The organism is Acinetobacter sp. CY73 (genome assembly GCF_059515865.1).
The window spans coordinates 1-55,652 of the sequence record NZ_JCAKMZ010000025.1; the positions used below are offsets into that span (position 1 = coordinate 1).

Consider the following 55,652-nt stretch of genomic DNA (forward strand, 5'->3'; position numbering starts at 1 on the left):
TGAACCACCTGATCCCTTCCCGAACTCAGAAGTGAAACCTCTTTGCGCTGATGGTAGTGTGGGGTTACCCATGTGAGAGTAAGTCATCGCCAGCTCATTATTCCTAAAAACACCCCCTTCAAACGAATGGGGTGTTTTTTCATTCCCGAAAAATTAAACTAGACATAACATCCTAGCGTTGGATATATTTAAAAAAATACTGAATATTATTTTAAAAATTTAAATAAAATGCGAAGGTAATAAAATGAAAACATATGCTATTAGATGTTTATATAGTTATTTTGAAACAACAGAAGAACAAATAGATAAATGAATATTTGACTCTAAATTAGAAAAATTAGATAACGAAATAAAAATGTTGTTTGAAAAATATGGTCTAAATTATATTTCACAAGATATGCGATTTATAAATTTGCAAAAAATGTCAGTAGGAAAATGTGATCAATGTAAAAATCTTTTGTTGAACAGAGATAAAAATCCTATGCGTTTTAATAAAGAGGACTTATGGATTGATCTAGACTGTGATTACAATTGTATTATTTGGGATGGTGGAACATATGAGGGAAAAAATTTATGTATGGAATGTTTACCAATAGATCATAGATGGGGATATCACGTGTAAAAGTAATTGAGTATTGATAATATAAAGAAAAAATTTAAATTTTCTCTTGAAAGATAACCCCAACTTTCATTGGGGTTATTTATATCAATGCACTGCAGAAATTTTATCTAAAAACAGCTTTGTTCGTTCATGCCTTTCTTCAGGTTTGTTAAAGAAATCATTGGTTGGACAGTCTTCTAAAATTTTCCCTTGATCCATAAAGATCACACGACTTGACACCTTACGCGCAAAGCCCATTTCGTGGGTTACGCACATCATGGTCATGCCTTCTTGTGCAAGTTGTATCATGACCTCTAACACCTCACCGACCATTTCAGGGTCAAGCGCGGAAGTGGGTTCATCAAACAACATACAGACGGGATCCATGCATAAGCCACGGGCAATCGCAACACGCTGCTGTTGACCGCCAGATAGCTGACCTGGAAATTTGTCTTTATGCGCAGTCAAACCAACACGATCTAAATACTGAAGTGCTTTCTTTTTCGCTTCATCTTTAGAGCGATCGAGTACTTTGATTTGACCTATGGTTAAGTTTTCGAGCACTGTCATATGCGGAAAAAGTTCAAAGTGCTGAAACACCATGCCCACACGGGAACGAAATTTAGCCAGATTAGTTTTGGGGTCTTTCAGTGCTGTACCATCAACGATAATGTTACCTTTTTGAAAAGGTTCTAAAGCATTCACCGTTTTAATAAGTGTAGATTTTCCTGAACCAGAAGGTCCACATACCACAACAACTTCACCTTTTTCGATAGAGGTTGTACAGTCAGTTAAGACTTGAAAATCTCCATACCATTTTGAGATGTCTTGAATTTCTATCATTGGCATATTGATTCTCCTTATCGAATAATGGCTATTTTTTGATGTAAACGCTTCACTAAACGAGACAGCGCGAAAGATATCACGAAATAAATCACAGCAACCAGTAAATAGAATACTGCTTTAGTTTCGGATCCATATGTGTTGGCAAGTGTATTTGCGTTGCCTAAGAAGTCTGGCGCACTAATCACATAAACCAGAGATACATCTTGGAAAAGAACAATGGACTGCGTCAAAATGATAGGCAGCATATTACGAAATGCCTGTGGTAAGACCACATTTGACATGGTTTGACCATAAGTAAAACCAAGTGCATAACCTGCATTGACTTGTCCTTTCGAAACCGATTGAATTCCTGAACGCACAATCTCTGAGAAAAATGCAGCTTCAAAAATGGCGAATGTAACAACACTTGAAAATAAAGGACCGTAATAGGTGTGATATTGGAAATCAAAAAACTTTGGCAACAAAAAGTAAAAGATAAAAATGACTTGAATAAGGGGTACGCCACGGAAAAAATCAACATAAAACTTAGCAAAACCGCTTGCGATTTTATTGTTAGAGAGGCGCATCATCGCCAAAGGTGTACCAATCAAAATACCACCAATGATGGAAAGCACAGTCACAGTAATGGTAAATTTAAAACCTTGAATCAGTGTGGTAATGACATCTTCATTTTGTAGAATACTAAAATCCATGCTTATTTACCTCCTGAGCCAAGACCGGGTACAGCCATGCGTTTTTCGATCCAACCCATTAAGTATTTAATTGCATAGGTAATCACAAGATAAACTGGGGTCGAGAGGATCAAAATCACAATATCTTGTGAGGTTTCTTCACGCATTGTTTTGGTATAGGCAAAGAAATTGAGCACACTGAGCGCAAATAACACCGCGGAGTTTTTAAAGACATTCATGGCTTCTGAAGTCAGTGTTGGCCAAACGATACGATAAGCCACTGGTAAAATCACATAACGATAACTTTGGTTTTGGGTTAGACCAATGGCAAAAGCTGCGTTTTTTTGACCTTGGGAAACGGTACTAATCCCTGCACGAACTTGTTCTGCAATACGCGCAGCAGTGTAAAGTCCTAATGCGAAAACACCAATAATGGCAGGATTGTCATTGAGAATATTTTGCCACCAACCACCCGGAACTATTTCTCCGCTTCCTGTACTCATGCTGAGCGGTAGAAGTTGTGGAAATACAAATGCCCAGAAGAAAAGTTGTACAATGAGCGGAATATTTCGGAACAGTTCAACGTAGCATGTACCGATGAAAGCCAAAGGCTTACTGGGTAATGTACGCATAATTCCAATTAAAGAGCCAAGCAGAAAGGCAATAATAAATGCAGCAAATGCTGTCCATAGCATTGTCCATACACCTGATCCAAGAATTTGTATCCAAGTGGGTGCATCTGCAAGAGGGGAGTAACTTTCACCACCAATCGCTTTACAGATGGATTCAGCCCAAGCGGCTTTATCTTCCCCATATTCGTTTGATGCTAAACAATAAGCAGTCCAATTAAGTGAGCCAACTGACATGTGTGCTCCTTGAGTAAATTATTTTTTATCATTAAATAAGCCAAAGCACGGAATATGCTTTGGCTGTATTGTTAAATTAAGAAAAGATTAATTAATCCCTTTATCATTAGGTGCTGCTTTTAGTTTGTTGTAAGAAGTACTCATTGGCATATTGAGATTGATATTTTTAGGTGGAATTGGTGATTGGAACCATTTTTTGTAAAGAGCGGCCATTTGACCATTTTTCCACATACCCGTCACGACTTTATCTGCAATCGCTTTATAGGCAGTATCACCTTTTGGAAGCATAATGCCATAAGGTTCAGAAGATAGAACAGGACCTACGATTTTAAAATCTTTTGGATTTGAAGATTTTGCAATCAGACCTGCAAGGATGTTGTCATCCATCACAAAGGCAGCTGCACGACCTGATGCAACCATTGCAAACGAGTCGGAGTGATCCTTACCATATACATTGGTCACTTTAACTTGCTCGCCTTTAGCGCCCATTTTAATGTATTTATCGGATGTAGTGCCTTGGGTTGTTGCGACTGCTTTGCCGTTCAAGTCACCTAAATCTTTAACTGTTGAATTGGCTTTCACAGCCATGCGAACTTCGGTTGCATAGTAGTTTGTTGAGAAACTGACTTGTTGCTGACGTTGAATCGAATTTGTGGTTGTACCACATTCCATGTCGATATTTCCTGCAAGCATTTCAGGAATACGAGTGGATGATGTGACTGCTTTATATTCAACTTTTAAGTTTGGGAGTTTTAAATCTTTTTTCAGTGTGTTGGCGAAGCTATTACAAATATCAATCGCATAGCCCATTGGTTTACCACCAACGATATAGGAGATCGGATCGGAGGATTCGCGATAACCAATGACCACTTTACCTGATTTTTTGATTTTAGCGATGGTATCTGCTTGCACGGTGGTAAATGCACCACCAGCTAGAATTACGCCTAAGGTCGAGGCAAGTAATTTGGTTGATAATTTTTTCATCATGAAATCTCCATTTCTAATACTGATGTTTAACCGTAGTTATTAAATTTTTTCGTTTAATGCTTATTCAAAATTCATACCATATTCAAAAAAGGTGTATATAAAATAATCCTATCGCTGTTTTATACCGTCCTTAAGAATAAGTAAAGCTAAAAAAAGACTGAGTGAATGCCATCCAATTGCATTCATGATTTCTTTATTCTCAATTCATTTTATTTGAAATAGTGAGATTGAACAGAGGATTCGTCATTTATTCATTTGATATTACTTTCAGATATATTTATAAAAATGATATTCAAAGCTTTATCATAGATGCTTTAAAATTTTACAAAATCTAAAAATACTCAAATTCATACAACTTTGGTTTAACTAAAGTTATTGAAAAATAATAAATAAATTTAAATTTTGTAAAAATATATATTTAAATAACTGCTTTCAAAGACAATATGGTTGTGTTATAAAAATAACAGGCATGTTTTTTGCTTATTAATTACACTGCTGAGGGGGATGTTGTTTATGAAGTTATCGCTGGGACTTAAAGTATCAAATTCTTTGTCCTTAACCCCTCAATTGCAACAAGCCATTCGTTTACTACAGTTATCAAGTTTAGAATTGGAACAAGAAGTTCAATTACAATTAGAAAGTAATCCACTGCTTGAGCAAGTAGAAGAAGAGGCACCGATTCAGAGTCTTGAAGAAATTGTTGAGCATCCAACAACAGATTTGACACATGAATTAAATGCGGATCACCTGCCTAATGAGTTACCCGTAGATACGGACTGGGATGATGTTTATACGCATCAGTCATCTGCAATGGAAATGCCAGATTTTGAAGAGCGAGAAGACAATCGCCAAGGGCACACCAGTTTAAAGCAACATGTTTTAGAGCAAGTGAATTTACTGAATTTTTCTCAAATTGATCGTTTGATTGCGCATTGTATTGTGGATGCATTGGGTGATAAGGGTTTTTTGGATGAGACTTTGGAAGAAGTCCTTGAAGCTGTTCAGCATCTCTTAGATCAAATGAATTATCAGGAGGAGGTAGAGCTTGATGAAGTTGCTGTAGTGTTAAAACACATACAGCGCTTAGATCCTTTAGGCGTGGGTGCGCGTAACTTGGTTGAATGTTTATATATTCAATTGAATGTGTTGCCTCAATATACATTTGCTCGATCAGAAGCGATGATGTTACTCAAACATTATGAGTTACTCATTGCGAATGATCTTAATAAATTGATTAAGCAGACTGGATTTAAGTTGGAGCAGCTAAAATCAGGGATCGAATTATTAAAAACTTTGCAGGCTTATCCGGGTTTAAGATTTGAAGAAAAAGAATCGGATTATCAAATTCCTGATGTCGTTGTTTCGAAGAAAAATGAGTCGTGGCATGTTCAGCTTAATCCAGATGTACTGCCCAAATTAAGGATCAATTCTTTTTATTCAAATATGATTCGTCGTGCAGATCAAAGTCCTGATAATCAATATCTGCGTAATCAAATGTTAGATGCTAAAAATTTTATTAAAAGTGTCGATGAACGCCATAAAACCTTATTGAAAGTTGCCACGTGTATTGTTGAGCATCAACGAGAGTTTTTAGAAGTTGGTGCGGAGGGCATGAAGCCTTTAGTTCTGCGAGAGGTAGCGGAGGAAGTTGAATTACACGAATCCACCGTATCTCGTGTCACCACCAATAAATTTTTACTGACACCACGTGGATTATTTGAGTTGAAATATTTCTTTTCGAGTCATGTGGGAACGACAACAGGTGGTGAGGCATCTTCAACAGCAATTCGTGCAAAAATTAAAAAACTGATTGCGGATGAAAATCCACGTAAGCCATTATCAGATAACTCATTAGCAAAAATACTCAATGAAGATGGGATTGATGTTGCGCGTCGTACAGTGGCAAAGTATCGAGAATCGTTACATATTCCAGCATCTTCTGATCGAAAAGTCTTGATCTAAAATTTGAAGTGTGATTATTTTAGAGATTCATTATGACTAAATAATGAATCTGTTTTTTATGCTACTTTTTATTGTATGAGGCAAGTCGAAATGATTTCATGATTGTGTTGTAGCGAATTTCCAAAATGATCGCGCTGTCATGTCATCTTTCGACTTTGACTTGTTCACATCCTATAACGGAGAGGGAAAGACGTATGCAAATTACAATTCGCGGACATCATTTAAGTATCACTCCAGCTATTGAAGAGAGTATCCGAGCTAAGTTTTCTGAGATAACGAAGCACCTTGATCAGGTGAATAGTATGCAGATCAAACTCTCGAAAGATCATCAAGTGGATAAGCGAACCAAGAAGGGTAGTGCAAATCATATTGCTGAAGCAATTGTGCGTTTACCAGGTGTAGAGTTATTTGCTCAAGCCTGTGGTGATGATATGTATGCTTCGATTAAAAAGTTGACTGAAAAAATTAAAAAGCAACTCACCCGTTATCGTGAATTGCAAATGGAATATCAAGCAATAGTCGTTTGAAAGAGAATCCTATAAAATTAAAAAAGAGGTTGATCAACCTCTTTTTTATTATATTTATTTTATAAAAATGGGATGCGATTTTATGTTTGTTGAGGGGGGTGTTAAAACTTATAATTCAGAAAAGGGCTTTGGTTTTATTCAGGTTAAAGGACAAAATAAAGACATCTTTTTTCATATAACAAATTGCCCAAACAAACATGTTGAGCCGAAGCAAGGGGAACGCTTTAAATTTAGAATCATAAGTGAGAATGGCAAATTTAAAGCTGAGAATATTGTTCGGCTGGATTTAAAGATTGAAACTGAAAGGCACACACCACAAAGCCGTACTTTATCTAGGGAAAGAGTAGCTTCTAAGAACACTTATACCAAACATAAATTAGGTGGTGGATTGCGATTTATGCTTGTTGGTCTTTTAGTGATCGCTGGATTAGTTTATGCAATTGATCATAAATATCAGCGATCAAATCTCGCAGCACAAGCACCGAATTCGATTCAAACCCTTGTAAACCCATCAACAAACTCAAATCCGAATGGATATAACTGTGATGGTCGAGTTCATTGCTCACAAATGAACTCTAGAGAAGAAGCACGTTGGTTTGTTCGGAACTGCCCTGGTACAAAAATGGATGGAAATCATGATGGCGAACCGTGTGAAAATGATTCTAGATGGTAGTGGATAAGGGGATATTGGCTGTGATTAGCCTATTTTTTATAGATTACTTGTATGTCTTAATGAATTAAATTGCCGACTTATAGTAAAATAAACGGTTTTTACACTAATGATCGTCCCATAAGAGGTCTTTGCAATGAATAGTGAACAGCTCACTGAAATTTTAACAGCTGCTTTTCCTGCTGCTGATGTTGCTGTAAGTGGACAAGGTGGGAAGTTTGACCTCCGTATTGTAGATGATCAGTTTGAGGGTAAGAGAACTGTTGCACGCCAACAGTCTGTATATGCTCCGCTGAATGAATATATAAAAAGTGGCGAAGTTCATGCAGTGACCATTCGCGCAATGACAAAAGAAGAATGGCGCAAAGCTAGTCTTTTCGGAGCTTAAGATTTAATGGATAAATTTTTAATTACTGGTGGTACGAGACTCGAAGGTGAAGTCCGTATTTCTGGGGCAAAGAATGCAGCACTTCCTTTATTGGCTGCAATGATCTTGGCTGATAGCCCGATTACACTGCGCAATGTACCGCATTTGAAAGATGTAAATACTTTGGTGAAATTGATCAGTGGATTAGGCGTTACTATGACCTATGAAGGTGATACGGTAACGGCTGACGTGTCTACATTGGATAATCAATTTGCACCTTACGAACTTGTAAAAACCATGCGTGCATCTATTTTGGTGCTTGGTCCATTACTCGCGCGCTATGGTAGTGCACAAGTATCACTCCCGGGTGGTTGTGCCATTGGTTCGCGCCCTGTTGATCAGCATTTAAAAGCGCTTGAAGCTTTAGGTGCACAAATTGAAGTCGAAAACGGCTATGTGCATGCCAAAGTTGATGGTCGTCTTAAAGGTGGCGAAGTTGTCTTTGATATGGTGACCGTGGGTGGAACAGAAAATATTTTGACTGCTGCTGTACTTGCGGATGGTGTAACGACTATCCGTAATGCTGCTCGTGAACCTGAAATCACCGATTTAGCCAATATGCTCATTAAAATGGGCGCAAAAATTGAAGGTTTAGATACTGATACTTTGATTGTTACTGGTGTTGAAAGCTTACACGGTTGTGAATACTCAGTTGTCGCTGATCGTATCGAAACAGGTTCATATCTTGCTGCAGCTGCAATTACAGGCGGTCGTGTAAAAACGACGCATACAGATCCATCCTTAATGGAAGCTGTACTCGATAAATTCGAAGAAATGGGTGCAGAAGTGACCCGTGGTGACGATTGGATTGAACTGGATATGATGGGTAAGCGTCCCAAAGCGGTCAGTTTCCAAACATTGCCACACCCAGAGTTTCCAACAGATATGCAAGCTCAATTGATGGCTGTCAATGCGATTGGTCGTGGTTTTGCAACAATTTCTGAAACGATTTTTGAAAATCGTTTTATGCATGTACCTGAATTGTCACGTATGGGGGCAAACATTCAGGTTGAAGGTAATGATGCAGTGGTGACAGGGGTAGAAAAGCTTTCTGCTGCACCTGTCATGGCAACAGATTTACGTGCTTCTTTCTCTTTGGTTCTTGCAGCACTTGCAGCTGAAGGCGAGACCTTAATTGATCGTATTTATCATATCGATCGTGGTTATGAAGATATTGAAGCAAAATTACAAGGTATTGGTGCCCAAATTAAGCGAGTAAGTTCATGAGCGATATGAGAAACGATGATCCTAATTTTGATGTCATGGGAAATTTTGATCATGGTTTAACATTGGCTTTGAGTAAAGGTCGTATTTTGAAAGAAACGCTGCCTTTACTTGAAACCGCTGGAATTAACTTACTGGAAGATCCTGATAAATCACGTAAGTTAATTTTTCCGACAACACATAAACACGTCCGTATTTTGATTTTACGTGCTTCTGACGTACCCACTTATGTTGAGAATGGTGCGGCGGATATTGGTGTTGCGGGTAAAGATGTGTTGATGGAGCATGGCGCGCAAAATGTTTACGAGCCATTAGATCTAAAAATTGCTGTTTGTAAATTGATGACGGCAGGTAAAGTAGGCATGGTTCGTCCAAAAGGGCGTTTAAAAATTGCCACGAAATACGTGAATTTAACCCGTCAATACTATGCAAGCCTTGGTGAGCAAGTGGACGTGATTAAACTTTACGGTTCAATGGAGCTTGCACCATTGGTTGGTTTGGGTGATTACATTGTTGACGTGGTCGATACGGGTAATACGCTCCGTGCCAATGGTCTAGAGCCACTTGAAGAAATTTGTAAAGTGTCTTCACGTTTAATCGTGAACAAAGCCAGTTTTAAACGTAAGCAGACCTTACTTAATCCGATTCTTGCACAGCTTGAAAAAGCCGTTGAAGAACGTGAGAATGCGAAAAAAGCTTAATGTGATTTAAGTTTTTAAAAACCGCCCGAAAGGGCGGTTTTTTTATACCTAGGGTCAAGAAGATGGAAATAGAATAATTTGATCTATCCTGATAAAAGTAATTTTCAATAAAACTCAGGGATGAAGCTTCATAATCATAACCACAAATGCTGTTAAAACAGGTAAACTAAAGCTACCCTTTATTATTCATTGTGGATAAATTGATGCGACGTTTATCGACTCAAGATCAAAACTTCAAACAAGTCTTTGCTGACTTATTGGCTTTTGAAACTGTGAGTGACCCAGAGCTTTTAAAAACCGTAGATCAAATCATTGCAGACGTACGTCAGCATGGTGATGCTCATGTTCTTAAACTTACTCAGCAGTTCGATCGACATCCAGCGCATCAATTCTCAGATTTAGAACTGACTCAAGAACAACTGAAAGCTGCATTTGAAGGTTTGACGACTGAAGTGCGTGAAGCGCTAGAGATGGCAGCCAATCGTGTTCGTGAGTTTCATCAAGCTCAAAAACAAGACGGGTGGACTTATGTCGATGCTTTGGGTAATACCTTAGGTCAGAAAGTGACACCACTGGATCGCGTAGGGATCTATGTACCGGGTGGTTTAGCATCTTATCCTTCTTCAGTATTGATGAATGCTGTTCCTGCGCATGTAGCAGGCGTGCCTGAAATTATCATGGTTGTACCTGCACCAAATGGTGATTTGAATCCATTAGTACTAGCGGCAGCGTATTTGGCTGGTGTTAGTCGTGTATTTACGATTGGTGGTGCACAAGCGGTTGCTGCATTGGCATACGGTACAGAAACCATTCCTTCTGTCGATAAAATTACGGGGCCTGGTAACCGTTTCGTTGCTGCGGCAAAACGTGCGGTATTCGGTCAAGTGGGTATCGACATGATTGCTGGGCCTTCTGAAATTCTTGTCTATGCAGAAGGTGAGAATAATGCAGAGTGGTTGGCTATGGACTTATTGTCACAAGCTGAGCATGACACCGTGGCGCAAGCGGTATTTATTACTCCTGATGAAACCTTATTGAATGAAGTTGAACAGTGGATTGAAAAGCATTTAAAAGCTTTACCTAAAGCAGATATCGCACGTACTTCTATAGAGAACCGTGGTGCTTTGGTTCTAGTGAAAGATCGTGCTGAAGGGATAGAACTCATTAATCAAGTTGCACCAGAGCATTTGATGTTATGTTTAGACGAAGCTGAAAAAATGTCTGAAGATATTCGCCATGCAGGTGCAATTTTCATGGGTCGTTATACGCCTGAGGCGATCGGTGATTATTGTGCAGGTCCAAACCATGTGTTACCGACGTCTGGAACCGCACGTTTCTCTTCACCACTCGGTGTTTATGATTTCCAAAAGCGTTCGAGTTTAATTATGTGTTCACAAGAGGGTGTAAAAAGCTTGGCGAAAACAGCAGATATCTTGGCGCAACAAGAAAACTTGGATGCGCATGCACGTTCTGCCCGCTACCGTTATCAATAATTAGTTTTAAAAACCTCTCCCTAACCCTCTCCTGAAAGCAGAGGGAAAATTGCATGATTAAACTACATATTAAGTTGAAAGTAGATCCCTCTCCAATGGGAGAGGTTAGGAGAGGGTGAAAAGAGATTAAACAATGAATATTACGAAAGAACAAATGCGTTTTTGGAGCCCTGAAGTACGAGAACTTGAACCGTATACACCAGGTGAACAACCCAAAATTCAAAATATTTTAAAATTGAATACCAATGAAAATCCATATCCGCCGTCACCAAAAGTGGTTGAAGCAGTACAAGCAGTATTGGCAAATTCAGCAGATATATTGCGTCTTTATCCAGATCCAGATGCAACCGAATTAAAACAAGCGATTGCGAAGCAACAACATGTTCCTGTGGAAAATGTCTTTGTTGGTAACGGTTCTGATGAAGTATTGGCACATATTTTCAAAGCATTTTTTGTACAAGATGAGCCAATTCTTTATCCTGATATCACTTACAGTTTTTATCCTGTGTATAGTCAGTTTTTTGGTTTATCCAACAAGACCAAAATCATTCCATTAAATGATGACTTTGAAATCAATGTGGATGACTATAAACAGCCAAATGGCGGAATTATCATTACCAATCCGAATGCACCCACCAGTATTGCATTAGGATTGTCTGCGATCGAGGAAGTGCTTCAAGCCAATCCAGATTCTGTGGTGGTAATTGATGAAGCCTATGTGGATTTTGGTGCGGAATCCGCTGTGGGTTTGGTGGAAAAATACGAAAACTTAGTCGTGTGTCAAACTACATCCAAATCACGTTCACTCGCAGGTTTACGTGTTGGATTCGCCATCGCACAACCCCACCTTATTGCTGCACTCGAAGCAGTTAAAAATAGTTTTAACTCTTATCCCATGGATCGTTTTGCAATTGTGGCAGCTGTCGCCTCTTTTGAAGATCAAGCTTATTTTGAAGAACAAAATAATAAGGTGATTGCGAGTCGTAAAAAATTAGTGGCTCAACTGACTGAAATGGGCTTTAAAGTATTGCCATCAAGTGCAAACTTCATTTTTGCTTCATTGTCGAATAAAGATGCTGGAGCATTGGCAGCGGAATTACGTGAACATGGCATTATTGTGCGTTATTTCAATAAACATCGTATTAATCAATTCTTAAGAATTACGATTGGTACAGATGAGCAAAATCAGCGTTTGGTTGATACCTTGAAAAATTCAATTTTAGTTTAATTGAGCATCTACAATATTTGTAGCTAAGGCAACTTGACAACTTAGATTGTAGATTATGATTGCGAGTTGATGGTAAAAAAGCGAATCAAAAGATTCGCTTTTTTATTGAGTTATCTGATTATCAATATTTTTATAAATCAGGTTGATAATAGGTATTGATGAGATCCAATAGTGCAGATACTTTATCAAAACACTCTTGGTATTCAGCTTCACAATTTGAAGAAATGGTGATCCCACCACCAGCCCAAATTGAAACTTGATCCGCTTTCTTTTGAATAGTGCGGATCAAAATATTCCAAGAACCTGTGCCATCATAGTTAAAATAACCCATCGATCCACAATAAGCACCTCTCGGTGAGCCCTCAAGTTCTTCGATGATTTGCATTGCTCTAATTTTAGGTGCGCCTGTAATTGAGCCACCCGGTAATGCAGACATGAGAACTTCAAAAGGATGAACTTGTTTTTTAAGTGTGGCACGAACCTCACTCACCATATGGTGAACTTGATTAAATGATTCAATATCAAAAATTTTTGTGGTTTTCACCGAGCCAATTTCAGCATAGACACTCAAATCATTTCTGAGTAAATCAACGATCATGACATTTTCAGCCTGATCTTTTTTTGAATTGATGAGCTTGTCTTTTGATATTTGGTCTTCGACTGGATCGGCATAACGAGGCATCGTGCCTTTGATTGGTTTAGTAATGACTTCGCGCTGTGATCTAAAATCAATAAAAAGTTCTGGTGAACAACTCAGAATTTCAAAGTCATGTAACTTTAAATAGCCTGCATAAGGTGCATTGGTTAAGGCCCAAAACTGTTGTGCTGTTTCAACGAGTGAACCTTTTGCCTGAGCTTGAAACTCTTGCGTTAAATTAATCTGATAACAGTCACCCGCCAAAATATAGTCTTGAATTTTGTTAAAGGCTGACTGGTATTCACTTTTATCCCAACGTGATTTACAAGGTGAAATCAACTCAAAAATATCTGAATTTGTTGAGCAACTAGAGTGAAGTAGACTTATGACTTGATCATAAAGCGATTCAGCGTTGGTTTCACTACTGACGAAAATCCATGATGAATTCTCATATCGAATAAAACTGTCATATTGACCAAGATAAAACTGAGGTTGTGGCTTTGTTTGACTACATACAGATTGTTTTACAGCATGATTGTAATCTACGAAGCCAATATAACCTCCTTGAAAATAATTTGAGCATTCAGAATGATCGGTTTCTGAAAATTGTACGAATTCTTGAATCGAGTTGAGTGTGATTTTCTCTTGGTAGAGGCACGCTTGATCACGTTCAAAACAAGTCACATTTGATCCATTTATCATCAAATATTGATGAGGTAGAAAAGCAATAACCGGATTTGAGTCATTTTCTAGATAAACTAGCCCAAATAATGGGATTAATTTCTCTAAAATTTGTCCTTGGGAATAATGATCTACTCTTAAGTTTTTTGAAAAAAAATAAGAGTTTATAGAGTGTGAGATGCTTTGCATTATCTCATTAATTACTACCATAAAGTTACCACCAAGTCACAGAATTGCCGTTTATCGGGAATGGGCCATATTTTAAAAAGAGTGGTTGAACATAAGATAGCATAAGGTTAATTTAATAATGCAAATCGGACTGCTCAAGGATTCAAGTTTCGGCTGTACAAAAAACAAAAAACAGCGGAAATACGGAGAGTGGTTAACAATGAAAAAAAATGCTCTTGGGAGAGTACAAATGAAATTATTTACTAAACTTGCTTTGGTTTCATCTATCGCAATCAGTGCAAATGCAATGGCTATGCAAGCAATGGATGATGCTTCATTGAGTTCAACAACAGGTCAAGACGGTATCAATATCGGTATTAAACTCGATGGCGGACAAATTACTGTTGATCAACTCTATGTTCATGATAATGATGGTTTGGCTGCTGGTACAAATGGTGGTACTGGTGTAGCAGGTACAATTGTAGTGGGTAATGGTACTGGCCCGGGCGTAAAAATTTCTCAAACAGATCCGAATACAAATCTTTTAGATTTGGTCATTGATTCTGATGCGGGTACAGGTGCGAATGGTGCATTTATTAACGTTGCAGCAGCAGTGACTGGTTTAAAGGCTGAGATTGGTTCAATCGGCGTTGCAAAAGCGGGTAATAAAGACGGTGTTGTTCGTGGCGTAGTAGAAGGTAGTACGAACGAAATTCTTACTGGCTTAACCTTAACTCTTGGTTCAGTAGGTGCAAATATTCAACTGGGTGCTACACCTCAAGGTGCGATGATTGACCTTAAGTCTCAAATTGCAGGTGGCTTACAGTTATCTAATCTAGGTATTAAAGATAATGCTGGTGGCGGTACAATTCATTTGGGCGATATCCAATTGGTGACGACTGGTACAACGACTTTAGCTGCTGATGCTAAAATTAGTGTAACACCTACAGGTCTTGCAATTAAGCCTGCTGCGCAAAATATGAGTGCTTATATTACGGGTATTCGCTTAGGATCTAAAGATGTTGCTTCGATTGGTGATGTGGAAATTAAAGGTCTAAATATGGGTGCTTCTACGATCACCATTACAGGTCACTAATTTAGTTTGAATCAAAAAAACGCGTGTTGATCACGCGTTTTTTTTTAAATATATCTATAAATGAATTAAAATTACTGTATTTTTCTAGAAAAAACGGTATCTTATCGATAATAAAAATATGATTTTTAATGTTTAAAATACCATGCTAAACACGGGCAATGATTGCCTAAACTAGAATAGTAAAAAATATGATAGAAATTACTTTAGGCTCGGTAATTATGTACTACTTTGCCAGCCATGCACTCGATATAAAAGAGAAACCTGCTGAAGCAGTTTATTATTCTGAAATTGCCGATCCTAGAGAAAAGTCATTCGGAAGATATCATCGTGAACCGGTCATGATTAAGCCTGCTTTAGAGGATCAATTCAGAGGAATTGTACGACAGGCTTATGATTATAGCTGTGGATCTGCAGCACTCACAACCATACTCAATGGTCATGCAGGGTTAAAGCTTACCGAACAACAGACGATGGAAGGGTTGTTGCGTTTTGGTGAATATGAACGAATCATTGAGCGACGTAGTTTTTCTTTGTTAGATATGAAGCGTTTTGTGACGGCTCTGGGGTATGAAAGTGGAGGCTACAAAGGCGAATTTGAAGATCTGATCAAACAAAAGCAACCTGCGATCGTTCCAATTCATTATGCTGGATTTAAGCATTTTGTTGTTTATAAGGCTTTTAAAGATGGTCGAGTATATGTTGCAGACCCTGCACTTGGTAATATTAGTTTTGATCAAGAGCGCTTTAAGCAAATTTGGGAAAATAATACCTTGTTTTTAGTGAATGTACCTACAGAACAACAACAAAATCTTTTAGCACTTCAAGAGTCCGATATGAGGCATGTTGAAGATGCCACAATTAATCGCTATGCCTTGGTAGATGCACAGTTTTCAACAGATCACATGAATCGTATTGCGGATAAAGCATCGACTATGCGTAAAGTAATTGACCGAGATCCTAATTCACCTACGTACAATCAGCCAATTACAACGTTTATGCGACTCTATTATAAACGTAAGTAAGGATCTAAAAATAATTCAAATAAAAATGGGTAGGATGAAATGAACAATCAATGGATGAAAAAAACGCTTTTAGCGGTGAGTATTAATGTTGTCATGGGTGGGGCTTATGCAGCTGAAACTATCGTTCAAGAGAATGAGGTTGAAGAAACAAGCTCTTCAGTTGAAACGCCAGTAGAAAGTGATACAGCTGGTTCTGCTTATGTAGAACCCGTTCAAACAGGTGAAGCACCTCAAACTGTTACACAACAAGCTGAAGCACCAACAATCAACAAGGATGAAACACCTTCTTTAAAGCCAGAAGGTGAAGGACAGGCTGCAAATGCATTACAACAAAAAGAAGGTGATGCAACCCAAGAAACGAATTTACAAGAAGTATTTACCTCCAATGAGCGTCAATATTCTCTCATCAAGAAAGGTGAAATCACCACTTTCTATGACCTTGATTATTCATATTATCGAGATTCTCAGATTAATGCTTCAATGGATGAGGGACAGCTTTATCAATTGCGTGTTGATGAGGATGCCAGCCATACCATTACCAATACATTCACTGCACAATATGGTGTCCTCGATAATCTGACTTTTAGTGCTTCAGTGCCTTTAGTGGCGAAATCAGACAATCTTAAAGATGCGACAACAGCGGGGCTGGGTGACATTAACTTAGGCGCACGTTGGGAACCGTTCCCATTGAAAGCTGGTAGATTACCTTTAATTTTATTTGGTAGTGTTTCTACCAAAACAGGTGATAGTCCTTATGAGATTAATCCAGAAACGGATCTATCCACGGGTAAAGGGTATTATTCTGTAGGTGTTGGTGCGAGCACACGTAAATATATTGATCCAGTGGTTTTATTTGCTTCAGTGTCTGCAAACTATGGTTTTAAAGAATCAGGATTGAACCAAATTCGTGGTGGTGGTAATGGTCAGGGCGAAGGTTTAACAGGGACGAATCGAATTCTTGATACCTTTGACCCTGGTATTACGGGTGGTTTTTCTTTCGGATTTGCGTACTCGTTTAACTATGACGTTTCTCTAACAATGTCATATCAACAATCTTTCAACACCAACACATCTTTTACTTATACTTCTGGTGAAAAATATAAAGCAGCGGATCAAACCAGTTCGGTATTTGCGATTGCTTTGGGTGTTCGTGTAAGCCCTGAAACGATTGTGAATGGTACTTTAGGTATTGGTCTGACTGAGGATGCGCCAGACGTATCTTTAGGGCTGTCATTCCCATTAGACATATTAGGTTTTGCCAAGAAAAAAGCGAATTAATGGAGCTACGGTATGAAATACCATCGTATACATCCATTAGTCGCTGCCATTGTACTAACGGGATGTAGCACACAAGTTTTTGCACAGCTTGGGCAAAATTTATCAGTCGATGTCCGTTCATTATCGATGGGGAATGCTGTTACTGCTGATCCTCCGGGAATAAGTGCGGTTCACTTCAACCCTGCGGCATTGACCAAAATTAAGGGTTTACAAACGGATGTTCAGGGACTTATCGCAAACTTCGATGTGCAACGTGAATTTTCTGCACCCGGTGGATATGATGTTTTTGGCTTTTCAGATGACCCTCTAGTTTGTAATGATTCACCTGATAATTCGTCAAGTTTATGTACCGATTTTAAAGGAACGGTGAGTGGTGATGTTGAATATGCGAGCTTGTATATTCCGATACTCAAAAAGGTAATTGATCTAGGCGAGGGGATTCCCGTTGCCGCCCCTACAGCTGGAATTTCCTACAATCCACCTGGTTCTAAACTGACCTATGCAACTTCTGTCTATGCTCCAATGGTTGCTGGTTTTGGTGCCGAAGATGGTAATCCCGGTAACTACATGGGTCAGCAAGTGGCCATAGAGAGGATTACCTATTTATCACCAACCATTGCCTATGAAGTCAGTGATGAGCTTTCAATTGGTGGTGGCGTGGGTATGTCGTATCAAGCCATCGCTCTAAAAACTGATCTTAGAATGCCGAATGAGCTGATTGGTGTGCTACGGATGGTCGATGAATCGGTCTGTGCTCCATTTCGTCAAAACTCAAATATCATTACCGACTTAATGCTGTTTGGTATGTGTAATGCTGATGAAGCCATGAATCCGTTTAGCAGTTTCGGTAAAATGGAAGTGGCGCTTGAACAAAGCCTGAGCCCTAGTTACAACTTAGGGGTATTATGGGAGCCGACGGATGAATTTGGTCTGGGTTTGGTTTATCAAAGCTCAGCCAAAATGCGTTTAAAAGGTAAATATAATATTCAAAATGCCAATGCACCTCGTGAGCTCATTAAGGGACTTAACTCTTCGGCTACAGGGCAAATTCTAGCTGCTATTCTCGGTTTTCCGAGTTATATCGGTCCAAGTGAATCAGGCTTATTGTCGATGGATTTAGAATACCCCGCGCATTTTCAAGCAGGGATCAAATATAAAGTTTTACCCGATTTACAAGTGAACTTCGACGTCGGGTGGACTGATTTTTCTGCTTGGGATGAGTTTAAGTTTGAATTTGATCGTCAAATTAATGCCTTAAAAATTGCTAAACTTTTATCAGCAGACGTAACAGATAAGAGTCTTTCTTTTCCGCTAGGCTTCCAGTCATCATGGAGCTGGGGAATCGGATTTGAGTATTCTGCTAATGATCGTTTAAAACTACGTGCAGGATATGAGCCTAGAACCAGTGCTATTCCAAATGATAAACGTAATACGATGGTGCCAATCAATAACGCACAATTATTCGGTTTAGGCCTTGGTTATCGCTTTGATGAAGATACTGATATCGATTTGTCGGTGGCTTTCTTAAGAAGCCGTGACAATATCCCTGCTGGTTCGAGTTCGCTTGCAAATGACACGAGTATTAATAATTTACTCTATAACCCTTATGCAGGGCTTAATGTATCGACCAATACTAAAGTCACCATTTTAGGCTTGAACTATAGAACGAGATGGTAATGAATAAAAGAAAAAGGATTTTCACATATTGTTCGTTAGTTTGTGTACAGCTTGGATTGATTCCTGTTTATGCGGCTGATTTCTATACTATCATCGGTCCAGATGGCCGTCCTATGATTGTGCAACAGCGTGAAGCAAAACCAGTTAGAGAAATAAGTAAGCCAAAAAATAGTGTAGTTCCTGAGTCTTCAATCAATAACCAAGGAAAAAATCAAGAATCAAGCCCAAAGACTTTAGTTCCGAAAGTAGAAAAGAATGCACAAGCTGTTGCAAAAGATCAGCCCAAGAGTCTTCATGCTAAAGAGGCTGAGCAACATCCTGTTCAATTGAAAGAATCAAAGCCAATCAGACAGAAACATGCTCCTCCTGAAAATAGAGACTCACTAAAGCAAAGCATTGATGATAAAAAGGTTGATCGTTTAGCTAAGCAACTCGAAACATCTAAAAAAGATTTTGATCCAATACGTGTCAAAGAGCGTGATCAAACTATACAAAATTCAGCAAATGTGACGCCTTCTAATCAGGATTCTTCAGAGAATTTAGCTGAAAATAAAATCGCAAGTCGTGAAGTAATAACAAAAATCGATGGTGTTGAATATGTTGATAACGAATATTTGGAAGATCGCGAATTCAATTTAGAAGGTAAAAAACGTTTTTACATCATGCCGGATTCTAGTGTGGGAGGAACAAGGCGTTTTGAAACAGTGGAACGCGAAAAAGGAATATCTAAATCAGTTTTTTCAAAATTGATCAAAGCGCCTTCATTAAAAAGTGAACCAGTGGTATTAGCATCAACGTATTATCGCTTACCTAAAAATGAAGTTGTTCAGTCATTAGAACAAGGTTGTTTTCAAGGTAAAAAGATGAGTAAGGCTAAACTATTGAGTTTAGATAAAAATGAAATGGGAATTTGGCCAGTTCCGCCCATCAAAGAACAATTTGCTTATGATGTGATTAAATTAGATAAGCCTGTAGAAAATATTCATTTCACGTCTTACGCATCTTCACAAAAGTCTCCAAGTTATTATTGGCCTTTGGTTGTATTTTTAGATCAGCAAGGATGCGTGATCGAAGGTGTAAGTGGGTTTAAAAATGAAAATATCAATTCAACCTCTACAAGCTATTCTGCTTTAGAGGGTGTACTGAAAAAGCCACCCAATGCTGTTTATCTATTTATGACACCATTGTCAGAAGCCGTGGACGTTCAAAATGTTCGACTCACCAATAAAGGTCAAATCAAACTCAGTGTTTTAAGATGATTGAAAAGAGTAATAAAAATGACAAATAAATTTAAGTTAAAGAAAGCCTTTCCATTTGCATTTTCAGCACTGTGTCTTGCATTGTCTGGATGTGGCGGTGGAGAGAGTTCAACCATTAATGAAGATCCAAATGGTGGTATCAAAACCTCAACCAATGGATGTGATTGGGCAAGCGAGAAATGCCAAGGTTTCGTCGTTTCTTATCCTATTTCAGGATTAAATTTTGATTGTCAGTTGGATCCAAATAACCATTTTGAAGTTTTAAAAGAAGGAAATATTTTTACTGGTGGCTGCGAAGTCAAAGATAAGGTGCATTTTTATATTCAAGGGGATAACTCTAGTCGTAGAATTGATTTAGGTGTAGTTGATCTAGCTAAATTGAGTACCTTACGAATTCAAGCTCAACCCGTAGAAATTAGCTTATTGGATATCGCTTCTGGGATGACGGGTAAGCCTGCCGCCAATATGAATACCAACGATGAAACATATAGAACGATGGTTGGACTTGTACGATTATTTCAGGCGATTGCCATTGATAATGGAGTCAGTAAATCTGAAGTCGATGTGCAACCTGTCGAATTACGAATGGATCAAAAAAATGGTCTAAATGTATTAGCAAGCAATGTTGGTGCACAAGATTTCATTGATGGTTCTTATTTAACAGATTTAGCACCATGGCTGAACATAAGCAATAAAATCAGTGAAGCATCTGCGCTCACTGTGGCAGAGCAGTTGGTGAATTTGAAAAATGTGAGTATATATTTAGCTAACTTTTTTGCTTTGCAAGCTGGGAACGTCGATCTTGGAGGTTTTAACGGTACGAGTGAAAGTAATTCGAGTAAAAAAACGATTGCAAATCTCTATTTACTTACCGATCGTCAAGGGTACAGCACTGGGTATACAGTACAGTGGACTGGCATTCCTCCAGAGAGTGGTAGCGGAGGTTTGGCAAGTAACGCTCGCGTAAATTTAATTACTCAAGTCGCGCCAATTAAATCCAATATTGATTCAGGGAAAGCTGAGACCAGCGTAAAAGATTGGATCAATCCATTAAGCAACGAAATTAAAAATCCTTTAAGTTTTAAAACAGGGTTAAATACGACGGATAAATTAAATATTTTTCAAGGTAAGCTTCTCAATCAAAAAGTTATTGCTGGCAATCAGTATTACTATAAACAAGCTACGGGTGTGGATCCAGCTCCAGCAGATACGTCAACGGTGTATGGACGTTGGAATCAAAGTTTGAATGGTGAAAGTTTTAAAGGTGCAATTGATTTAACTCGAACCAATCCAGCTGCCTATTTAGGAAATGACGTATTTAAAACAGAAAATACAGTTAGAGCAGGGGAAAAATATATTTTTCCACTTTATGCAACATTAAGATTTAGTTTTACTAATTCGGGTGATGCACCAGTCGAAGTGGGTATTGTGATTGATAAAAATGGCGATATTCGTTCAAATCGAACTGCAACGAGTTTAGCATCAACAAGCTGTTCAACCGTGGATCAAAATCTTGTAGATACGAATAGTGTGCAACAGTATCGCATAGGGACGACTGGCGCGACTAACTCTTCAGCAACAGATAAATCAATGACGATCCGTATGATTTTAGCACATAAAGATTTTGGCAAATTAGATGGAGCGATAGTCGGATTTAATTCTAGTTTTGCTACTTTACCAAGTAATAATCCAACTACCTCTTTAACGCTTGATGTAGTAACCAGTGGTGCGCGTATTAACTTAAAACGTTTAATCGATGATGGTATACATCCTGACGCACTGAATATATCAGACTGGAAGTCTGATACGGCAACGGTGAAATGGGATAATCTTCATGCAGTTTCCCAAAAGATATTTAATTTAGCCAATGCATCCGCAGTTACGCCTGAACAAGCAAATCTTGCTAAATTGGATGAGGGTCGAATTGAACAGATTAAATTACTGCCATGTTCAACTTACGCGATTAAATAGACATCAGACTTAATTAATCCATAAAAAAATCCCTCTTGATGAGGGATTTTTTAGTGTTAGTTTTAACCAGTATGATCCAATCGCGTACCCAGAGTTTCCAAATGATTTGGGAATATATTGGTTTTACGGTCTTCAAAATAATGTCTAAGTGTTCTCTCAACACTCGGGAATGCTAAGTCATCCCATGGAATTTCATGTTCTTCAAAGAGTCGGCTTTCAATAGTTTCATCACCTGCGCCAAACCGACCTTCGATTAATTTGGATTTAAATAATACGTAAATTTGACCGATACGCGGAATATTGTACATACAATAGAGTTGTTCGATTTCAACTTCAGCCTCAGCTTCTTCACGGGTCTCGCGAGCCGCACCTTGTTCCATGGTTTCAAATAATTCCATATACCCTGCAGGAAGTGTCCACAAACCATAACGAGGTTCGATTGCACGTCGGCATAGTAAAACTTTATCTTCCCAAATGGCTAAAGCACCGCAAATCACTTTTGGGTTGACATAGTGTATGGTTTTACATTGTGTACAGACTTGACGAACTTTGTGATCGCCTAAAGGAATTTCTTCTTGAGTAGGATGTCCGCAGGCAGTACAGAAACGCATAAGCTTCATTGAAATGATAAGATAACTCAGCATAGCCTAAAATAATGAGTTTCGCATCATTTATAGCCTTGCGCATAAAATTTCATATATGATGTTATAACAACAAAAAAGAGATTTGAGTTATTGAGAATGACGGATCAGCCATTAACCCAACTTTTACAACAGCGATTACGTTTTGCAAAACGTGTGCAAGACGCGCATGCAGCTGTACTGATTGCGATTACCAATGAAGATGATCCTAAAGTCTTACTCACTCGCCGTTCTATTTATATGAATAACTACGCTGGAGAAGTGTCTTTTCCTGGGGGTAAACGAGATCCCAACGATACCAGTAATATTGTGGTTGCTTTACGTGAGGCATGGGAAGAAACTGCGCTTAATCCATTTGATGTTACTTTGTTAGGTGATCTACCGATGGAACGCTCAAAGACTGGGATTTTGGTTAAACCTGTGGTTGGATTGATACCGCCTACAGTGAATTTAATCGCCCAGCCTAGCGAAATTGATCGGATCTTTTTTGCATCCCTAAAAGATATGATGTATGTCAATCCAATGCCTTATGAAGTACGTTTGGCTAAACAATCCATCTATTTTCCAAGTCTTAGAATCGAGAATGAAATTGTTTGGGGGCTGACAGCGCGTATTTTGATTTCTCTTTTTCAATACGGTTTGGACTATAAAAAGAGTTGGCCCTTTTTATTAAATTCTCCCAATTTTAAATCGTCACTTTTCAAGCCAAAGTGAATGAATTTTGTTGAATAGGTTTGAGTAATGCATGATATATATCGGAAAAAAGAGAATATTAATTTTTTGATTTTGAATTGATCAACGAGCTGATCTAAAACGCTGTAGCGATAAATAGCATTTCAATCCTAAATATTAGAATTTATTAAAATTTGTTTTCTAAAAGTCATTAAAAGGAAAAAATAAAATGATGTATACCTTTCAAGGAATGTCACCTAAAGCCATGCATGAACCCTGGGATGGATGGGTTGCTGAAAATGCAACCGTGATTGGTCAAGTTGAACTTGGACAACAAGTCAGCATTTGGTTTGGAGCTGTGGTGAGAGCAGATAACTGTAAAATTAAAATTGGGGATTTTAGTAATGTTCAAGAAAATGTCGTACTCCATACCGATCATGGTATTGAATTAAATATTGGGGAATACGTGACCATCGGTCATCAAGCGATGTTACATGGGTGTACCATTGGAGATAACTCTCTCATCGGTATCAATGCTGTTGTTTTGAATCATGCAGTGATTGGTAAAAATTGCATTATCGGAGCCAATGCGCTCATTCCAGAAGGAAAGGTCATTCCTGATAACTCTTTGGTCATGGGCTCACCTGGCAAAGTCGTGAAAACTTTAGATGAATTTGCAGAAGCTAAACTCAAGATGAGTGCTTTGCATTATGCAGCCCATTATAAAAATTTTATTCATCTTGAAAAAATTGAGTTTTAAAGTAAACCAATGATTCGCTCATTTATGACTGAACATCATATTTAAGTTATTCATATTGATTTGAAATGAATGAGAAGTGTAAATATGCGTACTCAGGCGAGGGGAACTACTCGCTTGAATAAAATGAGTGGAGTATCATAGCGTGATTTTAACGATGTATAGGGTCATGCATGAAATTGCTTGCACTAGAAACTGCAAATGAGCAGTGTTCGGTTTCGTTAATCGATGAAAACCAGACATTATTTTTTCAGCATGATGCTCGAGCCAAGGCTCAAACTCAAACCATTCTCCCAATGATTGAGCAAGGTTTAGAAAAAACTCAAATTTCTCTTATCGATTTGACTGCGATTGCATTTAGTCGTGGTCCGGGTTCATTTAGTGGTGTCCGCATTAATGCTGCAGTGACTCAAGCTTTAGCATGGTCAAATGATTTACCTGTTATTCCTGTATCCACTTTGCAAGCACTGGCACAAGCTGCTTATCGCGAGCAAGGCATGGACCAAGTGACTGCTGTGATTGATGCGCGTATGCAAGAAGTGTATATCGCAAGCTTTAAACTCGATGATCAGCAGATTATGCAAGCTGTAGATGAGGAGAAGCTTTTAAGCTATAGCGATGCTAAACAGTATCAACAATATACGCTCATCGGTTCGGGTGCAGCACTTGTCGATGCAGAGGCGACTGAACATACACATATTTCAGCTTCGGCAGAAGACATTGCAACCATTGCAAGACAACAAGCGTTGAATAATATTTGGGTGAGTGCTGAATTGGCTTTGCCCGTATATTTACGTGATGATGCATGGAAAAAAATTGCAGATCAAAAGAAACTGTAGTTAAGGTTGTTCAATGCAAGCTAAGCTACGTTGATCCAATGATGATGAAAAAGTTAAAACCAAATAAGCGATAAAAAAGGCTATTTATGGATATTTTACTGCTGCTCAAAGCGGCGATTATGGGTATTGTTGAAGGTATTACAGAGTTTTTACCCATATCGAGTACAGGTCATTTGATTCTTGCATCCGAATTAATGAATTTTTGGACCAAGGAAAAGAGTGACGTTTTCGTTATTGCAATTCAAATGGGCGCAATTGCAGCAGTAATCTATGAATATTGGGCGAGATTGTGGGGTGCAGCAACAGGCATGTTCACAGGTGAAGAACAGGGTCGCCGTTTAGGGATTGGGCTTATATTGGCGTCGATTCCAATTGTTTTGATCGGTTTAACTTTTGGTCAAACCGTAAAAGCATTGTTATTTAATGATATTGCCATTGCGATTGGTCTGATTGTGGGTGGTCTAATCATCATCTGGATTGAAAAAAACCCGCCAGTTGTGAAAGCCGCAGAAGTTGAAAATATGACCTATAAGGACATGATTTGGGTGGGACTCATTCAGGTTCTGTCTTTAATTCCAGGGACTTCGCGTTCAGGAGCGACCATTATTGGGGCAATGTTCTTAGGCGTCTCTCGTAAAGCGGCAACTGAGTTTTCTTTCTTTTTGGGTATACCTGTCATTATCGGTGCTGGTTTATTGGATCTATATCAAAGTTATGATGTATTTCAAAGCAATGAAGATTGGGCGGTACTCGCAACAGGGACTCTGGTTTCATTTGTATCTGCTTTAATTTTAATTCGTGTCTTGGTGGCGTATGTCGCTAAACGCGATTTCATGATCTTTGCATGGTATCGCATCGTTTCAGGTTTGGTTATTTTGTTATTTGCATATACAGGTTGGAAGTTATGGTAAGCGAAATGCGCTTATTTGTAGAACAAGACTTTCAAGAGAAAGCACAGCAGTTTTCTGCTGTGCTTTCTTCTCGTGGAGTGTCTGTAAATTTAGAAGTTGTTGAAAAACTCAATGCACGGTTTTTTCGACTCCATCCTGAATTAGCACTCTGCGTGGATCAAAATGGGCTTTGGTTATGTGCCAATGGTATGAAAATGCAACCGGATTGGACAGCTGAAGTTGGGCGTTTAAAACGTGCCAGCTTAAAGTCTGAAATGATCGCACGTGCCTGTAATTTGGCTGAAAAACCAAAACTGATCGACGCAACAGCAGGATTGGGACACGATAGTTTACTCATGGCCTATCTGGGTGCAGAAGTGACTTTGGTGGAGCGTCATCCAATTTTATTTACCTTATTAGAGTCGAGCAAAAGCCAAGTAAAAAATGATCCTGTATTGGCCAGCACGGTTGCACGGATTCATTTGGTCTTTTCTGATTCAGCAGATTATCTACAACAGCAGATTGCTGCGCAAAATGAAGTTGATGTTGTTTATCTAGATCCGATGTTCCCACAACGGGATCAAAATCAAAATGCCATTAAGAAGCAAGCTCAAGTTAAAAAACAAATGCAGTTACTGCATATGTTATTGCCAGAAGATGGTGAAATGGACTTAGGTGATAATTTATTAAAACTTGCCCAAAAAATGGCGAAACGCGTCGTTGTTAAAAGACCAAGATTGGCTGTATTTTTAGATGATCAAAAGCCCGATCACCAATGGCAAGGTGATGCTTGTCGTTTTGATGCTTACTTTAAGACTAAATTTTCTGAGTAGTTTGGTAAATGATCAAATAACAGACTTAAATCTGTTATATAGTTGAAATAGCATTGATAAAAATTTAACCAAGCATAAACTAAGCATGCTGATATAGGCACCTGCATAATAGATATCCATGATAGATCTAAAACCTTCAATTAATTTTTGGCATGATTTCAAAAGTAACCAACGTGCAGGGATGTGGTTATTCTTAGGCTCAAGGAAGTCTTTGCAAATCGTACGCCCATCCATCCTTCAACTGATTTTTTGGGGAATTTTAGGGGGTGTTGCCAATAGTTTATTTAGTTGGCTCATTGCTGGTGATCTGGGAGAGTTCAATAAACAAGGTTTAGTGAGTTATGCGCTTTGGCCTTTTATTGCGTTGATTGTCGGGATTTTTTTATCCCAGCGAATTAACAATCCTCGAATGATGCTAGTACCTGCATTATTATGGTTGGTGCTCGACACACATATCGCGATTTTACAAAGTTTTATTCAATATTTGGGTATCTTAGATTGGTTGCCAAATTTCACCTATGACTACCTACCGATCTTGTTTATGGTGCTATTCGTCTGGCAAAGTTTGGCGGTGGTCTGGGTATTTGCACGTGAGTTAAAGTGGCCATGGTGGGAACGAGCATTGATTATGCTCACTACGCTATTTACGCTTATCGTTTGGCAAATGGCTGTTAAAGATCAACCGATTTGGAAAGTTGAAGCAATTCCACCTACAGTGTCTGAACAGGTTTTATATAGTCAGCCAAAGTTACTGGCCAAAGCCTTGGATCAAATCCAATTCGGTGAGTACGCGCAATCCCATTGGTATTTCATGGGTGTCGCAGGTATGACACAAGATGTATTTAAATTCGAAATTGAACGAATCAAGGAACAGTTTGATGCCCGATTTGGTACGTTTGGTCGTTCTATTGCATTGATCAATAATGCTGCTACTGGGACTGAATTTCCAATAGCCTCTAAGACCAGTATAGAGTTGGCATTGCGACGTATTGGTTCACAAATGAATCCTGAAAGTGATGTCTTATTTTTATATATGACTTCACACGGGTTACAAAATCAATTTCAAATTGAGAATGACCCCATTGATTTAGATGATGTTGATCCACAATGGTTGAGAGAAACCCTCGACAAGTCGGGAATTCGTTGGAAGGTGATTGTAATTTCAGCATGCTATTCAGGTAGTTTTATACCCGCTTTACAATCTCCAGATACGCTGATTATTACGGCATCGGCTGCAGATCGCTCATCTTTTGGTTGTTCAAATGAATCGGATTATACTTATTTTGGTCGTGCCTTCTTTGATCAAGCCATGCGCGAAAAAAGCAGTTTAAAAGCAGCTTTTGATGAAGCTTCGGGCACTGTAGCCACATGGGAACAAGCTCAAGGTTTTGAGCCTTCTGAGCCACAGTGGGTGATTGGGAAAAATATGGAATTGATGTTGCCACAGCTCGAGAAACGCTTATTCCCGCAAACTCAGACTTTAGCTAATGCGCAGGCGTTGGGGACTGAAACTATTCAACACAATGATTTAAATCAATTGAACTTAAAACCTGAAACAACAGTTCAAACTCACTAAAAATATTGATGCGGGGGAGCTATGCAACTGATTCAAAAAAATAAATGCTTTGAAGGTGAACAGCGGACTTATCAGCTTGAATCTGAGTGTTTAAAGGGAACCACAAAATTTTCGGTTTTTTTGCCGCCTCAAGCTCTGGACGGAGACTCATGTCCTACACTTTATTATTTAGCGGGCTTGACCTGTACTGAAGAAACCTTTGTGATCAAAGCACATGCACAGCGTCTAGCTGCGCAATTGGGCTTTATTCTCATCTCACCAGATACTTCGCCACGCGGGGATGATGTTGAGCAAGGGGATAGTTGGGATATTGGTCAAGGTGCGAGCTTTTATATCAATGCGACACAAGCGCCGTGGAAGCAACACTTTCAGATGGAAAGTTATCTGATCAAAGAGTTGTATCCACTGGTATTAAATGAATTTCCAGTTCAAGCGGATGCGATAGGCATCATGGGCCACAGCATGGGTGGTCATGGGGCGCTCACCTTGGCATGGAAGTATCCTGAAAAGTTTAAATCAGTGTCAGCATTTTCACCGATTTGTGCACCCATTGACTGTCCATGGGGGCAGAAAGCATTCAGCCAATATTTAGGTGATGATCAAGTCCAATGGAAAGCGCATGATGCAACAGAACTCGTCCTTTCCAAAGGCCCGTTATTCTCTGAAATTTTAATTGATCAGGGCGTGGATGATCAATATTATAGTCAGCTCAACCCTGCAAAAATGAAACTAGCTTGCGAATCTGTGGGGCAGAAACTCACTTTGCGCGAACATGCAGGCTATGATCATGGCTATTTCTTTATTCAAAGTTTTATGGATGATCATCTGCAATTTCATGCACTTCAATTGCAAAAATAATATATAAAAGTAGGTATTGATGCTTTCAATATCTACTGTTTTAGCTTTAAATATGCAGTGTAAAAAATATACATTCAGTTTTTACTTTTTTTGACGAATTACGTCATGTTTTAAGTGTCATTTCCAACTATAAATTGAGAATAATAATGCAACATCAACATTCTGATCTTCCTTCGATTCCATCCAATTTTTCTGAAATTGATCCACCCTTTTCACCGACCAATGAAAGTGAACATCGTCCCGTGTATATGGGGCGTGAATTTCGCTTTCGATTCCATGGTAATGCCATGGAGTATTTTGGTATTTGGATTGTCAATATTTTATTGACCATCGCGACCCTCAGCCTATATGCGCCGTGGGCTAAAGTCAGACGGTTACGATATTTTTATAACAACACCGAATTTTTTCACCGTTTCTTCGATTTTACGGGTGTACCCACCAAGATTTTAGTGGGTCGACTTATTGCTCTGAGTATTTGGGGTGTATTTGCCTTCGCAGGTTATATGGAAATGACCATTGCTGCGTTTGGTGGTTTGTTTATTTACTTGGCGTTACCCTGGCTAGTACGTGCAACGATTCGATTTACTTCGAGGAATAGTAAGTTTGGCAACAGTCGGTTCTATTTTGAAGGCACGAACAAAGAAGCTTATAAACAGTTCTTTTTTGCGGCATTGATTGTGATTTTCACCTTGGGTATTTTCACACCTGTTGCGATTTGGCTATACAAGCGCTATACCTTGAACCATCTTTATGCAGGTCAGCTGAAGTTTAAGCTCAATGCGGATTGGCCAAGTTATATGGCTGCAATCTATATTCCGATGCTGATGTTTGTGGGCGTATTGATGGTATGTGGAGTCTTGGCATTATTTGCGATGCCAATGCAAGATTTGTTGATAGGCTCATATGTCGGATATTTGATTTTCGTCATTTATATTGGTGGATTACTTTTTGTAGGGCCACTGATGCAAGCGCGTTTATTCATTACCACATGGAATAATACAAGCCTGAGTAGCAGCCAATTTAAGACCGACTGTAATCAATGGCGCTATGCTTGGATCGTAGCCAGTAATTGGATTGTCAAAATTCTAAGCCTTGGATTAATGTCAGCTTGGGCGGCGATTCGTTTATATCGCTATCAAATTGAAAATATGAGTTTGCATTTGCAAGATGACCCTAATTTGATGATGAATATTGCACAGCAAGATCACAATGCAATTGCAGAAGAAATTAGTGATATTTTTGATCTCGATATTTCACTCTAAGCTTGGATGATGACGATGAAATCTATTCCGATTATTTATTATGATGGTGTCATTTCAAAACCTCGCCAAGCGACATTACATCCTTTCGATCAACAGTCTGTGGTGGTGAGATACCACGATGTAGTCGAAAAAAGTCACCGTTACCATGAAAATCAAATGAGTTTTATTGGCGCTATTGGACAACGGAATCCTGTGATTGAATTGGACAATGACGCACGAATTGAATTGCAAAATCGTGATGTACCCGATTGGATTCCTGTTGATCACACCAGTTTTCATTCTAAAGTATGGAAATTAGAGCGAACACCATCGTTAATTTTATTTAGTGTCGTGTTTATCCTAGCACTTGGATTTTCAGTGGTTAAGTGGGGAATCCCTTCAGCGGCGAAGATGATTGCTTTTCAATTACCTGAAAATACCTTATCTCGTATTGGTGGACAGGCCGAAGAATATGTGAATGATTACACTCAACCGACGAAGTTGTCGGCTGAGCGTCAACAAAAAATCAAATCGGATTATCTTAAAATTGTCGCAGGAGATCAGCCAGCTCAACTGAAGTTTAGATTGGGTGACAGGTTAGGTGCAAATGCCTTGGCATTGCCCAATAATACGATCATTCTTACCGATGAACTGGTGGAAATGGCGCATAGTGATCAAGAAATCATTGGTGTGTTGGCACATGAACAAGCACATTTATTGAAACGCCATAGCTTGCAACAAGCGATATCCAGCCTAGGGTTTAGTATTTTATATGTCGCGATTACAGGTGATAGTTCTGATTTAGTGGCGACACTTCCTATCGCAGTTGTGGGTGCTGGCTATTCTCGTGAGTTTGAGCGTGAATCTGATCTTTATGCGCTGCATCTAATGCATGATAAAAAAATTGAAACAGGGCACTTCGCTAATTTACTACAACGCATGAGTGAAGATGCTGGTGAAGAGGCCTCTACAGATGAAAAATCTAGGCCGTTTCCATCCATTTTAGATGCACTTTCCAGCCATCCAGCGACAGCTGAGCGTGTTAAAACTGTGCGGGATTTTGAAGCAAAATATCAATCTGCTAATCCTTAAGTTTAATTTTTTTAAATGAGATGTTTCTAAGTTCCATCTAGAATGTCATTTATAAAATTTAGATCATCAGCTGAATGAACAATACAACAAAATTGATATTGTTCATTCAGCTATCTTTTTTCAAGTTTAGTGACCTTAATTAAGGAAAATCTAGAGAACGTTTTTTATTTCAAAATACCAATGTGGAATTCTAATGTTGCCATTCAACAGTAAATTCTTGGTGTGCCATACGACTTAAATGATCAATCACTACTTTTTCAAGCATCTTATAATCTTCACGTTCAGTGATGATTTCGACATTTAATTTTTCTTCAAGCGCAGTGAGTTTCACCGTAGCATCAGGCATAAAGATTGAGTATACGATATGTTCATGTTGGTCTACGGTTTCACTCACCTCAAACTTGTGCTTCCAATGATTGAGTAAACGTTTTGAAATTCTAGCCGCTTCATTGGTCATAATCACGGTGGTACTTTTCATAATGTAAGTCTATATTTGAATAATTCTCATTATCATATCATTATTCCATTTATTTTATAGTTGCGTGCATAGAACGCTGTGTTGAATTTATCCTTGAGTTTGTTAAATGCTTAAATGAATCAGCTTTATCTGAAAAACGATAGATAATCGAAATTATTCAGCTGGATTAGTTTGGTATAATTCCTTATTAACATATTCTTTGAGCCAGGTTCTCCCATGTCCAAGCCATATCTTATTGCTCCTTCAATTTTATCTGCTGATTTTGCGCGTTTAGGTGAGGAGGTTGAGAATGTTTTAGCGGCTGGTGCAGATGTTGTGCATTTTGATGTGATGGATAATCACTATGTACCGAATCTCACTTTTGGTGCTGGCGTATGTAGAGCATTAAAGAAGTATGGCATTCAAGCACCGATTGATGTGCATTTAATGGTTAAGCCTGTGGATCGCATGATTGGTGACTTTTTAGAAGCAGGGGCGGACATCATTACATTCCATCCTGAAGCTTCAGATCATATAGACCGTTCATTACAATTGATTAAATCAGGTGGCGCTAAAGCGGGACTAGTTTTTAATCCTGCAACTCCATTGCACTATCTTGATTATGTTATGGATAAAGTTGACCAAGTTTTATTGATGAGCGTTAACCCTGGATTTGGCGGTCAAAAATTTATTCCAATGACTTTAGATAAACTTCGTGAAGCTCGTCAGTTGATCGATGCTTCAGGTCGTGATATTCGTTTAGAAGTGGATGGCGGTGTAACCCCTACAAATATTCGTGAAATTGCTGAAGCAGGTGCTGATATGTTTGTCGCAGGTTCAGCAATTTTTGGAAAGCCCGATTATAAAGCTGTGATTGATGAAATGCGTGCTGAATTAGCGAAGGTTGGTTCAGTTAGCTTATAAGAATTGTGAGTAACTTATAATCATGCTGTGGATAAGTTTGTGGTTAACATTGTGAGTATCTATGTTGATAACCGAGTGGATATCTAGACTAATTACTAAGCGATTGATACTTAATGGTTCGTTATTTAGACAATAAATGTATAAAAAGAATCCAAATGGATTCTTTTTTGCTATTCGGAGGCCTTTATAAATCAGCTCATCAATGTCGCAATTAAAGAGAAAATTGCTGTTTAATATTTAAACTGATACATCTTAATTGCGTGTTGATGTTTTTTAAGTTTCAGGACTTATCAGTTTCGATATAAGGTGTGTATAACTCCCTTATAAAATTAAAAAATACGTAAAGTTTCTAATCTAACCCGAATCGCGGATAAGGATTTTTCTTTAAAATCATAAGCTAAATGTAATTTTATGATTAGTTTTTAGTGTTATCAGACCAAAGCATAGACTTTTTTATGCTCAAAATGATGGATAAGTCTCAAGATGAATGATCTCATTTCCTTAAGCAGGATTCGGGTTAATCTATCAAGTCATCAGATTTATAGATCCACCAATAAAGTTGCTCAATTAATCTTTAACATTGATGAGGTATGGGAAAAATGCTTTTCCATGTTAGTGACATATATTGCTTGCATAAATATACTGCCCGTATCGCTCATTAAATTAATTGTTCTTATTAAAAGGTCAATGCACGTCAATTCATTTTTCCTCATGTGTTTTCTAGCGAGCTTCAGCAAGACTTTAGTTTTGAAATTTAGATGTCTGGTAGCTGATGTAGGTGTTGACGAAGATACTCAATTTAAAAGTAAGATTAAAAAATAAATGAATCAAAAACTCAAGACTATAAAATTTGACTCAGAAGTTTTGAGTCATTCACAATCTATTCCTTTTTAAAGGATTTAGTTTTACCTAATTGAAAAATTGTTTTTTTCTGTAATATTTCATAATACTTTCATGCAATCATAATATTAATGCGGGTTATTTATTAATCTTTAATGGCAATTTAATAAAGATTTTATTTTTTTTAATAATTCGGTTTTTTAAATTTGTAGATTTTAAGCATGAGAGTTTTATCAGATAATAAAGTTCATTTATCATTTTGGATATTTTTTTTAATTATTCAGTCGTCACTTTGGTTTAATTTCTATCGGCAAAACATCAATTTATCTAGTGATGGTGTGATCACTCTAAGTATCTTTTTTACTGCAATTTGGTTGTGGGTATTTTCTAAAATTGATGATACTTATATTGCACTGATTGCCGTTATTTCGCTTGTTTTCGCTGGTGTACTTGATGAGACAATCATTTATCAATCCTTAGGTCAGGATTTAATTTGGTTACTGATCGCCGCCTTTATTTTGACTGCGGGTTTAACTCAGTCGGGACTTACGTCTAAATTTGCAAGCCAAATTGTTCAATTTGCGCATACGCCTCGGCAACTTTTTTATTATTCTAGTGCTTTACTTATTCTTTCAGCATTTGTGATCCCCGCAACTTCTGGACGTGCGGCATTTTCATTGCCTATATTTTTAGGGCTTGCTCTGGTGTTAAAAAGCTCTCCCAGACTAGTGGTTGGATTAGGACTGCTATTCCCTTCAGTCATTTTACTGTCTGCTGTAGGGTCTTATCTTGGAGCAGGGGCTCACCTGATTACCAATCAAATTTTGGAACAAGCCAATCACTCTACTTTTTCTTTTGTACAGTGGTTTTTATATGGGTTTCCATTTGCGATTGTTTCAAGTCTACTATGTACTGAGCTGATTTTAAGAGTATTTACGACCCATAAAGATCGCAATATAAAAATCAAGATTGTCCCTCAAGCTATCCCTGAATTATCACAAAATTTGCCACACACTCAAAAAACTCAACAAAGAAATTGTTTATTGATCTTTGGTTTCGTACTTATTTTATGGTTTACCGAGACATGGCATGGAATTTCAACGGCATTGGTTGCACTATTAGGCGCTTTACTCATGACAATGCCTCATGTCGGTGCTGTAAAATTTTCAGTGGCAATAAAGACTGTTCCATGGTCTCTGCTGTTATTTATGGCGGCCACTTTGGGTATGGGAGTCGCATTAATAGAGACTCAGGCGATTGAGTGGGTATCTAGTCATATATTTAATCATCTAGATAAAACTAGTGAGCTTTTAAGTGTTACTTTTATTGTTATTATTATTTTAATTTCACTGCTCTCTCATTTATTTATTCAATCTCGTTCAGCAAGGTCTGCTGTATTGATCCCCATTGTGATTGCATCTGCATCTGAATTTGGGGTCTCACCTTCCACAACAGCCTTTATATCAACTGCAGCAGCAGGTTTTTGTCACACATTAACGTCTTCTGCTAAACCACTTGCAATGTTTAATAAAGTAGACGGAATCACCATATTTTCTCCACATGATCTTTTTAAGCTTAGCTTGTATTTAGCACCTTTGTTGTTTGTTGCGCTATGCGTATTTAGTTTTTTTATTTGGCCCTTAATGGGCATGGAAGTATTAGAAGATTAGAAATGGAGTATGAGAAATGAAAACACATTTACCGCAAAGAATTTTAATTTTACCAAGTGGTTTTAAAGAGTCTATAGGCGCAATTCAAGTCGCTCAATGTATTCGAAATGGTGTAAAAAGAGTGCTTCCATATTGTCAGATTCAAGCAACGCCAATACCTGATGGTGGTGAGGATACTGCCTTGATTTTGTCGAGCGTCACAGGTGGATACTTAGTTAATAAAAAGGTGACCGGGCCTATCGGTCATAAAATTAATGCTCACTTTGCGATGTTAGGGGGCGAGTACTCTTCCACAGCAGTGGTTGAAATTGCGACAGCAGCAGGGTTGAAGCTTGTTCCTTCAAATGCTAGAAATCCGATGAAAACAACCAGCTATGGCGTGGGTGAGTTAATTATTGGTGCAATCAAACGTGGTGCCAAAGAGATCATCGTGGGCTGTGGTGATTCAGGTATTTGTGATGGGGGAGTAGGAGCATTACAGGCACTGGGAGCACAGGTTCTCGATAAAAATGGACATCAAGTTCCTTTCGGTGGAGCTTCATTAAAGCAGATTGACCAAATTGATTTTTCTAACCTACATCCTGCAATTTTAAATAAACAAGTGAAAATCACATTAGCTTTAAATATGTTTAATGTCCTCACAGGACAACAGGGCGTTGCTAAGGTGTTTGGTCCTCAAAAAGGTGCAAGCCCTGAACAGGTCGAAGAGTTATCTTTAGGGCTGGAACATTGGGCAAAACTTTTGACGACGTTTAGTCTCCATGATGATAAAGCTTTTGATTTTGCTTGTGGTCGTGGTACAGGGGCTTCAGGTGGATTAGGTGCCGCAATGGCAGCGATTGGTGCCAATTTAGAGTCACGTTTCGACATTTTTATGGATACCAATCTCCTTGGATTTGATCTGAATTTAGCGTTACAGCATTGCGATTTGGTGATTACTGCCGAGGGAGCGATTGATTATCAAACCCCAAGAGGAAAAATTCCTGCCGAAGTGGCCAGACGTGCGTCTCAATATGATGTTCCTGTCATCGCTTTGGCGGGAACTTTAGGGGTTGGTGCTGAGCAAGTCTATGATATTGGTATCGAAGCAATGAGTTCAATCGTTCCCGTTCCGATGTCTTTATCTGAGGCGTTATCATCCGGTGAAAGTTTATTGACGGATGCGACAGAAAGAATCATGCGTGCCTTGGTACTCGGAGCGAATATTGCCCGTCATAAAATCGCATAAATTTAAGTATGTCTTTTAGACTAATTATAAAAATGCATGAGCCTTATTTAACCCATCAAGGTTGAATATGCTTGATTAAATGAGTAAGGCTTTTAGCTGTAATTTCACCTGTTTCACTATTTTAAAAATGATTTCAATTAGGTTGTGTTTTGATTCAAAGTCGATTGCGTTATTTCTTATTTTTCTTCATGAAGACGATTCAGTTGGAAAGACTTATTTTTCCAATTTTATTTTTATGTTTATTCGGACTTAACCAATCCGTTTTAGCGGCTACATCACTGTCTAAACATCAACATACTCATTCCATTGAAGATGAAAACCTTGATATGAAAGGCACCACGCTAGGTTCTGAGAATGAACCAATGGCGTTTTTAGTGAAAAGCAAAAGTGTCTGGCTGGTTGATAAAAATGGCCAAGGTACTTGGGAATCCGAAGTCGAAACCAGAGTAACAAAAGATCAACTTGGATTTGAGTTAAATTTTGAGTTAGAAAAAGAAGAATCTAAACAGGTTGAATATCAGTTAGAAGCTTTGGCAAGTGTTAAGGTGTCTCAGGATGTTTACGTCAAAATGGGTACAGTACATGAGTTTGATGGCAATCGCGAGATTCAAAACGAAACAACCAGTGCAACGATTGGCTTAGAGCTAACTTCGAAATCGAAAATTAAATTTGAACAATATCTATATTCAAATTTTGATGATTACAGTATGGTCAGTTTGGATCTTCAACGAAATTTTAAAGTAAGCAATCAGGTGACTTTAAAACCCTATGTAGAGGCTGATTTTATTTTAAAAGACACCTCCGACTATGCGGAACAAACAGGGTTGAATCAATTGCAGATCGGGGTGGAAGGGCGTTATGCGCTGACGCGTCATATTGTCCCATTTTTTGATATTGCTTATGGATACAGTAAAGGCAAAGCAAAAACCTTAAACCAAAATCAAGAAAATTCGAGCAAAGACTGGTCATCGGATATAGGGATTGAAATCAAATTTTAAAATGATTTGAACAAGTATGACTAGGATGTTTTAAAGCATAGGTTTGGTCAAAAAATGTAATGCCATTAGAAATTGATATTTTGATTTGATATGATGCAATTCATACAGAGGGGGAACGACCTCCCTTGAAAATATAAAATTCTGTTTTAAACACAGATTTAATTTTCAAGAAAAAACGTCAGGACGACCTGACTTCATTTAAATAAGATAAGTGGAGAAGTCATCATGGCTTGGGTTGTTCTCATTTTTGCAGGTCTTTTTGAAATTGTATGGGCATATTCGATGAAACTATCAGAAGGTTTCACGAAACTGACGCCCAGTTTCATCACCATATTCTTCATGATTTTAAGTTTCGGTTTATTGGCTTATGCCATGAAAACTTTACCGCTGGGTACAGCCTATACGATTTGGACAGGTATTGGTGCGATAGGCTCTTTCCTTGTGGGAATTTTCATATTAGGTGAGCCTGCAACGGCTATGCGTATGCTCGCTGCAATTCTAATTATTTCTGGCTTAGTATTGATGAAAATTTCATCGTCATAAACTAATTTTTATAATGAATGAATGTTCAGGCTTCTATTTAGAGAGGCTTGAACTTTTTGTTTTGGGGAGATGAATCTTGGCTTGGGTATTATTGATCATTGCGGGTTTATTTGAAGTGGTTTGGGCTTATTTTATGAAAGTCTCAAATGGCTTCACTCAACTCGTGCCAAGCATTTTAACCATTGTCTTTATGATCGTGAGTTTTGGTTTGTTGTCCTATGCCATGAAAACTCTGCCGTTGGGAACAGCCTATACTGTTTGGACAGGCATAGGCGCTATAGGTTCATTTGCAGTAGGTATTTTTATCTTAGGTGAACCTGCTAGTGCAATGCGCATGCTCGCTGCAGTACTTATTATTTCAGGTTTAGTGCTCATGAAATTATCATCATAAAGTTTAGATATATTTTCTGATCTTGGAATTGTCATGCAACTGTATTTTAAAGAAATAGAGACACCTGTGGGTGGGCTAAAATTGGTCGCTCATGATCAGGCATTGGTTGCTGTTCTTTGGGAAAATGAAAATCCGAATCGTGTACGGATCACAACATTATTAGAAGATCAAAATCATCCAGTGCTTTTAAATACAGAAAAACAGCTTACAGAATATTTTAACCATCAGCGTACAGTTTTTGATTTGGCTTTAGATTTTCAAGGCACGGACTTTCAAAAGAAAGTTTGGCAAGCTTTATTGACGATTCCATTTGGTGAAACACGTAGCTATAAACAGATTGCAGAACAAATTGGAAATGTAAAAGCTGTCCGAGCTGTGGGTGCAGCTAACGGCAAAAATCCGATTTCGATTATTGCACCCTGTCACCGTGTAGTTGGGGCGAAAGGTGAGTTGGTTGGATTTGCGGGTGGTTTGGAGAATAAAGCGATTTTATTGAAGATCGAAAATCAATCATTTGAATAGTATATTATTGTTTATAAAAATATTATTTGAATAAGTATATGCTTGATTACTCTGCGATGCTCTCTCCACTGTTTTCACAATTGTGGTGGATGATTCCGTTATTTTTAATTGTTGGAGCAATTAAGGCATTTAAACCCATTTTGAAAGGAAAGTTTGGTGAGTTTGCGGTGAAAACGCAGGTCAAACTTTATTTAAAAGAACATTATACTTTACTCAATGATTGTACTTTACCTGACGGGCGCGGGGGCACGACTCAGATTGATCATATTCTGTTGAGTCCTTTTGGTATCTTTATTATTGAAACGAAAAATTATAAAGGCTGGATTTTTGGAACTGAACGTCAAAAAATATGGACGCAAAAAATCTATAAAAATTCTTATAAATTTCAAAATCCATTGCATCAAAACTATAAACACCAAAAGGTTTTAGAGCAGATACTGGGTGATCTTGTTGAGCCTGAATATTTGCATTCACTGGTCGTATTTATGCCCGATTGTGAATTTAAAACTGAGATGCCCAAAAATGTCTTTAAAGGTGCTAAATGGACATATTATGTTGAAACATTCAAAGAACCTGTCATTTCACAGATTAAACTCAAAAGAATTCAACGCAGGATCGAAAAAGAGGTTCTGGAAAAATCTTAGAAAACCAATCGTGATCATGTGGCATATCTAAATGAAAAAAATTGAAAGCTTACTAAGTAAGCTTTCAAAAGCTAAAATTTAAAATCGTTTAGGAATTCGTTGACCACCTTCCACAGGAATTTCAGCTTTCTTTAATACACCAAATAACCAAGTTTCAGCATGATGAACCGCAGTTTTTAAGGCATCGCCTTGCGCTAAACGCCCTGCAATAAAACTCGCCAAAGAGCAACCCGAACCATGATATTCACCTTCTAAACGCGGGCACTTGGTTTCTGAGATGAGTTCAGCATTTTCATACAAAGCATTACGGATATATTCAGGGGTATCTTCATGACCACCTTTGACCAGTACGGCTTTAGCACCCATCTCAAATAACTTTTGTGTTGCAAGCTCTATGTCTTGTTCGCCTGTTAATGCACGAAGTTCAACTGTATTTGGCGTCACTAAGTCTGCAAGCGGAATTAACTCCACAAAAGCTTTAACCAAAGTTGCTTGATTGCCTAATGAGCCACCGCTGTTTGCCACCAATACAGGATCGAGGACATATAAATAATCTGGATGTGCTCTTAAAAACTCTGCTAATGCTGCAATATTATCGGTAGTACCCAGCATGCCAGATTTCACACATTTAATCGGTAAATCACCAACGACAGCGTTGGCTTGGGCTAATAGTAATTCTTTTGATGTCGCTTCAAATCCAAAAACTTGTTGGGAGTTTTGCACCGTGAGTGCAGTGCAAGCAATTGCCGCGTGTGCACCACTTTGACCGATGGCTTCAATGTCTGCTTGAAGTCCAGCGCCACCCGATGGATCAAGTCCTGAAAAGCATAATACTGTTGGGCGCACACCAAAGTCCTTAAATCATAAAATTTGCGTTAGTATAGGCAAAATTGAGCGAAGTCTCGATAGCTATATGCTGTAAATGTTTTGTATTCGATGGGTAGATAGGACAGGCTGTGATTAAGAATTTATTAATTGATTTAGATGGAACGCTCACCGATCCAAAAGTAGGAATCACGACCTCAGCACGTTATGGTTTAAATAAAGTCGGTTATCCGATTCCTGACACTGAAAATATTGATTGGATTATTGGTCCACCGCTGAAAGCCTCTTTAGCGAAAATCCTCAATGTCGATACAAATGATGTTCTAGCAGAACAGGCGCTTCTTGGATATCGTGAGCGTTTTGCGGTCACAGGCTTATTTGAAAATCATGTATTTGAAGATGTTGCAGCGACTCTGGCAGAGTTAAAAAAACGAGGCTATAAACTGTTTTTAGCAACCGCTAAACCTGAAGTGTATGCAAAAAAAATTTTAGAACATTTTAATTTGATTCAATATTTCGATTATCCTTATGGGAGTGAGTTGAATGGTGATCGCACCAATAAAGGTGATTTGATTGCTTATATCTTGGAAAAAGAACAGTTAAAGCCTGAAGAGTGTTTAATGGTCGGCGATCGTGAGCATGATGTTTTAGGTGCAAGACGAAATGGCATTGAAACCATTGCTGTTAAATATGGTTATGGTTCTGATGAAGAACTCACAGCATGTCAGCCTAAAGCAAGGATTGCGCAATTTTCAGACTTATTGGATGTGATTGCTTAAATTTTTACAGTGAATGATCAAACATAAAAATGCCCAAATTGATGGGCATTTTTATGAGTGCGAATTCATTAATCTTAGAGTGACAGTGTTCGTCTGATTTCGTGCACGATGTTTTCTACAGATGCCAAATGATGTGGAATGGTCATACTTTTAAAGCCATCGCCACGGAAAGTACGATCTATTTCAAGTAAGACATGGGTTTGATGTGCTTCAGCAACAAAGGACACTTCAACTTCATTCATGCCGCTGAACATTGCATTCGGCTTAAATTCAAATTCTTGATAACACCCAATCGTAGAATGAAAACCATTGCCACGGAGTTGTCCTTTTTCTACATCTACAGTTGCCAAGTTGAAACCGCATTGTTGCATGGCAATCATAAAGTTTTGCATACAAGGGGTAGGTTGGATGCTGAGAAAATCTTTATCTGTTGCATCCACAGCCCAATCAATATCTAAATGCGTATGTAGCCACACGCGTGTGCTGTTTCTACGACATTGAACTTCGGTCACAGGTGTTTCAAAAGGAAGTTGTAGGTGAATAGGCAGTTGATGCACTTGATTGGCTTTGAGTTCAAAAGCACCGCTGACATGCCACTGAGCAATACACAGCGATTGATTGAATTCACTGTCTCCAGATTCCACCTCAGCGCGGGTCATGAGTTTTAGATAAATACCATTAATGGATTTATCGCTGTTGGCACCTTTAAAATGAATTTCACCTGAAAGATTCTGACCTGCTTGTAATTGTTGAGTGTGGAGAATGGTATCGACTTGTACGCCTTGGATACCGATACTTGAGAGTAATTTATTCAGCATGAGTCAGAGATCTCTTAATTTCAACATTTAAAATTTTGCGCTATTCAAAAGTGAAATAGATTTCATGTCAATACTATGATTGAGTTGTTAAATTCTGAATAATAAAAAAATAAATAAAGTTTTCAAAAGGACTTTTAATCAAGCGTGATATACAACGTTTCTTTCACCTCTTCCATCACGATATAACTATGTGACGAAGCTGAAGAGGGAAGTTTTTTTAATAAATCTCCCAATAATTTTCGGTAAGCACTCATTTCTTTTAAACGCGCTTTCACTAAATAATCAAACTCACCAGAGATCAAATGGCATTCCATCACCTCAGGGATTTCAACCAAATCACGAGCAACTTGATCAAATACATCGCCAGATTTTGCTGAAAGTTTAATTTCTAAAAAAACCAAAAGATTGCGTTCTAAAAGTTCAGGGCTGAGTCGAGCGTAATACCCCATAATGATGCCATCACGCTCTAAACGTTTCACACGTTCCGAGCAGGGAGTGGTCGAAAGATTCACTTTGGAGGCCAATTCACTGATCGCAATTCGACCGTCTTTTTGTAGAATTTCTAAAATCATCCGATCTGTACGGTCTAATTTACGCATTCATTATTTCCTTATTTTTAAAATTTTTTAGGATAAAACCATTCCATTACCTAGATTATAGTACTTAAAACAGTGAAAAAAACTATCGAAGCGAAAATATACTAGTGAAATAAACTAAATGGTGCAGGAAGGATTTGAAATGCGCGTAATTGTTTTAGGTAGTGGTGTCATCGGTGTTGCAAGTGCGTATTACCTAGCGCAGCAGGGAGCAACCGTCACAGTTTTAGATCGCCAATCAGGTCCAGCCGAAGAAACCAGCTTCGGTAATGCAGGACAAATCTCTCCAGGATATTCTACACCGTGGGCTGCACCGGGCATTCCCTTTAAAGCGGTCAAATGGATGTTCCAACATCATGCACCGTTAGCCATCAATGTAGATGGAAGCATGTGGCAGTTACAGTGGATGGCACAAATGCTGAAAAACTGTAACCCACAAAGTTATGCAATAAATAAAGAACGAATGACGCGTGTTGCTGAATATAGCCGTGATTGCTTACGTGAATTACGTAAAGAAACAGGGATCAGCTATGAAAATCGCTCTAAAGGAACTCTGCAAGTGTTCCGTAAAGAGGCTCAACTCGAAGCTGTTCAGCGCGATATTGAAGTGCTTAAAGAATGTGGCGTGAGCTACGAATTACTGAATCAAAATGATTTAAGTCGAGTTGAGCCTGCACTTGAGTATGCTAAAGATAAATTAGTCGGTGGACTGCACTTACCCAATGATGAAACAGGCGACTGTTATTTATTCACCAATGCTTTAGCAAATTTGGCGAAAGAGATGGGTGTTGATTTTAAATTCAACCAAAATGTTGAGCGTTTAGTGGTTGAAGGTGATGAAATCAAAGGTGTTGTCGTCAATGGTGAAGTGCTTACAGCCGATCGTTATATTTTGGCGTTTGGGAGTTATTCACGTGATTTCCTCAAACCATTGAATTTAGACTTGCCTGTCTATCCTGTGAAAGGGTATTCACTCACCATTCCGATTGTGGATGCCAATTTTGCACCGCAGTCGACGGTACTGGATGAAACTTACAAGATCGCGATTACTCGTTTTGATCAGCGCATTCGTGTGGGTGGAATGGCAGAGTTAAGTGGATTCAACCATGGGCTAAATGAAGATCGCCGTGCAACATTACAAATGGTGACGCAAGATTTGTTCCCAGGGGGTGATATGGCGAATGCATCTTTCTGGACTGGCTTACGCCCAATGACACCAGACAGTACCCCAATCATTGGTGCAACACGGTTTAGCAATCTGTTCTTAAATACAGGTCATGGCACATTAGGTTGGACCATGGCATGCGGTTCAGGAAAATTGATTAGTGATTTGGTGATGAATCATCAAACAGATATCAGTACCGAAGGTCTATCGATCCAACGTTATCCTCATGCAGCTTAAGGCTGCATGAGCTTTTGATGTTTTTTAAAGTTTTTGAATGATGTATTGATTTGATAGAAGCATAACAATAATTTTAAGCTCAACTATATTCAAGGAATGAAGAGCATGTCGCGTCCAATTAAAGCGGTTATTCACAGTGCAGCATTGCAACATAACCTAGCGATCGCAAAGAAGTGTGCTCCACATAGCGAAGTTTTTGCTGTGGTCAAAGCCAATGCCTATGGTCATGGCATTGAGCGAGTTTATGAGTCTTTTAAATCGGCTGATGGTTTTGCATTATTGGATATTGCTGAAGCGAAACGTATTCGCGCATTGGGTTGGCAGGGAAAAATTCTATTGCTCGAAGGCATTTTTAGTGCAGATGATTTGAATGCATGTGCTGAATTTAATTTAAGTTTTACCGTACATAGTGCCTATCAAGTCGAATGGTTAAAGGACTATTCAGAAGTAAACACTGCCTCGCATCAGTTTGATATTTTCTTAAAAATAAACAGTGGTATGAATCGTTTAGGATTTCAAAGCAATGAATATCACGCTGTTTGGCAGCAGCTTCGCGCACTCGCATGTATTGGATTTATCACCCATATGACTCATTTTTCTGATGCCGATGGGGAGCGTTTGGGGCAACAAGGTGTGGATTATCAAATGGAGCTTTTTGAAGCGACGATTCAAGGTTTAGATGGTGCGTGCTCAGTCAGTAACAGTGCTGCGATTTTAAGGCATTCCAAGCAATTACATTCGGATGTGGTGCGAAGCGGAATCATGTTATACGGTAGTTCTCCTGACTATCCTACACATAGCATCCAAGACTGGGATTTGAAACCTACCATATCTCTACGCAGTCAAATCATTGCGATTCAACCTATAAAAACGCAACAGACATTAGGTTATGGTTCACGCTTTACTGCATCTAAAGACATGGTGGTTGGCATCGTGGCGTGTGGTTATGCAGATGGTTATCAAAGGATCACTCAAACAGGAACTCCAGTATTGGTGGATTCTCAAAGAACCCAAATTTTAGGGCGCATCAGTATGGATATGCTGGCCGTCGACTTAACGGATTTACCAAAAACGAAAATTGGTAGTGAAGTCGTGCTCTGGGGGATGTCCGCACAAGGTGCAATTTTACCGATTGATGAGGTTGCAGCAGGTTCAGGGACCGTGGGATACGAATTGATGTGTGGAATTACAGCCCGAGTTCATTTTGAAATTGAACGTGCTGACTCTCAACCCTAACATTGAGTCATTCAATGTATAAAATGATGATTTTAAAAGATCGATTTAGCCAAGCATCTAAACGCAATGAATCTAAATACAACGAATCTAAATACAACGAAGCAAAATACGAAGCATTGAATTAGAAACGTCATATTCAAATTTTTTAATATAGATATATTTAACATAAGGAAATACACATGTCTCATCAAGATATTCAAAAAATCAACAGCACTGAAGTGATGAGTGCGATCACCATTTTTAACCAAGTGGTTTACTTGTCTGGTCAGGTTCCAAAAATAACTGAAGATGATATTGAGGCCCAAACCAAAGATGTTTTGGCAACAATTGACGCTTTGCTGGCTCAAGCGGGTACAGATAAATCAAGATTGTTATCTGCACAGCTGTTTGTGAAGCATTTGGATGACTTTCCTAAGGTCAATCAACTTTGGGTGGAGTGGATGAGAGGCACTGTTCCACCATCTCGTGCAACGATTCAAGCGGATTTAGTCAATCCTAAATGGTTGATTGAAATTGCAGTTGTGGCAGCACAATAAATTTTAAAGATTAATTTTTTCTAAGATTCATTATGATTTAGGGCAACGCTTTATGCTTAAGGCGTGATTTTAAACACAGTCACAAAGATCGGCAGAGGAATGCTGTATTCAACAGCTGTGTGATTTAAATGGTTTTATAAGGAAGTTCAAAAAATGACAACAACAAAGAATGTAGATGAACATTCATCTCCCAATGAGTTGCAACGGAAGCTGTCCAATCGCCACTTACAATTGATTGCAATTGGTGGTGCAATTGGTACGGGCTTATTTATGGGTTCGGGTAAAACAATTTCACTTGCTGGGCCATCGATTATCATTATTTATATGATTATTGGTGCGATGTTTTTTTTCCTCATGCGCGCATTGGGGGAGATTTTACTCTCCAATCTGCACTACAAATCATTCATTGATATGGCGCATGACCTGATTGGACCGGGTGCGGGTTATTATATTGGCTGGTCATATTGGTTGGGTTGGATTTTGGTCGGTATCGCGGACTTAGCCGCGATTATCAACTATTTGAGTTTTTGGCTGCCACCTGATCAGATGTTTACTCCGATGGGGCAAGCCGCCATCAGTGCAGGATGTGTGCTGTTTATCTTGGCAATCAATCTGGTTACGGTAAAACTGTTCGGTGAGATTGAGTTTTGGTTTGCACTCATCAAAATTCTAGCGATTGTTGGATTGATCTGTATTGGAATATTCATGGTGTTTACGGGTTTCCAAGCACCGAATGGATCAGTGGCAAGTTTCAGCAATATTTGGTCGCATGGCGGTATGTTTCCTAAAGGTGGAATGGGCTTTTTAGCAGGTTTCCAGATCGCAATGTTTGCATTCGTGGGTGTTGAATTACTCGGGACGATGGCTGCAGAAACCAAAGATCCTGAGAAAAACTTACCCAAAGCTGTGAATGCGATTCCAACACGTATTATCATTTTCTATGTATTGTCTTTAGTGATGATCATGTCAGTCACACCTTGGAATATGATTCCTGCCGATAAAAGCCCATTTGTTAGCCTGTTCCTGTTTGCAGGGATTGGTGGTGCAGCGTTGATCATGAATTTAGTGGTTTTATCTTCAGTGATGTCATCCATGAACAGTGGTGTATTCTCAACCAGTCGTATGTTGTTTGGTTTAGCAAAAGATGGCCAAGCTCCGCAAGCTTTAGCAAAATTATCGAGTCGAGCTGTACCTGCTAAAGGTTTATTCTTTTCTTGTGCGTTTATCATGATTGGTGCGGCTTTTCAATATTTTGTACCAAATACAATGGAAGCTTTTACCTTAGCAAGTTCGCTTTGTGTGATTCTGTTTATTAGCATTTGGGCAATCATTATGGTGTGTTATATCCGCTATCGTAAATTACGTCCTGAATTGCATGCGAAATCGAATTTTAAAATGCCAGGCGGTGTAGCGATGTCTTACGTGGTTTTAGCATTCTTATTGTTTGCTTTGATTATTTTAAGTTTAGAGCCTGATACCTTAAAAGCACTGATGATCAGCCCATTATGGCTTATTCTACTGGCGGTAACATACCGTGTGCTCTATATCCCACGGATCAAAAAAATGGGTAAAAAGTAATTTTATACCGTACATGAAAGCATAAAAAATCCCCGACATTTCGGGGATTTTTTTATTTTAGAAGGTGGGTTTGACAACCACTAAAATAATGACGGCAAATAAGATGAAGGTCGGCATTTCATTAAAATAACGCCAAAACTTATGCGACTTATAATGTGCATCCATCATCAGTTTCTTACGATAATACCCGCAGACCAAATGATAAATGACCAATAATCCAACCAAGCCCACTTTGAGATAAAACCATAAGGCGTCGTGATAGTGCTGTGTGGCATCACCCCAATCGACCAAGAAGTGTGCTGTGACCAACGTGGCAATCATGGCGGGCCACATAATGCCTCGGTACAACTTACGTTCCATGATTTGGAAGCGTTGATGACTAATCGCATCATCACTCATAGCATGGTAGACATAAAGCCGAGGTAGATAGAACAATGCTGCGAACCAACATACCACAGCAATTATATGTAGTGCTTTGACCCAAAGGAAAGCATCTGAAGGAGCATCCATCTATTCACCCTATGAGGGGCGGTGTAGAAAGGTTGATCTCTCTATGTAGACCGATCAACCATTTTTAAATTAGCCTTCCCATTTTTTGAAAACGAGACAAGCATTTACACCGCCAAAACCGAAACTGTTACTCATGACAGTATTCAATTTTGCATCACGTTTTTCAAGTACGATGTCATAACCTTTTGTGCCTTCATCCAATTCAGTCACGTTGATGTTTGGCGCAATAAAGTCATTTTGCATCATCAATACAGAGTAAATTGCTTCTTGAACACCAGCAGCACCCAAGCTATGACCTGTCATTGATTTGGTTGAGCTGAGTGGAGGTACATTGCCTTCACCAAAAGCACGACCCATTGCTTGAAGTTCAGTCACATCACCCGCTGGCGTAGAGGTACCATGTGTATTGACATAGTCCACTTTTTCAACGCCGTGTTGTTTTGCTTCTTCTAAAGCCATCAGGATACAACGTGTTGCACCTTCGCCAGATGGCGCAACCATATCTGCACCATCAGAGTTTGCAGCGTAGCCAACCACTTCAGCAAGAATGTTTGCACCACGCGCTTGCGCATGTTCAAGTGATTCCAGTACAACGAAACCGCCACCACCCGCAATCACGAAACCATCGCGGTCAGCAGAATAAGGACGAGATGCCGTTTCAGGCGCATCATTGTATTTAGAACATAAAGCACCCATCGCATCAAACAGTAAGCTTTGTGACCAATGATCTTCTTCACCGCCACCAGCAAGCATTAAATCTTGTTTACCCAATTGAATCAGGTTATATGCGTAACCAATTGCATCAGCAGAAGTTGCACACGCGCTAGTAATAGAGTGGGCAACACCTTGTAATTTGAAGGCTACACCAACGTTGGCTGTAATGGTGTTTGACATATTACGTGGCACAAAGAAAGGACCGACTTTACGTGCGCCTTTGGTTTGTAACAGTTCATTCATTTCAATCACAGAGGCAGTAGAACCACCACCTGAACCACCCGCGATACCGTAACGAGGATTGCCTGCCAATTGTTCAGCTGTAAGACCTGCATGCTCAACAGCAGCAACTGCCGAGTTGTATGCATACATGGCACACACACCCATGAAGCGCTTTAATTTACGATCAATGGCATCAAAGTTTTGTTCAGCAGCAGCACTGACATGACTTTTGAAATTTAATTCTTCATAAGTCGGGTTAAAACGTGTCCCTGAAATACCATTTTTTAAAGAATGAGTCACATCTTCTAATGTATTACCGATGCATGAGTTAATGCCCATACCCGTGATTACAACACGTTTCATTTAAAGTTCCCTATTATGGTGATCATTGCAGTAATGACGAGATTGCTCAAGTTGAGAGTTGTGAGTTAAGCAATAATGAATGACATTACTTTTGTCGAAAATTAGCGTAATAATAGCAGAAAGCACTTTAAAAGCTTATGGCAAATCTATGTCGTTACTTGAAAATCAGGAGTGGCATAAATGTTCACCAAGTGATAACCAATTGAAACACTTTAAAGTTGAGTTAAATCCCGACTCCACATAGTATTTTAGACCAATGAGAATATGACTCAAGGTGGCCGATAAATGGCAAATTCTAATAAGAACAAAGCAGCAGGATTGATTTCTCAAGCCTTAGGAGTGGCTAAAAAGCTCACTGCTACAGGCTTTGACTTGATGAATCATGTGGCTCCAGGTTCAGTTGCAAAACTCGATCAAGCGCCATTAGAACCATCTGTGCTCGAAATGAATAGTGAACAGCAGAATAAATCAAACGAATTAACACAACCATACCCAACTAAAAGTGAGAAGAACATGTCAGATAAAAAGAGCTATGAAAATCCGCAAGCGCTATTCCGCTCACATGTTCCTAAGGTGACACAGCAATTATTAGGACGTCATTTTAATAAAGTGAATAATGTTGCTTCATTCATTTCTCCAGACATTAACAATAAGATTTCTGATTTTTTCTTTGATAAGTTAAATGATTTTGTTTCTGAACAAAGTTCAGTGGATCATGTATTAAAAGAAGTCGGGGCGAAGAGCCTGTCAGAATTGGCAGAAGATCCAGATCGAGCAAATCGTATTGGAGTGGCTTTAGCAAATCAAAACAAAACGGTTGCAGCCCTTGTTGGTGCTGTGTCTGGTGCTATAGGTGTTCTTGGTTCAGCGATTGATATTCCTCTGTCATTGGCTTTAACCTTAAAAATGATTTACCAATCGGGTCGAGCTCATGGTTTTGAATTGGATCGAGAGAGTGAACAGCAGGTGGTGGAGTATGTGTTTCGTCAGGTTGATTTTGGATCAATTGCTGAGAAGCAAACACTGCTTGTGGCTTTAAGAGCTTTTTCAAATTTACTCGAAACGCAAGACACACAGCAACTGCAAAAAATGTTGGGCTCAAGCAATGACTTTACTGCTTTAAAAAACTGGTTGAGTAATAGTGATGGGACATTGAAATGGTCATGGCTCAATAAAGTCCCGCAAGTTTCATTTCTAGCAAAATTGACACCAATTGCAGGTGCGGGTATCGGCGCTGTATACAGTTGGAAGTTAATTGATGATGCGAATTTGAAAGCACAGCAAATATTTTCAGGTGCACAACAATACTTAATTCAACATCCAAATGAAAAAATTGATCTGCTATCAGCGTATGAAAAATCAGTTGCTTTAATCGCTCAAGCCACACCATTACTTTCTGCTGAACCACAGCAGATAGAAACTCAGAAAATCGAGCCATCGACAGTCGTGGTTGAGAATGAAGTGATCAAAAAGGTTGAGATCAAACTCAAAGGCGAAGAGCCGACTGTTAAGGCTGAGCCCGTTGAAGTTGGATTGCAAAAACTTGTTGAGGAATATGTCGAGCCTGTGGAAGAGCGCACGTCTCAAAAGTCTTTAGCAGACAAGGGGGGCGATGAACTCGTTCAAGCATTAGATGGGGATGAACAAAAATATCCTATCGAAAGTTCAAGCACAGGTGAAGCAATAACAGAAAATGAGGACGATGCTACTACGCCAGAGAAATCAGAGTCTCAAGCGAAAACAGCAGTAAAGAAGCGCGTAAATAAAGACTCGCAAGCTAAAAATAACCCTAAAAATTAAAGTTATGCTGAGCTTAGATGTAAAAGCTTGAATTTGATCATTTCATATCTGAAAAATTGATATGAGATAGTTGAATGGTGGGTCGATGAATGTTGACCAATTTTACATCTTGGCATACAATTGCATGCCCTCAAAAAGTAGTATTTTTTGGGGCTTTTAATTAACGGGAGAATTGCCAAATGGCAACAACAAATCAGTTGATCCGTAAGGGTCGTACAACTTTGATTGAAAAATCAAAAGTTCCTGCGTTGAAGGCTTGTCCACAACGTCGTGGTGTTTGTACACGTGTTTACACGACTACACCTAAAAAACCTAACTCAGCAATGCGTAAAGTTTGCCGTGTTCGCCTAACTTCTGGTTTTGAAGTTTCTAGCTACATCGGTGGTGAAGGCCATAACTTACAAGAGCACAGTGTTGTTCTTATCCGTGGTGGTCGTGTTAAAGATTTACCAGGTGTGCGTTACCATACCGTTCGTGGTTCATTAGACTGTGCTGGCGTTAAAGATCGTAACCAGTCACGTTCTAAATACGGTACTAAACGTCCGAAGAAATAATTTTTAAGAATTAATTTTTTAAAAATTGCTCTTAAGAACGTAATACCGCAATCCTTTATCGTCTCGCTTGTCTGATTTCTGCATTTAATTTTGTGAAATTCAAGCGACGTGTAGTAAGGCCAGCGAATGGTGCATGACACTTTGCACTGATGCTGGATAAACCTGAAGTGTCAATTTTATTAGGTGTATTAAAATGCCAAGACGTCGCGTAGTCGCTGCCCGTGAAATCCTTCCGGATCCTAAGTTCGGCAGCCAAACAATCGCTAAATTCATGAACCACGTAATGCAAGATGGTAAAAAGTCTATTGCTGAAAGTATCGTTTACGGTGCTTTGGATCGCGTTCAAGAAAAAAACAAAGTAGACCCAGTTGACTTCTTCGAGACTACTCTTGAAAAAGTTCGCCCAATGGTCGAAGTAAAAGCACGCCGTGTTGGTGGTGCTACGTACCAGGTACCTATGGAAGTGCGCCCATCCCGTCGTACTGCTCTAGCTATGCGTTGGTTAGTAGATGCTGCTGCTAAGCGTTCTGAAAAAACTATGGCTTTACGTCTTGCTGGTGAGTTGCTTGATGCAGCTGAAGGTAAGGGTTCAGCGATTAAGAAACGTGAAGACGTGCATCGTATGGCTGAAGCCAACAAAGCATTCTCTCATTACCGTTTCTAATAGGTTAAGAGACCTTAATCAGGATGAAGATAGATCAGTTTCACTGAACTGTCGTCAAAGCGCTTTAAGCTGCCTAGCAGCTTAAAGCGTCCTGTTTTAAACAACAAATTTAGGAATGCAAGAAATCATGGCTCGTCAAACCCCAATTTCTCGTTACCGTAACATTGGTATTTCTGCTCACATCGATGCTGGTAAAACGACCACTTCAGAACGTATTTTGTTCTACACAGGTGAGAGCCACAAACTAGGTGAGACTCATGAAGGTTCAGCTACGACTGACTGGATGGAGCAAGAGCAAGAACGTGGTATTACTATTACCTCAGCAGCAGTAACATGCTTCTGGAAAGGTATGGGTAACCAGTTTGAGCAACACCGTATTAACGTTATTGACACCCCGGGACACGTTGACTTCACGATTGAAGTTGAGCGTTCTATGCGTGTTCTTGACGGCGCGTGCATGGTTTACTGTGCTGTAGGTGGTGTACAACCTCAGTCTGAAACTGTATGGCGTCAAGCAAATAAATATAAAGTTCCACGTATTGCGTTCGTTAACAAAATGGACCGTACTGGCGCGAACTTCTTCCGTGCTGTAGAGCAAGTTAAAACACGTCTTGGCGGTAACCCAGTGCCAATCGTTGTTCCAATCGGCGCTGAAGAAAACTTCCAAGGTGTTGTTGACCTAATCGAAATGAAAGCAATCATTTGGGATGAAGCATCTCAAGGTATGCAATTCGAATATGGCGACATCCCTGCTGACTTAGTTGAATTAGCTAACGAATGGCGTACTAACATGATCGAAGCTGCTGCGGAAGCATCAGAAGAGCTCATGGACAAGTACCTTGAAGAAGGCGAGTTAACGAAAGAAGAAATCGTATTTGGTATTCGTTCACGTACATTGTTAAACGAAATTCAACCGATGCTTTGTGGTTCTGCGTTCAAAAACAAAGGTGTTCAACGTATGTTGGATGCTGTAATTGAATTCTTACCTGCGCCAACTGACGTTGAAGCGATCAAGGGTATCCTTGATGATAAAGCTGAAACTGAAGGTTCACGTGAAGCGTCTGATGAAGCACCGTTTGCTGCGTTAGCGTTCAAAATCATGAACGATAAATTCGTAGGTAACTTAACATTCGTACGTGTTTATTCTGGTGTTCTTAAAGCGGGTAGCCCGTGTTATAACCCAGTGAAAATGAAGCGTGAGCGTGTTGGCCGTATCGTACAGATGCATGCGAATGACCGTAAAGATATCGAAGAAATTCGTGCGGGCGACATCGCGGCGTGTGTAGGTCTTAAAGACACGACGACTGGTGATACATTATGTGATGAAAACCACGTAATTACACTAGAGCGTATGGAATTCCCAGAGCCAGTAATTGCACTTGCAGTTGAACCTAAAACTAAAGCTGACCAAGAAAAAATGTCAGTTGCTTTAGGTCGTTTGGCGAAAGAAGATCCATCATTCCGCGTACGTACTGATGAAGAATCAGGTCAAACAATTATTGCTGGTATGGGTGAACTTCACCTTGACATCATTGTTGACCGTATGAAACGTGAATTTGGTGTTGAAGCGAACATTGGTAAGCCAATGGTTTCTTACCGCGAAACGATTAAAAAATCTGTTGAGCAAGAAGGTAAGTTCGTACGTCAAACTGGTGGTAAAGGTAAATTCGGTCATGTATATGTTCGTCTTGAGCCAATGCCAGAAGATTCTGACAAAGACTACCAATTCGTTGAAGAAGTTGTAGGTGGTGTTGTACCTAAAGAATTCTTCGGCGCAGTTGACAAAGGTATCCAAGAACGTATGAAGAATGGTGTACTTGCTGGTTATCCAGTAGTGGGCATCAAAGCGACATTGTTCGACGGTTCTTACCATGATGTCGATTCTGACGAATTATCGTTCAAAATGGCGGGTTCTTACGCATTCCGTGATGGTTTCATGAAAGCAGATCCAATCTTGCTTGAGCCTATCATGAAAGTTGAAGTAGAAACTCCAGAAGACTACATGGGCGATATCATGGGTGACTTAAACCGTCGTCGTGGTATGGTTCAAGGTATGGACGATTTACCTGGTGGTACTAAAGCAATTCGTGCTGAAGTTCCATTGGCAGAGATGTTTGGTTACGCAACTCATATGCGTTCTATGTCTCAAGGTCGTGCGACTTACTCTATGGAATTTGCTAAATATGCTGAAACTCCACGTAACGTGGCTGAAGGCATCATTTCTAAATTCCAGTCTGGCGGTAAAAAAGGTGACGACGAGTAATCTTTAGATTACTATAAGCACCAAACTAATTCATAGTTACAACCAAATGCTCATGGGCTAACCCTCATGAGTTATTTAAAAAGGAAGATCTCATGGCTAAGGCTAAGTTTGAACGTAATAAGCCACACGTTAACGTGGGCACAATTGGTCACGTCGACCATGGTAAAACAACTTTAACAGCTGCAATTGCAACTGTTTGTGCAAAAACTTTTGGTGGTGAAGCGAAAGACTACGCTGCAATTGACTCTGCACCTGAAGAAAAAGCACGTGGTATTACGATTAATACTTCACACGTTGAGTATGACTCAGTTATTCGTCACTACGCACACGTAGACTGCCCAGGTCACGCCGATTATGTTAAGAACATGATTACTGGTGCTGCTCAGATGGATGGTGCGATCCTTGTGTGTGCTGCGACTGATGGTCCAATGCCACAAACTCGTGAACACATCCTTCTTTCTCGTCAGGTAGGTGTACCTTACATCGTTGTATTCTTAAACAAATGCGACCTTGTTGATGACGAAGAGCTTCTTGAACTCGTTGAAATGGAAGTTCGTGAACTTCTTTCTACTTATGACTTCCCTGGTGATGATACTCCAATCATCCGTGGTTCTGCTCTTCTTGCACTTAACGGTGACCAAGGTCAATACGGCGAGCCAGCTGTTGTTGCTCTTGTTGAAGCGCTTGACTCTTACATTCCAGAGCCAGAACGTGCAATCGATAAAGCATTCCTTATGCCAATCGAAGACGTATTCTCAATCTCAGGTCGTGGTACAGTAGTGACTGGCCGTGTTGAGTCTGGTATCGTTAAAGTAGGCGAGTCTGTTGAAATCGTTGGTATCCGTGATACACAAGTAACGACAGTTACTGGTGTTGAAATGTTCCGTAAATTGCTTGACGAAGGTCGTGCTGGCGAGAACTGTGGTGTACTTCTACGTGGTACTAAACGTGAAGACGTTCAACGTGGTCAAGTATTGACTAAACCAGGTGCGATCAAACCGCACACTAAATTCGATGCAGAAGTATACGTACTTTCTAAAGAAGAAGGTGGTCGTCATACTCCATTCCTTAACGGTTACCGTCCACAGTTCTACTTCCGTACAACTGACGTAACTGGCGCGATCTCTCTTCAAGAAGGCGTTGAAATGGTTATGCCTGGTGACAACGTAGAAATGTCAGTAGAA

54 protein-coding genes and 1 rRNA gene are annotated in these 55,652 nt (G+C 39.1%); 43 read left to right on the forward strand and 12 right to left on the reverse strand.

Features of this window, described 5'->3' with window-relative positions; translation table 11 throughout:
* Nucleotides 1–95: ribosomal RNA gene (gene rrf / locus AC5YD2_RS11815) — 5S ribosomal RNA — on the forward strand; the annotation flags it as partial.
* 260 nt (nucleotides 96–355) lie between these two features.
* Nucleotides 356–622: a hypothetical protein gene (locus AC5YD2_RS11820; protein ID WP_496126526.1), complete on the forward strand. Its 267-nt coding sequence runs from the start codon at nucleotides 356–358 to the stop codon at nucleotides 620–622.
* Nucleotides 623–706: 84 nt separating this feature from the next.
* Here the strand turns inward: AC5YD2_RS11820 and AC5YD2_RS11825 are convergent, their stop codons facing one another.
* The 4 genes from AC5YD2_RS11825 to AC5YD2_RS11840 all read right to left on the reverse strand — a co-directional run bounded on the left by AC5YD2_RS11825 (nucleotide 707) and on the right by AC5YD2_RS11840 (nucleotide 3,968).
* Complete coding sequence (locus AC5YD2_RS11825; protein WP_496126527.1) at nucleotides 707–1,450, reverse strand: amino acid ABC transporter ATP-binding protein; 744 nt, start codon at nucleotides 1,448–1,450, stop codon at nucleotides 707–709.
* An 11-nt stretch (nucleotides 1,451–1,461) separates the two neighbouring features.
* Nucleotides 1,462–2,139: an amino acid ABC transporter permease gene (locus AC5YD2_RS11830; RefSeq protein WP_496126528.1), complete on the reverse strand. Its 678-nt coding sequence runs from the start codon at nucleotides 2,137–2,139 to the stop codon at nucleotides 1,462–1,464.
* 2 nt (nucleotides 2,140–2,141) lie between these two features.
* Complete coding sequence (locus AC5YD2_RS11835; protein ID WP_496126529.1) at nucleotides 2,142–2,984, reverse strand: amino acid ABC transporter permease; 843 nt, start codon at nucleotides 2,982–2,984, stop codon at nucleotides 2,142–2,144.
* 87 nt (nucleotides 2,985–3,071) lie between these two features.
* Nucleotides 3,072–3,968 (reverse strand): amino acid ABC transporter substrate-binding protein, encoded by an 897-nt coding sequence (locus AC5YD2_RS11840; RefSeq protein ID WP_496126573.1) that lies wholly within the window; start codon nucleotides 3,966–3,968, stop codon nucleotides 3,072–3,074.
* 516 nt (nucleotides 3,969–4,484) lie between these two features.
* Here AC5YD2_RS11840 and AC5YD2_RS11845 point away from each other — a divergent pair.
* From AC5YD2_RS11845 to hisC, 8 genes are all read left to right on the forward strand, one after another.
* Nucleotides 4,485–5,933, forward strand: a complete 1,449-nt coding sequence (locus tag AC5YD2_RS11845; RefSeq protein WP_496126530.1) for an RNA polymerase factor sigma-54 — start codon at nucleotides 4,485–4,487, stop codon at nucleotides 5,931–5,933.
* Nucleotides 5,934–6,127: 194 nt separating this feature from the next.
* On the forward strand, nucleotides 6,128–6,460 hold the full coding sequence (gene hpf / locus AC5YD2_RS11850; RefSeq protein WP_496126531.1) for a ribosome hibernation-promoting factor, HPF/YfiA family: 333 nt from the start codon (nucleotides 6,128–6,130) through the stop codon (nucleotides 6,458–6,460).
* 82 nt (nucleotides 6,461–6,542) lie between these two features.
* The gene (locus AC5YD2_RS11855; RefSeq protein WP_496126532.1) at nucleotides 6,543–7,133 is read left to right on the forward strand and encodes a cold shock domain-containing protein; all 591 of its coding nucleotides are present in this window, start codon (nucleotides 6,543–6,545) and stop codon (nucleotides 7,131–7,133) included.
* A gap of 133 nt (nucleotides 7,134–7,266) precedes the next feature.
* Nucleotides 7,267–7,518 carry a BolA family iron metabolism protein IbaG gene (gene ibaG / locus AC5YD2_RS11860; RefSeq protein ID WP_496126533.1) on the forward strand — a complete coding sequence of 84 codons (252 nt, stop codon included), beginning with the start codon at nucleotides 7,267–7,269 and terminating at the stop codon, nucleotides 7,516–7,518.
* A 6-nt stretch (nucleotides 7,519–7,524) separates the two neighbouring features.
* A complete protein-coding gene (gene murA, locus AC5YD2_RS11865; protein WP_496126534.1) occupies nucleotides 7,525–8,784 on the forward strand; it encodes a UDP-N-acetylglucosamine 1-carboxyvinyltransferase in 1,260 nt (419 codons plus the stop codon).
* Nucleotides 8,781–9,482 (forward strand): ATP phosphoribosyltransferase, encoded by a 702-nt coding sequence (hisG, locus tag AC5YD2_RS11870; RefSeq protein WP_496126535.1) that lies wholly within the window; start codon nucleotides 8,781–8,783, stop codon nucleotides 9,480–9,482. The genes murA and hisG overlap by 4 nt, the downstream gene beginning before the upstream one ends.
* Before the next feature lie 191 nt (nucleotides 9,483–9,673).
* The gene (hisD, locus tag AC5YD2_RS11875) at nucleotides 9,674–10,975 is read left to right on the forward strand and encodes a histidinol dehydrogenase (protein ID WP_496126536.1); all 1,302 of its coding nucleotides are present in this window, start codon (nucleotides 9,674–9,676) and stop codon (nucleotides 10,973–10,975) included.
* 133 nt (nucleotides 10,976–11,108) lie between these two features.
* A complete protein-coding gene (gene hisC, locus AC5YD2_RS11880; RefSeq protein ID WP_496126537.1) occupies nucleotides 11,109–12,203 on the forward strand; it encodes a histidinol-phosphate transaminase in 1,095 nt (364 codons plus the stop codon).
* 130 nt (nucleotides 12,204–12,333) lie between these two features.
* Here hisC and AC5YD2_RS11885 read toward each other — a convergent pair whose 3' ends face one another.
* Entirely contained in the window at nucleotides 12,334–13,710 is a 1,377-nt protein-coding gene (locus tag AC5YD2_RS11885; RefSeq protein ID WP_496126574.1) for an anthranilate synthase component I family protein, read from the reverse strand.
* A gap of 229 nt (nucleotides 13,711–13,939) precedes the next feature.
* Between AC5YD2_RS11885 and filA the strand changes: the two genes are divergently transcribed.
* The 6 genes from filA (at nucleotide 13,940) to filF (ending at nucleotide 21,992) form a co-directional block, all read left to right on the forward strand.
* Nucleotides 13,940–14,785: a putative pilus system protein FilA gene (filA, locus tag AC5YD2_RS11890; RefSeq protein WP_496126538.1), complete on the forward strand. Its 846-nt coding sequence runs from the start codon at nucleotides 13,940–13,942 to the stop codon at nucleotides 14,783–14,785.
* A gap of 188 nt (nucleotides 14,786–14,973) precedes the next feature.
* Entirely contained in the window at nucleotides 14,974–15,807 is an 834-nt protein-coding gene (filB, locus tag AC5YD2_RS11895) for a putative pilus system C39 family peptidase FilB (protein WP_496126539.1), read from the forward strand.
* 39 nt (nucleotides 15,808–15,846) lie between these two features.
* On the forward strand, nucleotides 15,847–17,085 hold the full coding sequence (gene filC / locus AC5YD2_RS11900) for a putative pilus system protein FilC (RefSeq protein WP_496126540.1): 1,239 nt from the start codon (nucleotides 15,847–15,849) through the stop codon (nucleotides 17,083–17,085).
* A gap of 12 nt (nucleotides 17,086–17,097) precedes the next feature.
* On the forward strand, nucleotides 17,098–18,762 hold the full coding sequence (gene filD, locus AC5YD2_RS11905; RefSeq protein ID WP_496126541.1) for a putative pilus system OmpP1/FadL family transporter FilD: 1,665 nt from the start codon (nucleotides 17,098–17,100) through the stop codon (nucleotides 18,760–18,762).
* Nucleotides 18,762–20,021, forward strand: coding sequence for a putative pilus assembly protein FilE (filE, locus tag AC5YD2_RS11910; protein ID WP_496126542.1), 1,260 nt, complete (start codon nucleotides 18,762–18,764; stop codon nucleotides 20,019–20,021). The genes filD and filE overlap by 1 nt, the downstream gene beginning before the upstream one ends.
* Nucleotides 20,022–20,039: 18 nt before the next feature.
* A complete protein-coding gene (filF, locus tag AC5YD2_RS11915) occupies nucleotides 20,040–21,992 on the forward strand; it encodes a putative pilus system protein FilF (protein WP_496126543.1) in 1,953 nt (650 codons plus the stop codon).
* Between the two features lie 62 nt (nucleotides 21,993–22,054).
* On the opposite strand, the gene AC5YD2_RS11920 is transcribed toward filF, so the two are convergent.
* Nucleotides 22,055–22,603: an NUDIX hydrolase gene (locus AC5YD2_RS11920; RefSeq protein ID WP_496126544.1), complete on the reverse strand. Its 549-nt coding sequence runs from the start codon at nucleotides 22,601–22,603 to the stop codon at nucleotides 22,055–22,057.
* A 129-nt stretch (nucleotides 22,604–22,732) separates the two neighbouring features.
* Here AC5YD2_RS11920 and AC5YD2_RS11925 point away from each other — a divergent pair, with 129 nt between their 5' ends.
* From AC5YD2_RS11925 to AC5YD2_RS11965, 9 genes are all read left to right on the forward strand, one after another.
* Entirely contained in the window at nucleotides 22,733–23,347 is a 615-nt protein-coding gene (locus AC5YD2_RS11925) for an NUDIX hydrolase (protein ID WP_496126545.1), read from the forward strand.
* Between the two features lie 190 nt (nucleotides 23,348–23,537).
* Nucleotides 23,538–24,065: a gamma carbonic anhydrase family protein gene (locus AC5YD2_RS11930; protein WP_496126575.1), complete on the forward strand. Its 528-nt coding sequence runs from the start codon at nucleotides 23,538–23,540 to the stop codon at nucleotides 24,063–24,065.
* 170 nt (nucleotides 24,066–24,235) lie between these two features.
* Nucleotides 24,236–24,901 carry a tRNA (adenosine(37)-N6)-threonylcarbamoyltransferase complex dimerization subunit type 1 TsaB gene (gene tsaB / locus AC5YD2_RS11935; protein WP_496126546.1) on the forward strand — a complete coding sequence of 222 codons (666 nt, stop codon included), beginning with the start codon at nucleotides 24,236–24,238 and terminating at the stop codon, nucleotides 24,899–24,901.
* Nucleotides 24,902–24,987: 86 nt separating this feature from the next.
* Complete coding sequence (locus AC5YD2_RS11940; RefSeq protein ID WP_496126547.1) at nucleotides 24,988–25,812, forward strand: undecaprenyl-diphosphate phosphatase; 825 nt, start codon at nucleotides 24,988–24,990, stop codon at nucleotides 25,810–25,812.
* Nucleotides 25,806–26,624: a class I SAM-dependent methyltransferase gene (locus tag AC5YD2_RS11945; RefSeq protein WP_496126548.1), complete on the forward strand. Its 819-nt coding sequence runs from the start codon at nucleotides 25,806–25,808 to the stop codon at nucleotides 26,622–26,624. Before AC5YD2_RS11940 ends, AC5YD2_RS11945 begins: the two co-directional genes overlap by 7 nt.
* A gap of 118 nt (nucleotides 26,625–26,742) precedes the next feature.
* Nucleotides 26,743–28,200 carry a C13 family peptidase gene (locus AC5YD2_RS11950; RefSeq protein WP_496126549.1) on the forward strand — a complete coding sequence of 486 codons (1,458 nt, stop codon included), beginning with the start codon at nucleotides 26,743–26,745 and terminating at the stop codon, nucleotides 28,198–28,200.
* Nucleotides 28,201–28,221: 21 nt separating this feature from the next.
* Entirely contained in the window at nucleotides 28,222–29,058 is an 837-nt protein-coding gene (fghA, locus tag AC5YD2_RS11955; RefSeq protein ID WP_496126550.1) for an S-formylglutathione hydrolase, read from the forward strand.
* Nucleotides 29,059–29,306: 248 nt separating this feature from the next.
* Nucleotides 29,307–30,320 carry a YjgN family protein gene (locus AC5YD2_RS11960; RefSeq protein WP_496126576.1) on the forward strand — a complete coding sequence of 338 codons (1,014 nt, stop codon included), beginning with the start codon at nucleotides 29,307–29,309 and terminating at the stop codon, nucleotides 30,318–30,320.
* Nucleotides 30,321–30,329: 9 nt separating this feature from the next.
* Nucleotides 30,330–31,391, forward strand: a complete 1,062-nt coding sequence (locus AC5YD2_RS11965; protein ID WP_496126551.1) for a M48 family metallopeptidase — start codon at nucleotides 30,330–30,332, stop codon at nucleotides 31,389–31,391.
* A 190-nt stretch (nucleotides 31,392–31,581) separates the two neighbouring features.
* Here AC5YD2_RS11965 and AC5YD2_RS11970 read toward each other — a convergent pair whose 3' ends face one another.
* Nucleotides 31,582–31,869, reverse strand: coding sequence for a DUF2218 domain-containing protein (locus AC5YD2_RS11970; RefSeq protein WP_496126552.1), 288 nt, complete (start codon nucleotides 31,867–31,869; stop codon nucleotides 31,582–31,584).
* Between the two features lie 216 nt (nucleotides 31,870–32,085).
* Here AC5YD2_RS11970 and rpe point away from each other — a divergent pair, with 216 nt between their 5' ends.
* From rpe to AC5YD2_RS12010, 8 genes are all read left to right on the forward strand, one after another.
* The gene (gene rpe, locus AC5YD2_RS11975) at nucleotides 32,086–32,772 is read left to right on the forward strand and encodes a ribulose-phosphate 3-epimerase (protein ID WP_496126553.1); all 687 of its coding nucleotides are present in this window, start codon (nucleotides 32,086–32,088) and stop codon (nucleotides 32,770–32,772) included.
* A 1,061-nt stretch (nucleotides 32,773–33,833) separates the two neighbouring features.
* Nucleotides 33,834–35,282, forward strand: coding sequence for an SLC13 family permease (locus AC5YD2_RS11980; protein WP_496126554.1), 1,449 nt, complete (start codon nucleotides 33,834–33,836; stop codon nucleotides 35,280–35,282).
* A 16-nt stretch (nucleotides 35,283–35,298) separates the two neighbouring features.
* Entirely contained in the window at nucleotides 35,299–36,510 is a 1,212-nt protein-coding gene (locus AC5YD2_RS11985; RefSeq protein ID WP_496126555.1) for a glycerate kinase, read from the forward strand.
* Between the two features lie 203 nt (nucleotides 36,511–36,713).
* Entirely contained in the window at nucleotides 36,714–37,508 is a 795-nt protein-coding gene (locus tag AC5YD2_RS11990) for a copper resistance protein B (RefSeq protein ID WP_496126556.1), read from the forward strand.
* Nucleotides 37,509–37,733: 225 nt separating this feature from the next.
* Entirely contained in the window at nucleotides 37,734–38,051 is a 318-nt protein-coding gene (locus tag AC5YD2_RS11995; protein ID WP_496126557.1) for a DMT family transporter, read from the forward strand.
* A gap of 76 nt (nucleotides 38,052–38,127) precedes the next feature.
* Nucleotides 38,128–38,442 (forward strand): quaternary ammonium compound efflux SMR transporter SugE, encoded by a 315-nt coding sequence (sugE, locus tag AC5YD2_RS12000; RefSeq protein WP_496126558.1) that lies wholly within the window; start codon nucleotides 38,128–38,130, stop codon nucleotides 38,440–38,442.
* A 33-nt stretch (nucleotides 38,443–38,475) separates the two neighbouring features.
* Nucleotides 38,476–38,964 carry a methylated-DNA--[protein]-cysteine S-methyltransferase gene (locus AC5YD2_RS12005; protein WP_496126559.1) on the forward strand — a complete coding sequence of 163 codons (489 nt, stop codon included), beginning with the start codon at nucleotides 38,476–38,478 and terminating at the stop codon, nucleotides 38,962–38,964.
* Nucleotides 38,965–39,002: 38 nt separating this feature from the next.
* Complete coding sequence (locus tag AC5YD2_RS12010; RefSeq protein WP_496126560.1) at nucleotides 39,003–39,608, forward strand: nuclease-related domain-containing protein; 606 nt, start codon at nucleotides 39,003–39,005, stop codon at nucleotides 39,606–39,608.
* Nucleotides 39,609–39,686: 78 nt separating this feature from the next.
* On the opposite strand, the gene AC5YD2_RS12015 is transcribed toward AC5YD2_RS12010, so the two are convergent.
* A complete protein-coding gene (locus tag AC5YD2_RS12015) occupies nucleotides 39,687–40,454 on the reverse strand; it encodes a hydroxymethylpyrimidine/phosphomethylpyrimidine kinase (protein WP_496126561.1) in 768 nt (255 codons plus the stop codon).
* Between the two features lie 110 nt (nucleotides 40,455–40,564).
* Between AC5YD2_RS12015 and AC5YD2_RS12020 the strand changes: the two genes are divergently transcribed.
* Nucleotides 40,565–41,212 carry an HAD-IA family hydrolase gene (locus AC5YD2_RS12020; RefSeq protein ID WP_496126562.1) on the forward strand — a complete coding sequence of 216 codons (648 nt, stop codon included), beginning with the start codon at nucleotides 40,565–40,567 and terminating at the stop codon, nucleotides 41,210–41,212.
* Between the two features lie 74 nt (nucleotides 41,213–41,286).
* Here AC5YD2_RS12020 and AC5YD2_RS12025 read toward each other — a convergent pair whose 3' ends face one another.
* On the reverse strand, nucleotides 41,287–42,030 hold the full coding sequence (locus AC5YD2_RS12025) for a sporulation protein (RefSeq protein WP_496126563.1): 744 nt from the start codon (nucleotides 42,028–42,030) through the stop codon (nucleotides 41,287–41,289).
* 134 nt (nucleotides 42,031–42,164) lie between these two features.
* Complete coding sequence (locus AC5YD2_RS12030; protein WP_496126564.1) at nucleotides 42,165–42,629, reverse strand: Lrp/AsnC ligand binding domain-containing protein; 465 nt, start codon at nucleotides 42,627–42,629, stop codon at nucleotides 42,165–42,167.
* A 139-nt stretch (nucleotides 42,630–42,768) separates the two neighbouring features.
* Between AC5YD2_RS12030 and AC5YD2_RS12035 the strand changes: the two genes are divergently transcribed.
* The 4 genes from AC5YD2_RS12035 (at nucleotide 42,769) to AC5YD2_RS12050 (ending at nucleotide 47,378) form a co-directional block, all read left to right on the forward strand.
* Complete coding sequence (locus tag AC5YD2_RS12035; protein ID WP_496126565.1) at nucleotides 42,769–44,028, forward strand: D-amino acid dehydrogenase; 1,260 nt, start codon at nucleotides 42,769–42,771, stop codon at nucleotides 44,026–44,028.
* Nucleotides 44,029–44,133: 105 nt separating this feature from the next.
* Entirely contained in the window at nucleotides 44,134–45,264 is a 1,131-nt protein-coding gene (alr, locus tag AC5YD2_RS12040) for an alanine racemase (RefSeq protein WP_496126566.1), read from the forward strand.
* 179 nt (nucleotides 45,265–45,443) lie between these two features.
* A complete protein-coding gene (locus tag AC5YD2_RS12045) occupies nucleotides 45,444–45,800 on the forward strand; it encodes a RidA family protein (protein ID WP_496126567.1) in 357 nt (118 codons plus the stop codon).
* A 153-nt stretch (nucleotides 45,801–45,953) separates the two neighbouring features.
* Entirely contained in the window at nucleotides 45,954–47,378 is a 1,425-nt protein-coding gene (locus tag AC5YD2_RS12050) for an amino acid permease (RefSeq protein WP_496126568.1), read from the forward strand.
* Nucleotides 47,379–47,435: 57 nt separating this feature from the next.
* On the opposite strand, the gene AC5YD2_RS12055 is transcribed toward AC5YD2_RS12050, so the two are convergent.
* Both AC5YD2_RS12055 and AC5YD2_RS12060 read right to left on the reverse strand, forming a co-directional pair.
* The gene (locus AC5YD2_RS12055; RefSeq protein WP_496126569.1) at nucleotides 47,436–47,888 is read right to left on the reverse strand and encodes a CopD family protein; all 453 of its coding nucleotides are present in this window, start codon (nucleotides 47,886–47,888) and stop codon (nucleotides 47,436–47,438) included.
* A gap of 69 nt (nucleotides 47,889–47,957) precedes the next feature.
* Nucleotides 47,958–49,187 (reverse strand): beta-ketoacyl synthase N-terminal-like domain-containing protein, encoded by a 1,230-nt coding sequence (locus tag AC5YD2_RS12060; protein WP_496126570.1) that lies wholly within the window; start codon nucleotides 49,185–49,187, stop codon nucleotides 47,958–47,960.
* Between the two features lie 285 nt (nucleotides 49,188–49,472).
* Here AC5YD2_RS12060 and AC5YD2_RS12065 point away from each other — a divergent pair, with 285 nt between their 5' ends.
* The 5 genes from AC5YD2_RS12065 to tuf all read left to right on the forward strand — a co-directional run.
* Nucleotides 49,473–50,987 (forward strand): EcsC family protein, encoded by a 1,515-nt coding sequence (locus AC5YD2_RS12065; protein ID WP_496126571.1) that lies wholly within the window; start codon nucleotides 49,473–49,475, stop codon nucleotides 50,985–50,987.
* 179 nt (nucleotides 50,988–51,166) lie between these two features.
* Entirely contained in the window at nucleotides 51,167–51,541 is a 375-nt protein-coding gene (gene rpsL / locus AC5YD2_RS12070) for a 30S ribosomal protein S12 (RefSeq protein WP_004648013.1), read from the forward strand.
* 193 nt (nucleotides 51,542–51,734) lie between these two features.
* The gene (rpsG, locus tag AC5YD2_RS12075) at nucleotides 51,735–52,205 is read left to right on the forward strand and encodes a 30S ribosomal protein S7 (RefSeq protein ID WP_196423482.1); all 471 of its coding nucleotides are present in this window, start codon (nucleotides 51,735–51,737) and stop codon (nucleotides 52,203–52,205) included.
* Nucleotides 52,206–52,332: 127 nt separating this feature from the next.
* Nucleotides 52,333–54,468, forward strand: coding sequence for an elongation factor G (fusA, locus tag AC5YD2_RS12080; RefSeq protein WP_496126572.1), 2,136 nt, complete (start codon nucleotides 52,333–52,335; stop codon nucleotides 54,466–54,468).
* A gap of 92 nt (nucleotides 54,469–54,560) precedes the next feature.
* The coding region (gene tuf / locus AC5YD2_RS12085) for an elongation factor Tu (RefSeq protein ID WP_496125999.1) at nucleotides 54,561–55,652 on the forward strand (1,092 nt) is incomplete at its 3' end.

Coding starts and splice junctions, on each gene's coding strand:
- AC5YD2_RS11855 (WP_496126532.1), top strand. CDS start 6,543: ATGTTTGTTGAGGGGGGTGTTAAAACTTATAATTCAGAAAAGGGCTTT.
- filE (WP_496126542.1), top strand. CDS start 18,762: ATGAATAAAAGAAAAAGGATTTTCACATATTGTTCGTTAGTTTGTGTA.
- tsaB (WP_496126546.1), top strand. CDS start 24,236: ATGAAATTGCTTGCACTAGAAACTGCAAATGAGCAGTGTTCGGTTTCG.
- AC5YD2_RS11970 (WP_496126552.1), bottom strand. CDS start 31,869: ATGAAAAGTACCACCGTGATTATGACCAATGAAGCGGCTAGAATTTCA.
- fghA (WP_496126550.1), top strand. CDS start 28,222: ATGCAACTGATTCAAAAAAATAAATGCTTTGAAGGTGAACAGCGGACT.
- AC5YD2_RS11985 (WP_496126555.1), top strand. CDS start 35,299: ATGAAAACACATTTACCGCAAAGAATTTTAATTTTACCAAGTGGTTTT.
- hisC (WP_496126537.1), top strand. CDS start 11,109: ATGAATATTACGAAAGAACAAATGCGTTTTTGGAGCCCTGAAGTACGA.
- AC5YD2_RS12045 (WP_496126567.1), top strand. CDS start 45,444: ATGTCTCATCAAGATATTCAAAAAATCAACAGCACTGAAGTGATGAGT.
- AC5YD2_RS11825 (WP_496126527.1), bottom strand. CDS start 1,450: ATGCCAATGATAGAAATTCAAGACATCTCAAAATGGTATGGAGATTTT.
- rpe (WP_496126553.1), top strand. CDS start 32,086: ATGTCCAAGCCATATCTTATTGCTCCTTCAATTTTATCTGCTGATTTT.
- AC5YD2_RS11820 (WP_496126526.1), top strand. CDS start 356: ATGTTGTTTGAAAAATATGGTCTAAATTATATTTCACAAGATATGCGA.
- AC5YD2_RS11845 (WP_496126530.1), top strand. CDS start 4,485: ATGAAGTTATCGCTGGGACTTAAAGTATCAAATTCTTTGTCCTTAACC.
- AC5YD2_RS12055 (WP_496126569.1), bottom strand. CDS start 47,888: ATGGATGCTCCTTCAGATGCTTTCCTTTGGGTCAAAGCACTACATATA.
- filF (WP_496126543.1), top strand. CDS start 20,040: ATGACAAATAAATTTAAGTTAAAGAAAGCCTTTCCATTTGCATTTTCA.
- AC5YD2_RS11995 (WP_496126557.1), top strand. CDS start 37,734: ATGGCTTGGGTTGTTCTCATTTTTGCAGGTCTTTTTGAAATTGTATGG.
- fusA (WP_496126572.1), top strand. CDS start 52,333: ATGGCTCGTCAAACCCCAATTTCTCGTTACCGTAACATTGGTATTTCT.
- hpf (WP_496126531.1), top strand. CDS start 6,128: ATGCAAATTACAATTCGCGGACATCATTTAAGTATCACTCCAGCTATT.
- AC5YD2_RS11930 (WP_496126575.1), top strand. CDS start 23,538: ATGTATACCTTTCAAGGAATGTCACCTAAAGCCATGCATGAACCCTGG.
- murA (WP_496126534.1), top strand. CDS start 7,525: ATGGATAAATTTTTAATTACTGGTGGTACGAGACTCGAAGGTGAAGTC.
- AC5YD2_RS12060 (WP_496126570.1), bottom strand. CDS start 49,187: ATGAAACGTGTTGTAATCACGGGTATGGGCATTAACTCATGCATCGGT.
- ibaG (WP_496126533.1), top strand. CDS start 7,267: ATGAATAGTGAACAGCTCACTGAAATTTTAACAGCTGCTTTTCCTGCT.
- AC5YD2_RS11965 (WP_496126551.1), top strand. CDS start 30,330: ATGACGATGAAATCTATTCCGATTATTTATTATGATGGTGTCATTTCA.
- AC5YD2_RS12025 (WP_496126563.1), bottom strand. CDS start 42,030: ATGCTGAATAAATTACTCTCAAGTATCGGTATCCAAGGCGTACAAGTC.
- AC5YD2_RS11835 (WP_496126529.1), bottom strand. CDS start 2,984: ATGTCAGTTGGCTCACTTAATTGGACTGCTTATTGTTTAGCATCAAAC.
- AC5YD2_RS12050 (WP_496126568.1), top strand. CDS start 45,954: ATGACAACAACAAAGAATGTAGATGAACATTCATCTCCCAATGAGTTG.
- alr (WP_496126566.1), top strand. CDS start 44,134: ATGTCGCGTCCAATTAAAGCGGTTATTCACAGTGCAGCATTGCAACAT.
- rpsG (WP_196423482.1), top strand. CDS start 51,735: ATGCCAAGACGTCGCGTAGTCGCTGCCCGTGAAATCCTTCCGGATCCT.
- AC5YD2_RS11940 (WP_496126547.1), top strand. CDS start 24,988: ATGGATATTTTACTGCTGCTCAAAGCGGCGATTATGGGTATTGTTGAA.
- AC5YD2_RS12035 (WP_496126565.1), top strand. CDS start 42,769: ATGCGCGTAATTGTTTTAGGTAGTGGTGTCATCGGTGTTGCAAGTGCG.
- AC5YD2_RS12030 (WP_496126564.1), bottom strand. CDS start 42,629: ATGCGTAAATTAGACCGTACAGATCGGATGATTTTAGAAATTCTACAA.
- AC5YD2_RS11885 (WP_496126574.1), bottom strand. CDS start 13,710: ATGCAAAGCATCTCACACTCTATAAACTCTTATTTTTTTTCAAAAAAC.
- AC5YD2_RS11980 (WP_496126554.1), top strand. CDS start 33,834: ATGAGAGTTTTATCAGATAATAAAGTTCATTTATCATTTTGGATATTT.
- AC5YD2_RS12010 (WP_496126560.1), top strand. CDS start 39,003: ATGCTTGATTACTCTGCGATGCTCTCTCCACTGTTTTCACAATTGTGG.
- AC5YD2_RS11945 (WP_496126548.1), top strand. CDS start 25,806: ATGGTAAGCGAAATGCGCTTATTTGTAGAACAAGACTTTCAAGAGAAA.
- hisG (WP_496126535.1), top strand. CDS start 8,781: ATGAGCGATATGAGAAACGATGATCCTAATTTTGATGTCATGGGAAAT.
- AC5YD2_RS11830 (WP_496126528.1), bottom strand. CDS start 2,139: ATGGATTTTAGTATTCTACAAAATGAAGATGTCATTACCACACTGATT.
- AC5YD2_RS11950 (WP_496126549.1), top strand. CDS start 26,743: ATGATAGATCTAAAACCTTCAATTAATTTTTGGCATGATTTCAAAAGT.
- filD (WP_496126541.1), top strand. CDS start 17,098: ATGAAATACCATCGTATACATCCATTAGTCGCTGCCATTGTACTAACG.
- AC5YD2_RS11920 (WP_496126544.1), bottom strand. CDS start 22,603: ATGCGTTTCTGTACTGCCTGCGGACATCCTACTCAAGAAGAAATTCCT.
- AC5YD2_RS12005 (WP_496126559.1), top strand. CDS start 38,476: ATGCAACTGTATTTTAAAGAAATAGAGACACCTGTGGGTGGGCTAAAA.
- filA (WP_496126538.1), top strand. CDS start 13,940: ATGAAATTATTTACTAAACTTGCTTTGGTTTCATCTATCGCAATCAGT.
- rpsL (WP_004648013.1), top strand. CDS start 51,167: ATGGCAACAACAAATCAGTTGATCCGTAAGGGTCGTACAACTTTGATT.
- AC5YD2_RS11960 (WP_496126576.1), top strand. CDS start 29,307: ATGGGGCGTGAATTTCGCTTTCGATTCCATGGTAATGCCATGGAGTAT.
- AC5YD2_RS12065 (WP_496126571.1), top strand. CDS start 49,473: ATGGCAAATTCTAATAAGAACAAAGCAGCAGGATTGATTTCTCAAGCC.
- filC (WP_496126540.1), top strand. CDS start 15,847: ATGAACAATCAATGGATGAAAAAAACGCTTTTAGCGGTGAGTATTAAT.
- AC5YD2_RS11840 (WP_496126573.1), bottom strand. CDS start 3,968: ATGAAAAAATTATCAACCAAATTACTTGCCTCGACCTTAGGCGTAATT.
- filB (WP_496126539.1), top strand. CDS start 14,974: ATGATAGAAATTACTTTAGGCTCGGTAATTATGTACTACTTTGCCAGC.
- AC5YD2_RS11925 (WP_496126545.1), top strand. CDS start 22,733: ATGACGGATCAGCCATTAACCCAACTTTTACAACAGCGATTACGTTTT.